The following is a 55,788-nucleotide window of genomic DNA, read 5'->3' as shown; positions in this document are numbered from 1 at the left end:
GCGCCGGGATTGTGCTGCACGTAGCGGTTGCCGACATAGGCGAGTGCGGCGTCGGCGTCCTTCTGGTTCAGCCCCTTCTCGTAGAAGGCCAGCACCGCCTTGCGGTTGGCTTCCTGCTGCGCTTCGCCGGTGGCGGCCATCGCGGCGGACGAGGCGAGCGCGAGGAGGAGAGCGGCGACGGCTGTCCGTGGCCGGAGAAGGGTCTTCATCTGGTATCTCCCGAGGCTGATGGTGCGCGACCTGCGCGATGCATCGCGCTGTCTAACGCCTCCGTGCGGCCGCCGGAAGAACGCACTCCCGGCTCACATGGTTACCGTGAGATACCGGGGCCCCGTTCCGATCGGCCTCACGCCGCCTTAGCCGCCGCCCCATGTGCGTGCTTGTCGATCGCATCGATGATCTGCGGCCACATCGGGATCGGCAGCGCGTGGCCCATGCCCTCGACCATCAGGAGCTTTGCGCCAGGGATCGAGGTGGCGGTGTCCTTGCCGCCTTCGGGATGCACCAGCGGATCCACCGTGCCGTGGATCACCAGCGTCGGCGCCTTGACGCTGCGCAACCGCTCCTTGCGGCTGCCCGAAGCGAGGATGGCGCGCAGCTGGCGGCCGACGCCCTCCGGATTGAGGCCCCGCTCGAAGGTGCGCCGCGCGCGCTCGGGGTCGAGTGCCTCGTCTTCGGGGAACGAGCCGTTGCGCAACACCTTCCAGGTCTGGCCGTAGCGGACGAAGTATTCTTCCTTGCTCTTCGGCGGCGGCGCCATCAGCACCGCGGTGGCCTCGCGGGTCGGTCCCGGGATTTTCGGATTGCCCGTGGTCGACATGATCGAGGTCAGCGAGAGCACACGCTCGGGAAAGGTGATCGCAACCTCCTGCGCGATCATGCCGCCCATCGAGGCGCCGACCAGATGCGCCTTGCGGATGCCGAGCGCGTCCATCAGGCCGATCGTGTCCCGCGCCATGTCGGCCAGTTTGTAAGGCGCTGCGACCGGGATCTTGAGGAAGCGCAGCTTGATGAGTTCGAGCGCTGACAGCCGCTTGCCGCCACTCAGGCGGGTGGACTTGCCGATATCCCTGTTGTCGAATCGGATCACCCGAAAGCCGCGCGCGGCGAGCCGGCGGCAGAACTCGTCGTCCCAATGGATCATCTGGGCGCCAAGGCCCATGATCAGCAGCAGCGGCTCGGCATTGGCATCGCCGAAAACTTCGTAACAGATGTCGATGCCGTTGGCGCGAGCGAGCTGCGGCGGCTGATGGGCGAGCGTGGTCACGGGCGTCCTCTCCTGGATTCGCGGTCAGGAACCTGCATGCTGCCACGGATTGTCGCAGCGCAGAAGGGCTCCGGCGCCACCGGGCTGCCGCACTGTTGACCGATCAGCGGCAACAGTGTCGTATGGCACAAACAAGCGGAAGCGCGGCAAGCGCTCGAAAATTGGTGTGGAGGAGCGCCGCATGGCCGACAAGGGCAACGACCCTGCCGTGATCTGGCAGACGATGATTGGCGAGATGGAGAAGGGGTTCAACTCCTTCGGCAACCAGTTGATGACCTCGCCTGAATTTTCCAAGGTGATGAACCAGGCCGGCAGCGCCGCGGCGGGGGCGCAGAAGCAGCTCGGCGAGCTGATGGAAAAATATCTGCTGGCGATGAACCTGCCGAGCCGCGCCCAGCTCGTCGGCATGGCCGAGCGGCTGCAGTCGATGGAGACCCAGCTCAACGAGATCAAGACGCTGCTGCAGCAGGTGCATCACAATTCGCTGGCCCCGGACGACGGCCACGGCGCAACGCCACGGCCGCCGCGCACCAAACAGCCGCCAGCGGAGGGAGGCAGCAAATGAATGCTCCCACCGGGTTAGACTTCGCCTCGATCTCCGAGCGGGTGCAGTCCGAGGTGCAGCGCGCCATCCAGCGCAGCATCAAGGGCGTCGAGTATTTCTCCAGCTCCGGGCCCTCGCTCGGCGAGACCCCGAAGGACGTGCTGTATTCGCGCGGCACCATGAACCTCTATCACTACCGGCCGATGGCCAGCGAAGTCTATCGCGTGCCGGTCCTGATCGTGATGGCGACCACCAACCGCGGCTACATCCTCGACCTGGTGCCGGGGCAGAGCTTCATCGAATTCCTGCTCAAGCGCGGCTTCGACGTCTACATGCTGGACTGGACCGCGCCGAAGCCGGAGGAGAAGTCGCTGCGCATGGAGGACTATGTCCTCGACTTCATCCCGGAATCGATCCGCCGGGTGCAGCAGGACTCCGGCGAAAAGGACGTCTCGGTGATCGGCTATTGCTTCGGCGGCGTGTTGTCGCTGCTCTATGGCTCGATCTTCAACGACGGGCCGATGAAGAATTTGATCTGCTTCACCACGCCGATCGATTTCCGCGAGATGAAGCTGTTCTCGAATTTCGCCGACCGCCGCTATTTCGACGTCGACCGGCTGATCGACAGCACCGGCAACATGCCGCCCGAACTGATCCTGCAATCGTTCGACATGTTGCGGCCGGCCGCGCGCGTGGTCGGCCAGATCCAGCTCTGGGACAACATCTGGAACGACGAGTTCGTGAAGTCGTACCGGATGTTCGACCGCTGGGCGACCGACACGCTGCCGCTCGCGGGCGAGTATTTCCGCGCCATCACCAAGGACCTGATGTGGGACAACAAGCTCTACAACGACACCATGACGGTCGGCGGCCGCGAGGCGAAGCTTGCCGACATCAAGGTGCCGATCCTGCACGCGGTCGCCGAGCACGACCACATCGTGCCGTATGATGCGGCAAAGCATCTGATCACCAAAATCGGCTCCGAGGACAAGGAGGAGGTGATGCTGAAAGGCGGTCACGTCTCGCTGGTCGCCGGCGCCAATGCAATCAAGCGGCTGTGGCCGAAACTGGATTCCTGGCTGGGCAAGAGATCGACCTGAGACGGGTCGACTTGAGAGAGATCGACATGACCGAACAACGTTCCTATCCGCGCCGCGTCAAGACCGAGGCGGGCGACATCGAGTTTCGCCTGATGATTCGGGACCACGAGGCCGCGGTGCTGGCCTTCGCGCAGAAGCTGCCGACGCATGATCTCTTGTTCCTGCCGCGCAACATCAGCCAGCCGAAGGTGCTGTCGGCCTGGATCAACGAGATCGAGCGCGGCGATATCACGAGCCTGCTCGCGATCAAGGACGGCCATGTGGTCGGCTGCGGCACCCTGGTGCGCGATCCGCACTCCTGGTCGCCGCATGTTGGCGAGATCCGGATGGTGGTTTCACTCGACGTGCGTGGGCAGGGCGTCGGCCGTGCCTTGTCGCAGGAGACCTTCGCCATCGCGCTCGGTGCCGGGCTGGAGAAGTTCTCGGTCCAGATGACCGTCGACCAGCGGGCGGCGATCGCACTGTTCGAGAGCCTCGGCTTCAAGGCGGAGGCCCTGTTGCGCGACCATGTCCGTGACGTCGAGGGCAAGACCCACGACATCGTGGTGCTCGGGCACAATGTGGCGCAGGTCCGGGCGCAGATGGAGGCGTACGGGGTGTCGGACGCGGTGAGCGGTAATTAGGAACCGGATGTTGCCGATTCCCTGAGCAATCTGCCGGATAATCACCCTATTCACGGGTTCGTGATATCGCGCTGCAACATCTATGTTGCGACGCACCATGGGGTGTGTCATAACACCGTTGCCCCGGGCCAAACCGGACGGGGTGAGCCCATAGCTCAAACCTGAGGATGGAGAGACCCCAATGACCACCGAAACCAATTCCGTGCTGAACAGCGTCAAGGAAGCCTTCGCGCCCGTCACCGAGGCGTTCACCAAGCTCCAGAACCTGGAAGTTCCGGAAGCCGCCCGTGAGTTCGTGAAGAAGCAGGCCGAGGCCGCCAAGACCCGCGCTGCCGATGCGTATGCCGGCTCCGAGAAGGTGACCAACGTGATCGAGACCGCCGTTGCCGGTTCGGTGACCGAAGCCGCCAAGATCAGCCGCAACATCCAGCAGGCGATCTACCAGGACGCCGAGGCGTTCTTCGCCGGCATCGACAAGCTCGCGTCCGCCAAGTCGCTGAGCGAAGCCGCCCAGATCCAGTCGGACCTGGTCCGTGCCCGTGGCGAACTGCTCGTCTCGCGGGCGAAGGCCTCGACCGAGTATCTCGGCAAGCTCGTCACCGACGGTGCGAAGACCGCGCAGGACAACTTCGCCAAGGTCTACGGCAAGACCGCCTGAGCGCGCTTGCACTGACCGACTGCCCTTTTCGAAGGCCCGCCATTTTGCGGGCCTTCTTTTTTGCCTCCTCGGATGTGAGAGGATGTGAAGCTTTGTCCTCATCCAATGTTGTCGTCGCCCGGCCTGTGCGCAATTGCGCACATGGACCGGGCGACCCAGTACGCCGCGGCCTATCGGCTCAAGCACGACCGTCTCTGGAATACCGGATCACCCGCATGCGCGGGTGATGACACCGAGCAAGCTGAGTAAGCCAATTCCGTCACCCTTGCGCAAAGGCTTCGCCTTTGTCGCCGGAGGTGCGAGCGGAGGCGAACTAGCATACATTCGAAAGCCGTCATGACCCTTCCCGCCGCCCTCATCGCAACGCCAGTCGACGTCGAACGCGCGGCCGAGCTGCGGCGCGTGAAGTGGCTGGCGACCGGCGTGCTGGCGGCGACCTTCATCATCTTCGTCGCAGCGAAGGCGCTGCTGCCGGTGCACCCCGTGTTCGGCTTCATCGCGGCCTTTGCCGAGGCCGCGACCATCGGCGGGCTCGCCGACTGGTATGCCGTCGTCGCGCTGTTCAAGCGGCCGCTCGGCCTGCCGATCCCGCACACCGCGATCATCCAGAGCAATCAGTCGCGCATCGCAGAGAAGCTCGGCGAGTTCATCGAGAACAATTTCCTGGAATCCGGCCCGGTCGAGGCCAAGCTGCGCGAGATCGATTTCGGCAGCTTCATCGCCGACTGGCTGCGCGACCGCAAGCGCTCCGAGGATCTCGCCCGCTTCGTGCTGCGGATGCTGCCTGAAGCGTTCGCCGCGACAGAGAGCTCGGGCTTGATGCAGTTCATCAGCCGCCGCGTCACGACGCAGGTGCTCTCGATCGATCTCGCGCCGCTCGCGGCCGGCGCGCTGCGCGGCTTCGTGCAGGAGGGCAGGCATGGCGGCCTGCTCGACGACATCCTGCGCGTGCTGCACCAGACCCTGACGCAGCAGGAGACCATGGCCGTGATCCGCGACAAGGTCCGCGCCGAGATGCCGACCTTGCTGCGGCTATATCGCGCCGACAAGTTCGTGGTGAACCGGATCATCGCCTCGGCGACGAAATTCTTCGAGGAGGTGCGCAACGATCCGCAGCATCCGTTCCGCGGCGAGTTCGACCGCATGCTGCTGTCGTTCGTCGACCGGCTTGGCAGCGACAAGGCATTTGCCGATCGCATCGACGGTCTCAAGCGCGATCTGATGGCGCGGCCGGAGCTCGCCAATCTCGGCCGCACCATCTGGGCCAACGTCAAGGATTTCATCGACCGCAGCGCATCGGGCGAGTCGCAGGTGCTGCAGCATCAGCTGGCACGAATGTTCGTCGAGGCCGGCGACGCGCTCGACGGCGACGCCGACTTGCGCGGTGAAATCAACCAGGGCCTGGTTGCGATCCTGCGTTCGGTCGTCGCCGAGCAGAAGAGCGGCGTCTCGACTTTCATCGCCGACCAGATGAAGAGCTGGGACATGGAGCAACTGATCTCCCTTCTCGAGGTCAATGTCGGCAAGGACCTGCAATACATCCGCTTCAACGGCTCGCTGATCGGCGGGCTTGCCGGGCTCGCGCTTTACACGCTGGAATATGCGCTGCGGTGGCTGTGACCGATTGAGCACGGCGATCACATTAGTTGTGGCAAGTGTGACCTGGACCGCTTGCGCGAAAGTGATCGGTTCCCTAGCTTTTCGAGGTTGATTGTTGCGTTGCGGAACGATTCCGCCGGGTTTGCGTCAATCCTGTTGACCCATTCCCGATGATCCCATTGCCGGCCGTCATGACGGCGCCGGAAGAGGAGTTGAAATGTCCGTTGCTGCGCAGACGCTACGCCCGCCGTCCAGGACGCTGATGTTCCTGGAAGGCCGCGCCATTCACGAGCTCGGTGCCTTCCTTGGCGCATTGCCGCTGCTGAGCCTCGCGCCGCGCGGCGACGGGCACCCGGTGCTGGTGCTGCCAGGATTGATCGCCTCCGACATGTCGACGCGTCCGCTGCGCGACTTCCTGAAGAGCAAGGGCTACGCGGTCAGCGGCTGGCGCCAGGGCCGCAACCTCGGGCTTCGCGCCGGTGTGCAGGACGGCATGATCGACCTGCTGCAGGAGATGAACGAGACCACCGGCCGCAAGGTCTCGGTGATTGGCTGGAGCCTCGGTGGCCTCTATGCCCGCCAGCTCGCCAAGATGATGCCGGAACGCGTGCGCCAGGTGATCACGCTCGGCAGCCCGTTCGCCGCGGGTCCGAAGTCGACCAACGCCTGGCGCGTCTACGAGATGGCCAGCGGCCGCCGTGCCGATGAAGAGGATTCCCGTTTCGGCGGCTCGCTCGCCAGTGCGCCGCCGGTGCCGACCACCGCGATCTTCAGCCGCACCGACGGCGTCTGCGCCTGGCAGGGTTGCCGCGAGCAGGCCTCGTCGATGACCGACAGCATCGAGGTCGAGAGCAGCCATTGCGGCATGGGCCATCACCCGGCCGTGGTCTACGCGGTCGCCGATCGTCTCGCGCAGAAGGAAGGCGAGTGGGCGCCGTTCGATCGCAGCGGCTGGCGCAGCTTCGTCTATCCGGATCCCAACCGCTGACGTTTTCTTCTTGCCTCGCCCCGCTTGCGGGGAGAGGCCGGAGCGCATCACAGATGCGATCCGGCTGAGGGGGAGTCTGCACGAGTCGTCTCTCACCGCATTTGCGTAGCCCGGATGAAGCGTAGCGCAATCCGGGACCGACCTCGCCGCGGAACACCCCGGATTTCGCTGCGCTCCATCCGGGCTACGTTTGCAGTGTCATTGTCGTTCCTCGACAAAACGCGCTATGCGTTGAGGCATGCCACAGCCGCTTGCCCGTATCGTCGATCAACTGAAGCGCGAGCCGTCACGCACCGGCTCGATCATCATCACCGTGTTCGGTGACTCGATCGTGCCGCGCGGCGGCGCGGTGTGGCTCGGCACGCTGCTCGAATTCTTCAGGTCGCTCGACATCGACGGCAACGTGGTGCGCACCGCGATGTCGCGGCTCGCCGCCGACGGCTGGCTCGAACGCAGCAAGGTCGGCCGCAACAGTTTTTATCGCTTGAATGCGAAGGGCCGGCAGACCTTCGACACCGCGACCCGGCACATCTACGATCCGCCGCCGTCGGACTGGACCGGCCGCTTCGAGTTGCTCCTGATCGGCAACGCCGAGGATCGCGACGCCGCGCGCGAGGCGCTGAAGAATGCCGGCTTCGGCAGCCCGCTGCCCGGCGTGTGGGTGGCGCCATCAGGCGTGCCGATCCCCGATGAGGCCGCGCGCGCGATCCGTCTCGAAGTCTCCGCGGAGGATGACAGCGGGCGCAGGCTGCTCAGCGAGAGCTGGCCGCTCGATCGCACCGCGGATGCCTATCTGAAATTCATGAAGACGTTCGAGCCGCTGCACGGCTGGATCGTGCGCGGCGAGAAGCTGAGCGACGCCGACGCCTTCACCGCGCGCATCCTGCTGATCCACCATTACCGCAGGGTGGTGCTGCGCGATCCGCTGCTGCCCTATCAGCTGTTGCCGGAGGACTGGCCGGGCAGGGCCGCGCGTAAACTCTGCGGCGAGATCTATCGCGGGCTGCTTCCTGCGTCGGAACAATGGCTTGACGACCACGCAACCAACGAGGACGGGGCGCTGCCGAAGCCCAACGGGGCGGTGGCGCGCCGGTTCGAGGGCGTCTGAATATATTACAAAAACATCTTGCATTTAGAAAATTGTGTTATATATTCTTGCCTAACAACACACCGGGAGGTCGGCCATGTATACGCAGGCGCTCAACTCATCCGACGGCGACGAACGCGGCGTCGAGGATGTTGCCCGTGCCAGTCAGTTCCAGGCCCGCATCGATGCCGACGAGCGCATCGAGCCGAACGACTGGATGCCCGCCGCCTATCGCAAGACGCTGACCCGGCAGATCTCCCAGCACGCCCATTCCGAAATCGTCGGCATGCTGCCCGAGGGCAACTGGATCACCCGCGCGCCGTCGCTGCGCCGCAAGGCCGCGCTGCTCGCCAAGGTGCAGGACGAATGCGGCCACGGGCTCTATCTCTATGCCGCTGCCGAGACGCTCGGCACCTCGCGCGAGGAGCTTGTCGACGGCATGCTCTCGGGCAAGGCGAAATATTCCTCGATCTTCAATTACCCGACGCTGACCTGGGCCGACATCGGCACCGTCGGCTGGCTGGTCGACGGCGCCGCGATCATGAACCAGATCCCGCTCTGTCGTTGTTCCTACGGCCCCTATGCGCGCGCGATGATTCGCGTCTGCAAGGAGGAGTCGTTCCACCAGCGCCAGGGTTTCGAGATCATGGTGACACTGTGCCGCGGCACCGCGGAACAGAAGGCGATGGCGCAGAACGCACTCGATCGCTGGTGGTGGCCGGTGCTGATGATGTTCGGTCCGCCCGACCAGATCAGCCAGCACAGCGACACCTCGACCAAATGGAAGATCAAGCGCTTCTCCAACGACGAGCTGCGCCAGAAGTTCATCGACGCCACCGTGCCGCAGGCCGAGTTTCTCGGGCTCACGATTCCCGATCCCGGCATGAAGCAGAACGAGAACGGCAATTGGGTGCACAGCCCGATCGACTGGAATGAATTCAAGCAGGTGCTGGCCGGCAACGGCCCGTGCAACCGCGACCGCCTCGCCGCGCGCCGCAAGGCACATGAGGAGGGCGCCTGGGTGCGCGAGGCGGCTGCGGCCTATGCCGAGAAGCGCAAGCGCCGCCAGCTCGCGCAAGCCGCCGAATAAGGGAGCGCTGGAGATGGCCACGCCGAACGTTCCGCTCTGGGAAGTCTTCATCCGCAGCCGCAACGGGCTTGCGCACAAGCATGTCGGCTCGCTGCACGCGGCGGACCCGACGCTCGCTTTGCAAGCCGCGCGCGACATCTACACCCGCCGCGGCGAGGGGCTGTCGATCTGGGTGGTGCCGTCGAACGCGATCACCGCGTCCGATCCGTCCGAGAAGGGCATGATGTTCGAGCCGGCAGAATCCAAGATCTACCGCCACCCGACGTTCTACGACGTCCCCGACGAAGTCGGGCATATGTGACTGCACTTGCGCTCGTCATTGCGAGCGAAGCGAAGCAATCCATCGGGCCGCAAAGCAGGAAGCAAGCATGGATTGCTTCGCTTCGCTCGCAATGACGGCCGAACAGCGAGTTGAATAGATGGCAACCGCCAACATCGAAGTCTCCGAAACGCCGCTGGTGCTCTACGCGCTGCGCCGCGCCGACGATGCGCTGATCCTCGGCCATCGGCTGTCCGAATGGTGCGGCCATGCGCCGGCGATGGAAGAGGACATGGCGCTCGCCAATATGGGCCTCGACCTGCTCGGCCAGGCCCGCGAGCTCTACAGCTACGCGGCCAAGGTCGAAGGCAGGGGCAACGACGAGGACAAGTTCGCCTATCTGCGCGACGTCAGGCAGTACCGCAATCTGCTGCTGGTCGAGCAGCCGAACGGCGACTTTGCCCGCACCATGGTGCGGCAGTTCTTCTACGCGGCATTCGCCGATCTCTACTGGCGCGCGATGATGGCCTCCTCCGATCCGACGCTGGCCGCGATCGCGGCGAAATCGGAGAAGGAGAGCGCCTATCATGTCAGGCATTCGTCGGAATGGATCGTCCGCCTCGGCGACGGCACCGAGGAAAGTCATCGCCGCGCCCAGAATGCGATCGACGACATCTGGGCCTATACCGGCGAGATGTTTTCGGTCGACGACGCCGAGCGTGGCTTGATCGACGCCGGCATCGCGATCGACCCGGCGACGCTGCAGCCGCGCTGGCTGAAGACCGTGACCGGCATCGTCAACGAGGCGACGCTGTCGCTGCCTGCCAACGACTGGATGCAGCAGGGTGGTCGCGTCGGCAGCCACAGCGAGCATCTCGGGCATCTCCTCAGCGAATTGCAGTCCCTGCAGCGAACCTTCCCGGGGGCCACATGGTGACGGTTGCCCTCAGCGACGCCGATCTGCGCCGGCGCGCCTGGAGCGCCGCCGCGCAGGTGGTCGATCCCGAAATCCCCGTTCTCACCATCGCCGATCTCGGCGTGCTGCGCGATGTCGCGGTCCATGACGGCCATGTCGAGGTCGCGATCACGCCGACCTATTCCGGCTGCCCGGCGATGAACATGATCGCGCTCGAGATCGAGCTCGCGCTGGAGCGCGAAGGCATTCACCGGCCGAAGGTCCGCACCGTGCTGTCGCCGGCCTGGACCACCGACTGGATGAGCGAGGACGGCCGCCGCAAGCTCAGGGAATACGGCATCGCGCCGCCGCAGCCCGGCTCGTCGCGCCGCGCGCTGTTCGGCGAACAGGCGGTCGCGTGTCCGCAATGTAACTCGGTTGATACCGAGTTGCTCTCGGAATTCGGCTCGACCTCCTGCAAGGCGCTGTGGCGTTGCAAGAGCTGCCGAGAACCCTTCGATTACTTCAAGTGTCATTGACCATGTCGACACCGCGCTTCCACCGTCTGTCCGTCAGCGATCTGCGCCGCGAGGCGTCGGACGCGATCTCGATGACTTTCGCGATCCCCGACGATTTGCAAGGCGACTACAGCTTCACGCCCGGCCAGTATCTGACGCTGCGCACCACGATGGACGGCGAAGAGGTCCGCCGCTCCTATTCGATCTGCTCGGGTCCCGACGACGGCGAGCTGCGTATCGCGGTGAAGAAGGTCAATGGCGGTGCATTCTCGAACTGGGCGGCCGACGAGCTGAAGACCGGGGACGAGCTCGACGTGATGACGCCGACCGGCCGTTTCGGAGTCGCGCATGCGCCCGGCGAGGCGCGGACCTATGTCGGCTTCGCCGCCGGCAGCGGCATCACGCCGATCCTCTCGATCGTCAAGGGCGTGCTGGCGCGCGAGCCGGACAGCCGCTTCTTCCTGTTCTACGGCAACCGCTCGACCGAAGGCGTCATGTTCCGCGAAGCGCTGGAGGAGCTGAAGGACCGCTTCATGCAGCGGCTCTCGGTATTCCACGTCATCTCGGGCGAGGAGCAGGACATCCCGATCCTGCACGGCCGGCTCGACGGCGAGAAAGTACGCGTGCTGCTGCGCTCGCTGGTGCCGGCCGCGACCGTCGACCACGTCTTCGTCTGCGGCCCGGCCGCGATGAGCGAAACCATCGAGGCGACCTGCCGCGAGATCGGCATCGCCGACGAGCGCATCCATGTCGAGCGCTTCGTCTCGGAATTCGGCGGCAAGCCGCGCCCGAAGGTCGTCGTGCCCGCCGGTGCGCCGCCGAAGGCGACGGCTTCCCTGATCATCGACGGCAAGCGCCGCGAGGTCCCGGTCGCCGACGGCGAGTCGATCCTCGACGCCGCGCTGCGCGCCGGCATGGACCTGCCTTTCGCCTGCAAGGGCGGCATGTGCTCGACCTGCCGCGCCAAGCTGGTCGAAGGCGAGGCGCCGATGGATTTGAATTATTCGCTGGAGCCGTGGGAGCTGAAGGCGGGGTTCATCCTCACCTGTCAGGCCAAGCCGTGCTCGGAGAAGGTCGTGGTCGACTACGACCACGTCTAATTCTACTCGTGTGTTGACACCCAAGGTGTCGCGCCAAACACTGATGTGACACCAAGAGGCCCTCCACAACGGGCCCGCGCACAGGGAGTTCGATGTGAATTTGAAGGCCACGCTATCGCCCGAGGATGTCGCCCGCGCCTGCGCGGATGCGATGTGGAAGGAAGACGACGCCAGCAAGGGTCTCGGCATGGAGCTGGTCGAGATCAAGCCGGGGCAGGCGACGATGGCGATGACGGTGCAGCCGCACATGGTCAACGGCCAGCGCATCTGCCATGGCGGCTACATCTTCACGCTGGCGGATTCGGCCTTCGCCTTTGCCTGCAACAGCCGTAACGATCGCGCGGTGGCGGCGCAGGGCAACATCACCTTCATCCGGCCCGGCAAGCTCGGCGACCGGCTGGTGGCGAGCGCGCGCGAGATCTCGCGCAGCGGCCGCTCGGGAATCTACGACGTGCGGGTCACCGCCGGCGACAGCGTGATCGCTGAATTCCGCGGCAATTCGCGCGTGATACCGGGCAGCTGGCTGCCCGGCACCGACACCAAGGCATAAGGCTTCAGGGGAAACGTCGATGGCAACGGCAACGAAGGTCAAGGACAGCGGTTATCGCGCCGAGCTCGATGCGGCCGAGCGCGCCTCGCGCGACGAGATCATGGCGCTGCAGACCGGGCGTCTCGCCTGGTCGCTCAAGCACGCCTATGACAATGTCGCGCACTACAAAAAGAGCTTCGACGCCGCGGGCGTGCATCCCACAGACTTCAGGCAGCTCTCCGACCTCGCCAAGTTTCCGTTCACGGTGAAGACCGATCTCCGGGACAACTATCCCTTCAACATGTTCGCGGTGCCGCGCGAGCAGCTGGTCCGCGTCCATGCTTCGTCGGGCACGACCGGCAAGCCGATCGTGGTCGGCTACACCAAGGGAGACATCGACACCTGGGCGGACGTGATGGCGCGCTCGATCCGCGCCGCCGGCGGCCGCAGCGGCATGCTGATGCACAATGCCTATGGCTACGGCCTGTTCACCGGCGGCCTCGGCGCGCATTACGGCGCCGAGCGGCTCGGCTGCACGGTGATCCCGATCTCCGGCGGCATGACCGAACGGCAGGTGCAGATCATCAACGATTTTCGGCCCGACATCATCACGGTGACGCCGAGCTACATGCTGGCGATCCTCGACGAGTTCAAGCGGCAGGGCCTCGACCCGCGCAAATCGTCGCTGAAGTTCGGCATCTTCGGCGCCGAGCCCTGGACCAACGCGATGCGCGTAGAGATCGAGCAGGCCTTCGACATGGACGCCACCGACATCTATGGCCTGTCGGAGGTGATCGGACCCGGCGTCGCGCAGGAATGCGTGGAGACCAAGGACGGCCTGCACATCTGGGAGGATCATTTCTACCCCGAGGTGATCGATCCCCTGACCGGCAAGGTGCTGGGCGACGGCGAAAAGGGCGAGCTGGTATTCACCTCGCTGACCAAGGAAGGCTTTCCGATCATCCGCTACCGCACCCGCGACCTGACGCGGCTGCTGCCGGGCACGGCGCGGCCCGGCATGCGGCGGATGGAGAAGGTGACCGGCCGCTCCGACGACATGATCATCCTGCGCGGCGTCAACGTATTCCCGACCCAGATCGAGGAAGCGCTGCTGGCGACCGACTGGTGCGGCGGCCATTTTGTTATAGAACTGACCCGCGAGGGCCGCATGGACGAGATGACGGTGCTCGCCGAAGCCCGGCCCGAGAGCTGGGACGGCGCGGGGCTCGTCGCGCACGCCGAGAAGGTGTCCGCCTTCATCAAGAACACGATCGGCATCTCGACCCGCGTCCGCGTCGTCGCCCCCGAGACGCTGGAACGTTCGCTCGGCAAGGCGAAACGGGTTTACGACAAGCGACCGAAGGGGTAACTCCTGCTCATCAACAGAGCGGGGTGAGGCTTGATGCCGGTTTCTTCTGAACCTGACGCGCGAGCCGTGGCGGTCGACGCCCGTTGCGTCCGCCTGTTGGCGAAGGCGGAGAATGCGGCGGCGGTGGCGCCTGTGGTCGAGACCCATGCGCTTTCACGCGGCCACAACGACGTCCTGATCGAAGTGAAGGCGGCGGCAGTCAATCCGTCCGACGTCAAGGCCGCGACCGGGCTGATGCCCTATGCCGTGTTCCCGCGCACCTCGGGCCGCGACTATGCCGGCATCGTGATCGACGGCCCTTCGGGCTTGATCGGGCGCGAGGTGTTCGGCTCGTCCGGCGACCTCGGCATCCGCCGCGACGGCACCCATGCCTCGCATCTGGTGGTCGAGGCCGATGCGGTGGTGGAAAAGCCTGCCGGCATGTCCTGGGACGAAGCCGCCGGGATCGGCGTGCCCTTCGTCACCGCGATGGAGGGCCTGCGCCGCGCCGGCGTTCCGAAGGCGGGCGAGACCGTGCTGGTGATGGGCGTCAACGGCAAGGTCGGCCAGGCCGCGGTGCAGATCGCAAGCTGGCACGGCGCGCGCGTGATCGGCGTGGTGCGCAAGCGCGAGCCCTATGAGGGCCACAGCAATTCACCGGTCGAGGTGATCGATGCCTCCGCCACCGACGTCGCGGAGCGGGTACGCGAGCTGACCGGCGGCAAGGGTGCCGACATCGTCTACAACACCGTCGGCGATCCCTATTTCCAGGCCGCGCACAGATCGCTGGCGCTGCGCGGCCGGCAGATCCTGATCGCGGCGGTCGACCGTATCGTGCAGTTCAACATCCTCGAATTCTACCGCGGCCAGCACACCTATGTCGGCATCGACACGCTGGCGCTGTCGTCGGTCGCGACCGGCGAGGTGTTGCGCGCGCTCGCGCCGGGCTTTGCCAGCGGACATCTGAAGCCGTTTCCGATCAAGCCGGGCGCGATCTATCCGCTGCAGCAGGCCAAGGCGGCGTTCGTTGCCGTGGCAGGCTCGTCGCGCGACCGCGTGATCCTGCGACCGTGATGATGGACTAACATCGAGAGAACAGCATGGACTCCGCCACGATCGTCATCCTCGCCGCTCTCGTCATCGGCCTGATCTATGGCTCGGTCGGCTTGCTCAGCGGCTTCTGCATGATGAGCGGCCTGCGCGGCTGGTGGGCGGAGGGCGATGGCCGCCTGGGGCGCACCTATGCGCTGGCGATGGGGGTTGCGATCGCGGCCACGCAGCTGCTCGCGGCGGCCGGCCTCGTCGATCTCAACAAGTCGATCTATCTGCAGCCGTCGTTCTCGGCGCCGGTGATGTTCCTCGGCGGGCTGTTGTTCGGTTACGGCATGGTGCTGTCGAACGGCTGCGGCTCGCGGGCGCTGGTGCTGCTCGGGCGCGGAAACCTGCGGTCCTTCGTGGTCGTGATCGTGCTCGGCATCTTCGCCGAGATGACGCTGAAGGGCCTGATCGCACCGGTGCGGATCGCAATGGTGCAGGCCTCGCAGGCCACGGTGTCGGCCACTTCGGCGCCGGCGCTGCTGGCGAGTGCCGGCCTCGGCGCGGTGCCGGCGCGGATGCTGGCGGCCTCGGTGCTCGCGGCCGTCCTGATCATCTTCGCCTTTGCCCATGCGCCGTTCCGAAAATCGCCCGGCCAGATCGCGGCCGGCCTGATCGTCGGGCTGCTGGTGGCGGGCGGCTGGTACGCGACCGGCTATCTCGGCGCCGATGATTTCAACCCGGTGCCGGTGACGTCGCTGACCTTCATCGCGCCGATCGCCGACGCCCTGCAATACGTCATGCTGTCGACCGGCTCGACGCTCAATTTCGGCATCGTCACCGTGTTCGGCGTGTTCGCCGGCAGCCTGGTCACGGCGCTTGCCACCGGGCGCTTCGAGCTCGAAGGCTACCGTTCGCCGCAGCACATGCTGCGCTCGGCCGGCGGTGCCGCGCTGATGGGCGCCGGCGGCGTGATGGCGTTCGGCTGCTCGGTCGGGCAGGGGCTGACCGGCCTGTCGACGCTGTCGCTGTCGTCCTTCGTCGCGATCGCCGGCATCATGCTCGGCACCGGCGCCGGCCTGCGCGGCGCCTTGCGGGTCAGGCCGCTCGCGACGGCCTGAAACTAGGGCGTGGACTCATTAACGCGCAGATGTCGGCCTTTGGACGCAAAGCAGACATCATAAGCTCGATCCGAGCCTTGCCAGTTGTGACCCAAAGCGGACTCGCAACATCGACCTCCCCACCTTAGCGCTCGCGTTCCCAGTCTAAAGTTCCGACGACTTTCTTGCCCGGATAGACGGCGCTGGATTGTTCAGCCGTTCTAATCCGCAGCTTGTCCCCTTCGAGTTTGAAGAATCTCACTTGGTCTTGGCCCGTCAGAAGCTCATTCCACGAAATGTCGACCTTGGTCGTAAGCCTGTCGCCCTCTATTGTGAAATTTCCGGTGTAGGCAAGAAGACTCTTGAGCAGGGCTGCCGACTCCGCATCGTTGGCCGCCGGCTTGCGATTTGCCGCGGCAATGATGAACGCGACGTGCCCGTCTGGCGTAAACACTGCCCGGCCTTTCGGATCGTGACCCATCGGTTCCGTGAGCTCGCCGCCGATAATTTGAATGGTCCAAGCCGTCAGTTTCCAGCTACCCGCGAGTTGCCTCGCTCCATCGTCCGCGAGAACCAGCGCAGGCTGCAGATAGCAATAGGCGGCAAGGGCCAAGGCAAGGAGACGCACCACGTTGTCCTCCTGAAAAGTAGATCGTGCTCAACTTTGGCAGATTAGCCGAAACCCACAAAACCCGCGGTACCCTTCGGGCGAGTGTAGCCGCGGCCCGCCTGATGTCTGATGCGCCGAAACCGCCTTGTGCAGCGCACGTTCTCGTTGATATGCTGATCATCCATCGAGGAGTAGCGAGCGATGTTCGATATCTCGCGCCGCGACCTGACACTTGGCGCGGCAGGTGCTTGCGCCGCATTCGGACTCGATAAGCCGATCACCTTTGTCGACGCGGCTTACGCTCAGGAGTCCCGCACGCAACCGTTCCGCAGGTACAAGGTCGGCGACATTGAGGTCTTCTCTCTGATCGATGGCATGCGGAACGCGCCGCTGCGCGACGGTATGGTCAGGAATGTCAGCGCCGAACAGGTGAAGACCGTGTTGCGTGGTGCCGGTTTTCCCGAAAATCAGGCGCCCGTGCGGTTTATCGTCATGGCGCTCAAGCTGCGCGATCAAGTGGTCCTGATCGACTCGGGCACGGGCGGTCATCCGATCTATGGCGAGGGGAACGGCCGGCTATTCGAGAGCATGGTCGCGGCGGGTCTCGACCCAAAGGCCGTAAAGACGATCCTCATTTCCCATCTTCATGGCGACCACATTTATGGGCTCATGAACAATGAGAGCAATGCACAGGTCTTCCCGGACGCCGACATCGTGGTGCCCGCTGCGGAATTGAAATGGTGGACGCGCCCGGGGGTCGAGTCGCTCGATCTTGGACCGACGCGCAAGGGCCTCGCGCGGCGCATTCAGGCTACTGTGGCGACTTGGAAAAACGTCAGGACCTTTGAGGGAGAACCCGAACTCCTGCCTGGCGTGCACGCAATTGAGGTGCCCGGCCATAGCCCGGGAATGGTCGCGCATCTGGTCGCTTCCGGCGGCGAGCAGTTCCTGATCAGCGCCGACGTGGTCAATCTTGCGCCCCACATTGCAACAAATCCCGAGTGGCAGCTCTCAATCGATCAGGATCCACAAATGGCGGTGGAAACGCGAAGGAAGATCTTCGATCGCGCGGTCGCCGACAAGCTCACCATTTCGGGTACTCACTGGCTGATGCCGAACGTCGGCACGCTTGCCAAGGATGGCAACGGCTACGTATTCACAGCCAAGGGGTGACATCCCGGTGGCACTAAGCCATCGCTATGCGACGACGACTGCAGCCGGTAGCGGGCGAACGGTTCGGTAGTTATCGGCGGCTGATGACCCTGAGCGGAAGTCGAGACCGCCACCATCTCGGGCCGCCGGACACCTGATGTTCGCGCAACGCAAGCTCCCCCAATTTCATCAGCTGTCAGTGTGCCTTATTGTGCGAGTACGCCGCGTTGCTCCCATGGTCCCGGATTGAGAACCGCGCCGTCGACTTTGCCGGTTGCGTCTCTGACGAAGGCGATCCGCGTGTGATCGCCACTCTCGACCTGGAATTCATCCTTTGAGCGAACCACCACGGGCGTCGGTTGGCCCCTGTCAAAATCAAGGATCGACCAGCCGCCTGTTGCTTCAACGACCAGCTTGCCATCTGCGACACGAATTCGGAGCTGGACGCTGTGCGAAGGGACAGCCTGTCGGGTGAAGGTGACAACGATTGGATTGCCTTGGTCTTGGCGGAAGATTTTGAGCTTGATCGCGGCGTTGACCGGACCTGAAATCCGGCGGAAGGCCGCTTCCAGGGTCAGGCCCCTGATAGAGCTGTCGCCGACCGCGGCGATGAGATCTCCCGCCATGACGCCTGCCTTGGCGGCAGGGCCCGCGTCGACCAATTTGATCACTCTGAGGCCGCCGGCCTCCGCGACAACGGACTCAAGCCCGGTCCAGCCATTCCCGTCGGCGACGAAGGCCTGCCGGTCCAGCGAACTTGTGGAGCCGCCGAAATCGTAGCGTCCGACATATTCAGCGAGGTCTTCGGCATTTCCTCGCCCCGACGCGACGGGAGCTTCAGGAACCTTCAACGCGGTGTATGGCAGACGCCGGATGGCATTGAAATAGAAACCGTTCTCGCTGTGCTCGCTCCGCTGCATCATCATCACCAAAATCAGCTTCTGCACCGGATCAACCGAGAAAAATGTGCCCCAGCTTCCTTGCCAGTTGAAGCTGCCGACCGCGCCGGGAATCAGGCTGAAATCCGGATTGGTGCGAACAGCGAAGCCGAGCCCCCATCCGGTGCCAAATGCTGGACCGACTTCGTGTCCTGCAAGATGCATGTCGGGCGGCAATGAATTCGTCGTCATCAGCCGGACCGTTTCAGGTTTAAGGATGCGCACGCCGCCAAGCTCGCCGCCATTGAGCAGCATCTGGCAGAAGCGCAGGAAGTCGGGGACCGTGGAAACGATTCCTCCGCCGCCCGAGAAGAACGTCTGCGGCTTGCCGACGTCGCCATTCGCGAAAGGGGGTTGGGGCTGCGGCCCCGGCACGGCGACGAGACGGGCAAGCTTGTCCTGCGGTACCGAGAAGCCGCTATCGGCCATATGCAGCGGCGCGAAGAGGCGGCTTTGCAGAAACTGATCGAAGGGCTGTCCCGACACGACTTCAATGACGCGGCCGAGTACGTCGTAGCCGATGGCATATTCCCAGACTTCGCCCGGCTGGTGCAGAAGCGGCAGCGCGCCGAGGCTCGCGACGAAGTCCGCGATAGGCTTGTCGCGCCGGAACGGCGCCCTGGCGCCGTACAGTACGTGAATCGCGGCATTCTCAAATCCGGGATCGGCGTAGTCCGGCGAAGCATAAACGAGGCCGGACGTATTGCGCAGCAGGTCCCGGATCGTCATCGCACGCTTCGCCGGTTCAAAAATATTCTGCGCAACATCCGAGAGGATCGGATCCCCGGTGACCGGCTCCTTTTTGACGACCTGCATATCCCTGAGCTCCGGCAGATACTGGGCCACGGGAGCATCAAGGTCGAGCTTGCCGTCATCGACCAGCATCATGGTGGCGACGCTGGTGATTTGCTTGGACATCGATCCGATGCGAAAGATCGAATCCTGCCGCATCGGCGTTTTCTTGTCCTGGTCCTCGAAACCGGTGGCTTGCAAATAGGCGAGCTTGCCGCCCCGAGCGATCCCCACGACAAAACCGGTAGGATCGCCTTTTTCGCTCTGCGCTTCGAACCAGGAGGTCATGCGCGCCAGCCGCCGAGGCGAAAAACCGAGACTGTCCGGGTCACCGACGGTCTGCAAATCGTCGGCAAGCGCCGCCCCTGCCGGACAGAGTGTAAGCGCTGCCAGCGCGGCCAATAGAACGACAAACCGCTGATTTCGCATGGGGAACCCCGTTGTCGCAGCTCATTGCGAGGAAGGATCCCCATCAGTCTGTCAAACGTTTTCGATCCTTTCTCGCCGATTCCCGCAGTTTGGCTGGCCGATTTCTCAACGACTGGCCGATTCTTCAATTGGTCGTGCCACGGGCTGCATTTCCCGCCATCGAGAGACGGCGGAATTCGGTTGGGGTCAAATTGGTCGCCGCCTTGAAGGCGCGGTTGAACGGCCCGATCGACTGGAAACCTGTGTCCATGGCAATTGTCAGCACCGGGACTTCCACTTGTTCAGGGTCGACCAGCGCTGCCTTGGCTTCCCCGATCCGGTAATGATTGAGGAACGCATTGAAATTGCGATAACCGAGGCCCTCGTTGATCAGTTGCCGCAACCGATACTCCGGCACGCCGAGCTCGACGGATAGCAATTTGATGGTCAACCCCTCACGCCGGTAGATGCGCTCGACGGTCATGAGCTGTTCCAACCGGCGCAGGAGAGCCGGTTCAATCGTTGCGTCAGGCGCCTTGGCTGGCGCGCTGGAGGGGACGTTTGCGGCGGGCAGCAGGATCGAACCTTTCCGCGTCCCCGCCTCAAGCAGATGCCATGCGCTCAAACCAGCTAACGCGAACAGAACGAAGGCGTTGGCGACGCTGGTCATGGAAAAAGTGGGATGCGAGGGCTGCTCCAGGAAGCTCAAGTAAGAGTTGAGAACGGTTTGGGCCGACGCGCCGATCAGGACGACCAGCCGGAGCCCACGCCGGCCTTGCACAAGGTCCGCCGGCCAAGTGACGAGCGTCTGCGCCACCGCCAACAGGGCCAGGCCGAGAGAGGCAAACGACAGCGTGCGTTCGATCGCAACCTCGAGCGCCGCCGATCTTGTGACTCCGCTGGCGTCCAGCCACTGAGCGACGGCGACGGCCGCCCACAAGACGCCATGCCAAGGCCGTGGTACGAAATCGTCATCGAAGGCGGCACGCGCCCATAGCCAGAACACGACACTGTTCGCGCTGGACAACGCCAGTATCAACAGGCCCCACCACGCAAATGGCCGCGGGAACGTGGGCGCCGTGCAGACCATCGAAGCCGCGGCGCCGATTGCGAGCGCAGCGCCCAGCAGTGCGGCCGTGCTATCGCGGCGATCGCGCAGCGCCATAGCTGCGATCAGCAGGCACAATGCCACGACGGCGCCTCGTAACCCGAGGTCGATCGACATCAAACCGCTGGTGCCCACTCTCGGAAATACTCCAAATGCCATTGCTGAGCCGCGCAGGCTCGCTCATACGCCCTCGGCGCAACTGATGTCGAGTCATCAGATAATCTCGAAGCGGCTACGAACTGAAAGAGCCCCGATCGGGCAGGGGCTGACCGGACTGTCGACGCTGTCGCTGTCCTCCTTCATCGCGATCGCCGGCATCATGCTCGGCACCGGCGCCGGCCTGCGCGGCGCCTTGCGGGTCAGGCCGCTCGCGACGGCCTAGGGCGTGTACTCATGACCGTCGGCTTCCAGTCATAAAGCGGAAGTTGCCCAGTTCGGTAGCTATCGGCGGCTCATGCCCTGAACGGACTCTGCGAATTGAAATTGAATCGCTTTGGCTCAAGTAGCCTTCTTCCAAACCAGCCGGTTGAAGGATGTTTTGCCACCGTCGTCCCGAGCCGCGGTCAGTAGCGACACCATGTCTCCATCTATGGAGACGGTACGCTTCAGAATGGTCGCCGTTTCGTACGGCAGGAGAGAACTAACAATGTGGTGTGTGATGACATGTGCCACTTCGTCCACCTCGAACGTGCCGTAGTAGGCGTAGTATTCATCAAACCAAACCGCACGATCTGCAGCGGAGAGCTTATAGAAATCAGCGCGCGAAATCGTACCCGCCGGTGCACCTGCTATTTGCACGCTCATCCAGCCGTTTTCGCCATAGATAAGGATGCCGGTGATGGGCGGATGCCGGCCAAACCAGGGAACAGTCTCGTCGCCCTTCACCGTAACTGCTTCAGTAAGCGACCAAATCCCGACTAATCGAGAGCGAAGCGAAAGCTGGTCTGCTGTCGCGGAGGAACTGGTAGCCAGAACTCCGACTGAAGAAACCAGGAAAGTTCGCCGGTCCATCCGAGCCTCCTTTGTCTGGAATAGTTTTGGTCAAGTTAGGCGAGCGTGGCGCTACGACCAATCCCAAAAATCGCGATTGCAGTTTGGGGTGCAAAGGCAAACGGGTCATACAGGGGGCTACTATTTTGGTTTAGATCCGGCGAGGAGCGGATTGCGATTGCGTCGATTTGATCACTTTGGCCGACGGAGATTCGTCCGCTTCTGGCCCAAGGCCGACATGCAGCGACGTCGGTCTCGACGTCAGCTTCCGTGGCCGAAGCGGACGTGACGAATTCATCAATACAGGCCCTGACTAAGCCCGCGCCGGCGCGTCCGCGAGCGCGCTCAGCGCGATGCCGCCGACGATCAGCGCCGCAGCGATCGCCAGCGACAGATCGATCGGCTCGCCCAGCAGCAGGGCGGCGGTCACGATGCCGACGATCGGGGTCCCCGTCGTGCCGAGCGAGGTGGTCAGCGCCGGCAGGCTCTTGTTGACCATGGACATCGCCCAATAGGCCAGCGCGGTGCCGATGAAGCCGGAATAGAGGAACAGCAGCACGAGGTGCGGCGACCATGTCACCGCGGGAACGCCCTCGGTGACCAGCGCCGTCGTGGTCAGCACCAGCGTTGCGACCAGCACTTGCCACAGCAGCAACTGCAGCGGCGTCGCGATCCAGCGGTGCGAACGGATGTAGATGATGTTGGCGGCCCAGCAGATCGCGGCGAGGATGATCATGCCGGCGCCGGCGATGACATGCAGGTTGCTCCAGTCCAGTGACGCCGGGTTGAGGATCACGCAGAGGCCGGCGAGCCCCAGCGCGACGCCGACCAGCTTCAGCGCGCCGAGCCGCTCGGTTCGCGCCGCTCCGGCGGCCAGCGCGACCCAGAGCGGCGTGGTGTAGCCGAGTACGATGCCCTTGCTGGCCGGCAGATAGCGCAGGCCGGCGGCAACCAGTGTCGAGAAGAACGTCATGTGCAGCAGCGCCACGCTGAGCACGACCGGGATGTCGGCGATCCGGGGAACGATCAGATTGCCGCTGGCGCGCAGGATCACCAGCAGCGCGACGAGGGCGACCCAGCTGCGGATCGATGCGGTCCACAGCGGCGGCACCGCCTCGACCAGCGATTTCGTCACCGACCAGTTGATGCCCCAGGCCAGCACCACGACGATGAACAAAGCGGCGGCTTTGGCTGAGGAGAGCGATGGGTTCACGACAGAATCCTTGCAGGCGATACCTCTCGTGAATAGGATCGCGCTGGCTCTCTCGAAAGAGCCAGACTGAACAGAATGAAGGGGCCAGATTGATCCTCGCCGAATTGCTCGACCTGAAGCGGTCGGATGATGCTGGGCTCGCCGCGCAGCTGACCCAGCAGTTGCGCGCGCTGATGACCGGCGGCCGGATCCGGAGCGGGGCCGTGCTGCCGTCGAGCCGCAGCCTGTCGGCTGAGCTCGATGTGTCGCGCAACACGGTGACGCATGCCTATGAGCAGCTCGCGGCCGAGGGCTATCTGCGCGTCGCCGCGCGGCGGCGGCCGGTGGTGTCAGACGATATCGAGGCGCGCTTCGCCCGCGCCGCGCCGGCGCCACGCCGCGATGCCGCGCGCAAGCCGCTGCTGTCGCCCTGGGCCTTGCAGCTCTCCGGCGCCGATTGGCCGCTGTCGTACCAGGCCGATTTCCGGCCGCTGCGTCCCGGGCTTGCGGATGCGCGCGAGTTTCCGCACGAGATCTGGGCGCGCTGCCTGCGCCGCAGCGCGCTGCGCCGCCGCTTCAACGACCAGACCGTGGTCAACCGGCCGAGCCTGCGCGAGGCCTTGCGCGACTACCTCGAGGTCAACAGGGGCGTGCGCGCCGAGGCCGATCAGATCCTGATCCTGCCGACGGCGCAGGCGGCGCTGACCTTGATCGCCGCGACCACCATCGTGGCCGGCGATGCGGTGTGGACCGAGGATCCCGGCTATCCCGGCGCCGCGGCGGCGTTTCGCGCGGCCGGCGCCGACGTTGTCGGTATCAGGCTCGATCAATGGGGCATGATGCGCACGCGCGCGTCGCGCACGCCGAAGCTGATCTTCACCACGCCGTCGCATCAGCACCCGACCGGGCGGGTGATGCCGGTTGCGCGCCGCACCGAACTGTTGGCGGCGGCCGAGCCCGGCAAGACCTGGATCGTCGAGGACGATTACGACGGCGAGTTTCACTATGACAGCCGGCCGATGCCGGCGCTGCAGGGGCTCGATCGCGAGGGCCGCGTGCTCTATCTCGGCACGTTTGCAAAAGCGATGACCGCCGATATCCGCATCGGCTATCTGGTGGTGCCGGCTTCACTGGCGCGGACCATGGAGATCGCGCAGCGCCATCTCGGGCTGATCGCCTCCGTGCAGGTCCAGGAGGCGCTGGCCGGCTTCATGGCTGACGGGCATTTCCTGGCGCATGTCAGACGGATGCGGCGGATCTATCGCGCGCGCCGCGACCACCTCGCGGCGGCGCTGGCGCGGCAGCTCGGCGAGGTGCTCGCGGCCGAGGTCCCGCCGGGCGGCATGCAGCTGATCGCCCGTTTCAGGAACAGCGTCGCGGATCAAAGCGCGGTGACGCGGCTGGTGGCCGCCGGCGTCGAGCTACGCGCGCTGTCGAGCCTTGCGGTGGAGCGGCCGCGCGACCACGGCCTGTTGCTCGGCTTCGCCGCCTGGCGCGAGAACGAGATCGGCGCCGCGGTGCGGATCATGGCGAACTGCCTGACCGGGAAGCGCGCCGGGCGTGGCTAGGCGCGAGGTGTGCTTGCACGATTTCGGAATATTGGAAATGTATCCCTGAGTTGCCCGACGTGTCAAGTGCCCTTGTCGAACGCCGGGCGGCCGCCGGCTACTGTGCATGGGGTTGTTTTCGATTTTTTCTCGAGCGCGTCCCTGCGACGGCCGCGTCGAGGGCTTAATCCGCCGCCTTGGTGACGATCCGCACCTCCGAGGTCAGCGTCTTGTGCACCGGGCATTTGTCGGCGATCTCCATCAGCCGCTTGCGCTGATCGGCATCGAGGTCGCCCTCGATCCTGATGACGCGGTCGATCTGGTCGAGCATGCCCTCGCGCGTCTCGCACTCCTCGCAATCCTTCGCATAGATCTTGTTGTGCTGGAGCGTCACGGTGATGCGATCGACCGGCAGCGACTTGCGGTCGGCATACATCCGCATCGTCATCGAGGTGCAGGCACCGAGCCCGGTGAGCAGGAAATCGTATGGTCCGGGGCCGGTGTCATCGCCGCCGACGCTGACCGGTTCGTCGGCGATCAGCCGGTGCGGACCTGTGGTGACGATCTGCTGGAACTTGCCGTTGCGGGTCTCCTGCACCACGACGTTGCGCGGCGCGCTGCCGGTGTCGGCCACCGGCTGCGGCGCGAGATCGACATAGCGCTCGGCCCAGGCGCCGATCACGTCGGCGACATAGGCGGCATCCTGCTTGCCGCTCAGCAGATGGTCTGCGTTCGCAAGCGAGACGAAGCTCTTCGGATGCTTGGCTGCGATGAAGATGTTGGTGGCGTTGTCGATGCCGACGGTGTCGTCGGTCGGCGAATGCATCACGAGCAGCGCCTTGTGCAGCTGCTTGACCTGCGCCATCAAATTCTGCTCGGCGACGTCGTCGAGGAACTCGCGCTTGATGCGGAACGGACGGCCGGCGAGCGACACCTCGCCTTCGCCCTGTGCGCGGATGTCCTCGATCTTGTCCTTGAAGAAGTGGGTGACATGAACGGGATCGGACGGCGCGGCGATGGTCGCAACCGCCTTCGCTTCGGGAATCTGGCCTGCTGCCGCGAGGATCGCGGCGCCGCCGAGGCTGTGGCCGATCAGGATCGCCGGCGCCTTGCGGGTCTCGCGCAGATGATCGGCGGCGCGGACGAGATCGGCGACGTTCGACGAGAACGTCGCATTGGCGAAATCGCCCTCGCTGGAGCCGAGGCCGGTGAAGTCGAAGCGCAGCGTGGCGATGCCTTTGGCGGCGAGCGCGACCGCGATGCGCTTGGCCGCCAGCACGTCCTTGCCGCAGGTGAAGCAGTGCGCGAACAGCGCATAGGCCTTGATCGGCCCGTCGGGCGTATCAAGTGCTGCGGCCAGCTGATGGCCGCCGACACCGGTGAATTGAAAGCGTTCGTGCGGCACGGCCAGGCTCCATCATCTGGTTGGTTTGTCAGTCGCCAGAATAGCGCTGTTCGGTCCAGGGATCACCGCGATTGTGATAGCCGCGGACCTCCCAGAAGCCCGGCGCGTCCTCGGTCAGGAATTCGATGCGCTGCAGCCACTTTGCGCTCTTCCAGAAATACAGATGCGGCACCACCAGCCGCACCGGGCCGCCATGCTCTTGCTCCAGCGGCGCGCCCGACCAGCTATGGGCGAGCAGCGCGTCCTCGGCGGCAAAATCCTCGAGCGGCAGGTTCGTCGTATAGCCGTCATACGAATGCAGCGCGACGAAGCGGGCGTCCTCGCGCGGCTGGCAGGCGGCGAGCAGGTCGCGGGTCGCGAGCCCCTCCCACTGGTTGTCGTAGCGCGACCAGGTGGTGACGCAGTGGATGTCGGAGGCGAATTGAGTCTGCGGCTGCGCCATGAATTGCGGCCAGTCCCAATAGATCGTCTGCTCGACCGCGCCGTAGACGTCGAGCCGCCAGCGCTCACGCGTGACGTTCGGCATCAGCCCGAGATCGAGCACCGGCCAGTCCTTGGTCAGGTGCTGGCCGGGCGGCAGGCGTTGCTCCTCCGGCCGGGTGATCTTGCCGGTGAGGAATTTGCCCTCGCGTGCCCAGCGCTGCTTGCTGCGCGTCAGCTTGCTCTCGGGCGGTTCCTGATCGTCGGTCATCGGTGTTGCGCCATCATTCGTGGCGGTGCATCGCGGAGTCGTGCTTGGTGTCGCGCATGGTCGAGTAGATCAGGAGCGACAGGAAGATCATGCCGCTGAGATAATAGTAGAACCAGTCCTCGTGCCCGATGCTCTTGAAATAGAGCGCGACCGCAGGCGCCGTGCCGCCGAAGATCGACACCGTGATGGCGTAGGGCAGGCCGACGCCGAGCGCGCGGACATTGGTCGGGAACAGCTCGGCTTTCACGATCGCGTTGATCGAGGTGTAGCCGGCGACGAAGATCCAGGCGCCGCAGATCAGGAGGAAGGCGATGAAGGGCGACTTGGTCTCCTTCAGCATGGTCAGGATCGGGATCGTGGCGATCGTGCCGACGACGCCGAAGAAGATCAGCAGCGGCTTGCGGCCGATCTTGTCGGAGAGCCCGCCATAGATCGGCTGCAGGATGGTCGCGAAGATCAGCGAGCCGAAGATCACGAAGGTGGTCTGGTCCTCGGTCAGCCCGACCGACAGCTTCACGAAGGTCTGCATGTAGGTCGTGAAGGTATAGAACGCCGCGGTGCCGCCGGCGGTGAGGCCGACCACCAGCAGCAATTCGCGCGGGTAGTTCAGCAGGCCGACGATCGAGCCGGTCGGCTTGGAGACCTTCTTGGCCTCCTCGAACGCCTCGGTCTCGTGCAGGCCGCGCCGCATCACCGCAGCGAAGATCGCGAGCAGGGCACCGATCACGAACGGAATCCGCCAGCCCCAGGCCTTCAGCTCGTCCGAGGTCAGGAACACCTTCTGCAGCAACAGCAGCACGATGATCGCGGTGAGCTGGCCGCCGATCAGCGTGACGTACTGGAAGCTCGAATAGAAGCCGCGATGCTTGGGGTCGGCGACCTCGCTGAGATAGGTGGCGCTCGCGCCGTATTCGCCGCCGAGGCTGAGGCCCTCGATGATGCGGGCCAGTGCCAGGATCGCCGGTGCGGCAATGCCGATCGTGGCATAGGTCGGCGTCACCGCGATGATCAGCGAGCCGAAGCACATGCAGACGACGGATAGCGTCAGCGACAGCCGGCGGCCGTAGCGGTCGGCGATATATCCGAACAACCAGCCGCCGAGCGGCCGCATCAGGAAGGTCGCGGCGAACAGCACCGCGGCATTGAGCTGCTGCACCACCGGATCGCTGTGCGGGAAGAACGCCGGCGCGAAATACAGTGCGAACGCGGTGTAGGCGTAGAAATCGTACCACTCGACGAGATTGCCGACCGAGCCGATGAAGATCGCCTTCACCCGCCGCTCGACGTCATGGATGTCGAGATGATCGCTCGCGGGTTGAGCGGTTTGATCGGTCATAAGCTAGCCTCCCGGACTCGTCGGTTCGATTCCGGGGCAAGCTACCTCATCGGGTGGAGCGATGTAACTGCTGTCGGGTTCCTCAGGCGGTCTTGCCGAACAGAACGGGCAGTTGACGCGGCCCGCGCACCGTGCCTTCGGACCAGGTGACCTTGCCGGCGGGGTCGAGGCGAAAATCGGGAATCCGCTTCAGCCATTCCTCGATCGCCACCTGCATCTCCATCCGCGCCAGGTTGGAACCGACGCAGCGGTGGATGCCGAGGCCGAACGCGGCGTGGCGGTTCTCCTTGCGGTCGATCACCACCCTGTCCGCATCGGGGAACATGGCGGGATCGCGATTGGCCGCGGGAAACGACAACAGCACCATGTTGCCGGCCTTCACCGGGCAGCCCGAGATCGTGGTTTCCTTCATCACCTCGCGCGCCATCGTCACCGGCGAATAGGCGCGCAGGAATTCCTCGATCGCGGTCGGGATCAGCGCCGGCTCCGCGACCAGGCGCTCGCGATCGGCGGGCGTTTTGGCGAGGTGCCAGAGCGAGGAGCCGAGCGCGCTCCAGGTGGTGTCGATGCCGGCGATCAGCAGCAGCCGCAGCGAGCCGAGCACGTGCTCGTCGGTCAGCGGCTGGCCGCCCGGGCCCTTGGCCCGCAGCAGTTGCGAGATCAGATCGTCGCCCGGCTCAAGCTTGCGCTGCTCGAGATGGGTCACGAAATAGCCGGTCATCTCGCGCACGCCGCCCATCATCTCGTTCTCGTCCTTGATGCCGAGCTCGAGGATCTGGTGGATCCATTTGATGAAGAGGTCGCCGTCCTTCTCGGGGATGCCGAGCATGTGCGCGATGGCGCGGACCGGGATGTGCTTGGTGTAGCGCGCCGCGGCGTCGCAATGGCCGTCGGCGATGAATTCGTCGATCAGCTCGTTGCAAATCGCGCGCACCCGCGGCTCCAGCCGCTTCATCGCGTCCGGCGTGAACGGCGGCAGCAGCACCTGCTTGGCGGGCTTGTGCTCCGGCGGATCGGAGGTGATCGGCGGCGCACGGGCGGTGATCTCGGGGCGGACGTCGCGCACGATGACGCGGCGCGAGGAGAAGTGCTCGGTGTCGTAGGCGATCTCCTTCACCGCCTGATAGGTGGTCGGCATGTAGCAGCCGAGGAAGCGCTCGGTATGCACGACCGGCGAGGCGGCGCGCAGCGTCGCCCAGATCGGGAACGGGTCGTCGGTCCAGACCGGATCGGTATGGTCGAAATCATGCACCCAGTCGGTGACCGGGGGATGCTCGGGCAGATAGCTTGCGGACGGGGAATCGGACATTGGCTCGTTTCCTTCTCGTTCGATCAAACGCTGGTCGGCTCGGCGGGCGGCGCGCGGCCGTCCCCGGCTGGCCGTCATTCCTCGGTGACTTCGATCGCGATTTCCGGGCAATTGGTCTGGGCGAGCCAGGCCTTGTCCTCGAGCCCGGCCGGGACGGTGCCGTCGCCGGCTTCATGGGCGTTGCCGTATTCGTCGAGCTCGAACAGTTCGGGGGCGAGTGATTTGCAGCGGGCGTGACCCTGGCATTTGTCCTGGTCGACGCGGATTCTGAGCTTGGACATGCAAGCACTCTCCCTCGGCTCTGGCGCACCGCAGGCTGCGCCGTGTTCCTCATTCCGGTCTAGGCAAGTTCTAGCTTGCTTGGGCGGCCGGCCTCTTAACCGGATCGCCAAGTTATAGTATATTACATTATCGTCGCGCTTGCGCGTCAAGCGAAAATTCAGCGATCATTGCCGCAATGGGACAAATCGTTCGCAAGCCGTTCAAAACCTACCACCATGGCGACCTCCGCGAGGCCCTGATCCAGGCCGCGCTGGGTGAGGTCGAGCTCGGCGGTCCCGAGGCCATCAGCATCAAGGCGCTGGCCAAGCAGCTTGGCGTCTCGCAGCCGGCGCCGTACCGGCATTTCGCCGACCGCGAGGCGCTGCTGGAGGCGGTGACCGCGGAAGCGTTCCGGCAGTTCAACGTGATCATGCGCGAGGCGATCGAGCAGCCGGGCAAGGGCTCGAAACTGTCGCGCTTCGCCCAGGCCGCGCTCGCCTTCGGGCTGGAGCGCCACGGCATCTACCGGCTGATGTTCGCGTCGCGGACGATGGCCTGCGCGCCCAAGGGCAGCGAGCTGCACACCGCGGCGATGGAAACGCTGGCGCTGCTGATCGAGTCGTTCGAGGCGCCGGCCGTTGGCCTGTTGCGCGAGCGGCAGGCGCTGAAGATCTGGGCCGGGCTGCACGGCATCGTGATGCTGGCCGAGCAGGGCCTGCTCACCGGCGAGTCCGCCCAGATCAGCCGCGAGGAGCTGCTGGACGAGATTGTCGAGCAGACCAAGGCAGCGCTCACCGCCGCACTGCAGGTGACGGAAGGGAAGGCCTGAGCCGCTCGCGAGTTGCTCGCCGCGTCATTGCGAGGAGCGATAGCGGCGAAGCAATCCATTCTGTTGCACAGCGGCGCGATGGATTGCTTCGCTTCGCTCGCAATGACGACATGGAGAGAAACGTCGTCCGCGCTGCTACGGTCGATATTCCTTACCGCGGCGGCCGCGGATCGATTGGAGTGCTGCCGCGCACGCCTAGAATGTCCTCCAGCACTTTCGCGCCGGCCAACAGTTGCGCCTCGGCGCGGGGCTTGGCGACCATCTGCAGGCCGACAGGCAAGCCCGACGCGGTGAAGCCGCACGGCAGCGACAGCGCCGGGCAGCAGGCCAGCGTGGCCGCATAGACGATGCCGAGCCATTCGACGTAGTTGTCGAATTTCTTGCCGTCGCATTCGGCGACGTAGCGGTTCTCGACCGGGAATGGCGGCACGATGGTCGCGGGCGCCAGCAGCAGGTCATACTTGTCGAAGAATTCGAGTGCACGCTGCGTCATCGCGACGCGCTGCGCCTCGGCGCGCTCGAGCTTCTCGACCGTGAGCTTCAGCCCTTCCTCGATGTTCCAGATCACCTCGGGCTTCAAGAGGTCGCGCTTGGTGCGCAGCAGCTCGGCCTTGCTGATCGCAAAATCGAACGCGCGCAGCACGTGGAAGCATTCATGGGCTTCGCTGAAATCCGGATGCGCCTCCTCGACGATCGCGCCGGCTGCCGCGAACCGCTCCGCTGCCTTGCGGGTCACGGCCTTGACCTCGGGATCAACCGGCGTGATGCCGAGATCGGGCGAATAGGCGATGCGCTTCGGCTTGCTGCCTGCGCGCGCCGCTGCAAGGAACGAGGTCGGTAGCGCGGGCAGCGACAGCGGATCGGCGGCATGCTCGCCGCTCATCGCATCCAGCAACAGCGCAAGATCCTCGACGTTGCGCGCCATCGGTCCCTGCACGCCGAGGGTGCGGTCGACGCCGAATTTCGGCGTGTGCGCGACGCGGCCGATCGACGGCCGGAGGCCCACGATGCCGCAGAAGCTCGCCGGGTTGCGCAAGCTGCCGCCCATGTCGGAGCCGTGCGCCAGCCACGCGGTGCCGCTGGCCAGTGCTGCCGCGGCGCCGCCGGAGGAGCCGGCGGCCGAGCGCGACGTGTCCCAGGGATTGCGCGTCGGGCCGAACACCTCGTTGAAGGTGTTGGCGCCGGCGCCGAATTCCGGCGTGTTCGACTTGGCGTAGATCACGCCGCCATTCTGTTCGATGCGCTCGACCAGGATGTCGGACTTCGCCGGGATATTGTCCTTGAAGATCGGTGAGCCCAGCGTGGTCAGCACGCCGGAGACGGCGGTGAGGTCCTTGATCGGAACGGGAAGACCCGCGAGCAGGCCGCGCTCGCTGACCGGTTTCTGCATCAGCGCCTTGGCGTGGGTGCGGGCGCGGTCGAAGCAGAGCGTCGGCAGCGCGTTGACCTTGCCGTCCACCTCGGCGATGCGCTTTTCCACCACGTCCAGCAGGTCGAGCGGCGTGACCTCACCAGCTTTCAGTTTCTCGACGACGGCGCACGCCGTTTCCTTCACCAAGCCCTGATCAGCCATGCACCGTTGCTCCTATGTGTTCTGTTTGCTTGTGCTGTAGAACATTTCCTGCCGTCGTGGCAATGCGACGAGAACCGAAGGGGCAGGGATGGCAGGTTTGTTTTCAGCGCTGGACTGGCGTGCGATGAGCCAGCAGGAGCGCGACCTCGGCCTGAATAACGGCGTTGCCGTCAAGCGCAGCGCCGAGCTCGCCGCCGGCTGGGAGCAGCGCTCGGCGGCGCTGCGGCAGCAGCACGCGCAGCATCTCGACCTCCGATACGGTCCCCGCGAGCGCAACCGGATCGATTTCCTGAAAGCGCGGGACGGCGCGCCGACGCTGCTCTTCATCCACGGCGGCTATTGGCAGACCCGCGCCAAGGAGGTGTTCACGATCTTCGCCGAGGGACCGCTGGCGCACGGCATCAATGTGGCCCTGATCGGCTACACGCTGGCGCCGGATGCGACGCTCGACGACATCGTCGCCGAGATTCACGCAGGGATCGATTTTCTTGCCGGGCAGTTGACCGCGCTCGGTGCCGCCACGGACGGCATCGTCGTGTCCGGCTGGTCGGCCGGCGGCCATCTGACCTCGATGGCGCTAGCGAACGCCCATGTTCGGGCCGGCATGGCGATCTCGGGCATCTATGACCTCGAGCCGATCAGGCACTCCTATCTCAACGAGAAGCTCAGGCTCGACGAAGCCGCCTCGCGGCGCAACTCGCCCATGATGCAGCAGGGCGGTGTTGCAAAACCGCTGTCACTGGTGGTCGGCAGCGCCGAACTGCCGCTGCTGCGCAAGCAGACCGCCGATTTCGCCGGCCATCGCGCCCGCTACGGTCTGCCGGTGACCTATGAGGAGATCGCCGGCGCCGATCATTTCTCGATCATGCACGAGATGCAGGCGCCGCAGGGCCGGATCACGACGCTGATCCGGCAACTGTTCGAGCGGACCGCTGGTACGTCATCCTGAGGTGCGAGCTCTTGCGAGCCTCGAAGGATGACGGAGCCCGTGGCCCATCCTTCGAGACGGCCGCTTTGCGGCCTCCTCAGGATGACGTAGAGCAAGTGGCGCTCGCGGAAGGGCCTAACCCCACCCCGACGTCAGTCCGCCATCCACGGTGTAGATCACGCCCGACGTATAGCCCGCGCGGTCGGAGGCCAGGAACGCCATCAGGTCGCCGATCTCGCGCGCATGCGCGGGGCGGCCGAGCGGCAGGCCCTTCTGGAATTCCCTGTAGCGGTTCTCGTCGCCGAACTGGTGCTTGGCGCGGGTCTTGAGCAGCGTGACGTGACGGTCGGTGCCGACCGGGCCGGGATTGATGCCGACGACGCGGATGTTGTCGGCGAGGCTCTTGCCGCCGAGCGCGCGGGTGAACGCCATCAGCGCCGCATTGCCGGCGCTGCCGCAGATGTAGTTGGCGTCGAACTTCTCGCCGGCCGCGCCGATGTCGTTGACAACAACGCCGCCGCCGCGCGCCTTCATCTGGGCATAGATCGCGCGCGTCAGATTGACATAGCCGAACACCTTGAGCTCCCAGGCGTGCCGCCAGGTCGCCTCTTCGATCTTGTCGATCGAGCCGCCGGGGATATCGCCGGCATTGTTGACCAGGATATCGATATCGGCGGCCTCTTTTGCCAATCGCGCCAGGTCTTCGGATTTGCGCAGATCGACCACGCTGATCGCGGCATCGATCTGGTGTGCGCCGCGCAGCCGCTCAGCCAGCGCCTTGAGCTGGTCGCCGTTGCGGGCGGCGAGCAGCAGGTTGGCGCCTTCCTCGGCAAAGGCTTCGGCGGCGGCCGCGCCAATGCCCTTGGAGGCGCCGGTGATCAGGACACGTTTGCCGCGCAGATGCAGATCCATGGGATGTCTCGCTTGTTATGAGGAACGGATATCGGCGAATTTGGTGGGGCAGGGTCGCGCAGCGGTCAACACTGCACTGCAGCGTTGCGCTGGCGCGAAGTTTGGTCCATTGCAGGGCCATCAGGATAGGCGGCATTGCCGGCCGGGCAAATCACAAGGGTGTTCTCGATGAGCAGCAAAAAGCAGTATCGGATTGCGGTCATTCCCGGCGACGGCATCGGCAAGGAAGTGATGCCGGAGGGCCTGCGCGTCATCGAGGCGGCGGCGAAGAAGCACGGCGTTGACGTCAAGTTCGACCATTTCGACTTCGCCTCCTACGACTATTACGAGAAGCACGGCGAGATGATGCCGGCCGACTGGAAGGACAAGATCGGCAAGCATGACGCGATCTATTTCGGCGCGGTCGGCTGGCCCGCCAAGATCCCGGACCACATCTCGTTGTGGGGTTCGCTCATCAAATTCCGCCGCGAATTCGACCAGTACGTCAATCTGCGCCCGGTGCGGCTGATGCCCGGCGTGCCGTCGCCGCTGGCGAACCGCAAGCCCGGCGATATCGACTTCTGGGTGGTGCGCGAGAACACCGAGGGCGAGTATTCCTCGGTCGGCGGCCGCATGTTCCCGGACACCGACCGCGAGTTCGTGACACAGCAGACGGTGATGACCCGCATCGGTGTCGACCGCATCCTGAAATTCGCCTTCGACCTGGCGCAGTCGCGTCCGAAGAGGCATCTGACCTCCGCGACCAAGTCGAACGGCATCTCCATCACCATGCCCTATTGGGACGAGCGCGTGGAGGCGATGGCCAAGACGTATCCGGGTGTGAAGTGGGACAAGTACCACATCGACATTCTCACCGCGAACTTCGTGCTGCATCCGGACTGGTTCGACGTCGTGGTCGGCTCCAATCTGTTCGGCGACATCCTCTCCGATCTCGGCCCGGCCTGCACCGGCACGATCGGCATCGCGCCGTCGGGCAACATCAATCCGGAGGGCGATTTCCCGTCGGTGTTCGAGCCGGTGCACGGCTCGGCGCCCGACATTGCGGGCCAGGGCATCGCGAACCCGATCGGCATGATCTGGTCGGGCGCGATGATGCTGGAGCATCTCGGCGAGAAGCAGGCCGCGGACGCCATCGTCGGCGCGATCGAGCGCACGCTCGGCGAGCGCACGCTGCGCACCCGCGATCTCGGCGGCAACGCCGACACCACGGCCTGCGGCAAGGCCGTCGCGGAGATGGTGGATTAGAAACGCGGCTGTTCCGTTGCATCTTGTCCCGGCGAACGCCGGGACAATCCGGCCGGTGCAACCAACCGGCCGTGCATCGCATCTCGGCCGCTTCCGGAAGCGTCGGTCTGTGGTCACGTGCTCGGCTCGCGTTTCGTAACGCTCATGGCGGCCTGCCTGGTCCTCAGGTCGTCGACTTCAACGCGCTGCCCAGACCGAGCGCATTCTTGACGAGCCTGTCGCGCAGGCGATCCGGAAGATGCGACAGCAGCATCAGCGCACGGGTTCCTTTGCCGACGACCATCCTTGGCTTGACCTTTCCGCCGGCAAGGGCAGCCATGACGGCATTGACCACGACTGCCGGATCATCGGCGCCGGATTTCTCGAAGCTGCGATCCATCGCCGCAAGGGCCGGCCGGTAGCGCTGATCCAGTTCGGGAGATTTAGCGAGGGTGGCGTCCCGCGCGGCGCGCGATGTCGAGAAGATGCCCGTCTTCATCGCGCCGGGCTCGATCAAAAAGACCTTGATACCGTATGGCCCGAATTCGAGCCGCATCGCGTCGTTCAACGCCGCCAAACCGGCCTTCGATGCCGCGATGGGGCCGTAGAACGGGATGGTGATGTGGGCCGATATCGCGCCGATATTGACAATGGTGCCACGCGACCCCTTGAGCAGTGGAAGCAGCGCCTGCGCGAGCGCGAAGGGGCCGATGACGTTGACGTCGAGCTGTCGCCGCAGTTCGGAGACCGGCACGGCCTCGAGCGGCCCCTCGACGATGATCCCTGCCATGTTCACCAAGCCCGACAGGCGGTCGCCCTTGACGATCTCAGCGACACTGTTCCGGGCGTCCGCGATCGCGGCAGGATCGGATAGATCGAGGCTCAACGTGCGCAGCAATCCGGACCCCTGATGCGCGTCGAGCAATTCCGGCCGGCGTGCGGTGGCGATGACACGACGTCCATCGGCGAGAAGCCTTGCGACAAGTGCGCCGCCGAGTCCGCCCGTCGCGCCAGTCACCAGGGTCCAGCCCGCGTTCGAATTGGCCTGCATCATGTTGTGGCTTCCTTGCATCGTCCGAGCTTGCCTGGCACTATCTTGAAGCTTCCTTCAGGTTTGTGGAATTCGCATTCATGGCCGCCTCGCAACGATCCCGTCTGGAGCCGAGAAAACGGCCGGTTCAGCAGCGTTCCGCGGTGACGGTCGACGCGCTTTTCGAGGCGAGCATTCAGGTTTTGCTGGCGGTCGGTTATCGCAAGCTCACGACGACCCGCGTCGCCGAGCGGGCGGGCGTCTCGGTCGGCACGCTCTATCAGTATTTTCCGAACCGGCAGGCGCTGATGGTCGCGGTCATCGAGCGCTATCTGAACGAGATATCGATGTCCGTTGAGCAGAGCTGCGCGGCTTTGCACGGTTGCAAGCTTGAGACGATGGCGACGGGTCTGGTGGACGGGTTTATCGCCGCCAAGTGGAAGCGCCTCGATGTGTCCAGGGCGATGCAGGAGCCGCTTGCAGATGTCGACGGTGCCCGGTTGATCCGGATAGCCGCCGCGAGAGGTGCCAAGTCAGTCGCCGCACTGCTCGCGAGCTGCCGCAACGCGGCCTTCGAGGAGGTCCAGCCGCTGTCATTGTTTGTCGTGACTGCCTGCAGCTCGCTGCTGCAGGCGGCCATGTCGGATCACGCGCAGTCCATCAAGCGGGACGATCTGCGTCGGCAGATGCGCGCCATGATCCTCGGTTATCTGAAGGAGGCCCGTTCGTTGAAGCGGGTGTGAGGGCCTGCCCGCGATCTTGGCCGAAATGCCGATGCAACCGCGCGTGGTAAAGTGATTGCGGGAATGGTGGACCTGCGTATTCGCTCGCTGTCGTCCCTGCGAAAGCAGGGACCCATAACCACAGGGAGTGGTCGTGGCGAAGCGCTGTGGCCCCAGCCTTCGTGACAATGCGATGCGGTGGTTATGGGTCCCGGCTCGCGCTTCGCTTGGCCGGGACGACGGTGAGATTACCCCTTCACAATCCGTCGGCAATGCTCCCATGCCGCGTGGATCAGGTTCTCGCTCGCTTCGGGCGTGCGGAAGGCGGAGTGCGCCGACAGCGTCACGTTCGGGATTTTCGTCAGCGGGTGATCCTTCGGCAGCGGTTCGATGTTGTAGACGTCGAGGCCGGCATGGCGGATCTGGCCGGAGTTGAGTGCGTCGATCATCGCCTGCTCGTCGACGATGGCGCCGCGCGCGGTGTTGATCAGCACGACACCCTTCTTCATCTTCGCGATCTTGTCGCGCGTGATCATGCCGCGGGTCTCGTCGTTCAGCAGCAGATGGATCGAGACCACGTCGCTGGTCGCCAGCACCGTGTCGAGCGCGGCGAATTCGACGCCCGGATGGCTCTTGGCCGACCGGTTCCAGGCGATCACCTTCATGCCGCTGCCGAGCGCGATGCGGGCGACCTCGGCGGCGATGCCGCCGAAGCCGACCAGGCCGAGCGTCTTGCCGGTCAGCTGCATGCCGTCCTCGCGCAGCCAGTTGCCGGCGCGCATCTCGCGGTCCATCTGCGCGATCACCCGCGCCGACGACCACATCAGCGCGATTGCGGACTCCGCAACCGCGGTGTCGCCGTAGCCCTTGATCAAATGCACGGCGATGCCGATCTCGGCGAGCTCTTCCGGGTTCATGTAGCTGCGCGCGCCGGTGCCGAGGAACACGACGTGCTTCAAGCCGGCGCACTTCCTGGCAACATCGGTCGGCAGCGCGGTGTGATCGACCACTGCGATCTCGGCGCCGTCGAGCACCGCCGGATAGTCCTCGGACTTGATGTCCGGGTTGCGGTTGATCCGCATCCTGGGGTCGCCGGGTTTTTCCAGCCGCTCGGTGATGACAGCGAGCGATTCATTGGCGTCGACAAACACTGCGCGCACGAAGGCCTCCATCTAAGGGAGAAAGGATGATCAGGACGCGACGCCGGCGAGCGCCAGCACCGTATGCATCAGGACGTTGGCGCCGGCGGCGCAATCGGTCTGGGTGGCGTCTTCCAGCTCGTTGTGGCTGATGCCGTCCTTGCAGGGCACAAACACCATCGCGGCCGGCATCACGGTGTTGAGGTTGCAGGCGTCGTGGCCGGCGCCGGAGGTGATGCGGCGATGCGAGTAGCCAAGCTGCGTTGCCGCGTTCTCGACGGCGTCGACCAGCCTGGGATCGAAATGCGTCGGCGCCTTGCGCCAGACCAGATCGAGCTGCATGTCGACCTTGCGCCGGGCAGCGATCTCGGCGACGGCGGCGCGCAGGTCGCGATCCAGCGCGTCCATGATCGCGGCATCAGCGCTGCGGCAATCCACCGTGAAGGCGATCTCGCCGGGGATCACGTTGCGCGAGGGCGCTGCGATCACCGCCTCGCCGATGGTGCCGACAGCCTTCGGGCCGTGCTTTTTCGCGATGCTCTCCATCGCCAGCACGATCTCCGACAGGGTCGCCAGCGCGTCGCGGCGCAGCGGCATCGGGGTCGAACCGGCATGGCTCTCGAAGCCTGTGATCTTGCCGTCGTACCACAACACGCCCTGGCCAGAATCGACCACGCCGATGGTCTTGCCTTCGGCTTCCAGGATCGGGCCCTGTTCGATGTGCAGCTCGACGAAGCTGGTGAACTTCTGGCGGCCGACCGGGGCTTCGCCGCGATAGCCGATCGAGTCCAGTGCCTGCGCCACCGTGACGCCCTCGGCGTCCTTGCGCGACAGGATGTCGTCGGTGGTGAAATCGCCGACATAGGCGGCCGAAGCCATCATCGCCGGCGCAAAGCGCGAGCCTTCCTCGTTGGTCCAGTTGCAGATGCAGATCGGCAGCTCGGTCTCGATCCCGGCATCGTTGAGCGTGCGCACCATTTCGAGCGCGGCCAGCGTGCCGAGGATGCCGTCATATTTGCCGCCGGTCGGCTGGGTGTCGAGATGCGAGCCGACGCCGATCGGCGGCTTCGACATATCCTTGCCCTTCCTCAAGCCGAACATCGAACCGAGCGCATCGACCTGCACGTCGAGGCCGGCGCTCTCGCACGCCTTGCGGAACCAGTCGCGCACCTGCTTGTCTTCGGCGCTCAGCGTCAGCCGCCGTACGCCGCCCTTTGGCGTCGCACCGAATTGCGCGGTTTCGTGGATGGTGCCCCAGAGGCGGGCGGAATCGATCTGCAGGTTGGTGGCGGCTCGGCTCATGTCGTCAGTCCATTCAGCTGTCATTCAATGACGGTCGTCTTTCCGGCACTCGTTTCAATGGCGCGCCGCTTCCACCGCGTCAACCGCCACGCTCGCTTGCGCGATCTGCCTGGCGAGATGGGCGACGCGCTCGATCGCGACCGCATCGGGCGAAGCCAGCCAGCTTGCGGTGAAAGTGAGGGGCGGCAGGTTGAGGTCGGTGTCGAGCAGCAGCAAGCGCCCGTCGGCAAGCTCGTTCTCGACGATCGCCGCTGGGATCACCGCGATGCCAAGCCCTTCATTGGCCATGTGGATCACGGTCGCGAGCGAGGTCGAGGCATGCAGCCGGATCGGCGGCAGATCGGGCGCATTGAACAATGCGCGCACGGTTTCGTAGGGCTGCGTCTTGCGCGGAAAGGTGATGATCGGAAACCGCGCCAGATCCTGCCGCGCCACCGGGCCGGCGCCGAGGCCGAGCGCCGGGCTCGCCAGGAAACCGATCGGGTAATCGCACAGCACATGGTTGTGTGCGCCCGATGCCGAGATCGGTCCGAGCACGAAGGCGAGCTCGATCTCCTGCGCCAGCAGCCGTTGCGTCAGGTTCGGCGTGATGTCGACCTCGATCTCGAGCGACAGGTTCGGGTAGATCTCGTTGACGCTCTTGACCAGCCGCGGCAGCCAGGTGTGCACGATGGTCTCCGCGACACCGAGCCGCAGCGCGCCGCGCATCGCCGAACGGTCGCCGACCTCGGCCATCATCTCCGCGCGCAGGCCGATCAGCTTTTCGGCATAGATCATCATCAACCGCCCGCTCGGGGTCGGCGAAGCCACCCGGTGATCCCGGTTCAGCAGCTTGACGCCCATCTCGCGCTCGAGCTGGGCAATGCGCTGGGAGATCGCTGGCTGGGTGGTGTTGAGCCGCTGGGCGGCGCCGCGGAAGCTGCCGAGCTTGACGACCCAGAGGAAGGTTTCGATCGAGCGGAAGTCCGTCATTGGAAGCGATTTCCCGATCGATAAATTCTATTTATCGATTTTGATTAGAAAGGACGATTAGACATTATATCATGCTTGGTGTTGGTTTGTCCTTGTCGAGATTATGGGCAGGAGAATCCCATGACTGTTTTTGCGGCAGTGCAGCGATCTCAGGAGGAACCAGTGCTGGCGAGCGTCGAAGCGCGGCGCGCCTGCCGCGACGGCGTGGCGTCGGCCACCACCGCCGGCCTCGCCAATGGTTTCGTCCAGGGCAATCTCGCGATCCTGCCGGAAAAGCTCGCCGGCGCCTTCCACCGCTTCTGCCAGCTCAATCCGAAGCCGTGCCCGATCATCGGCATGTCCGACGTCGGCGATTCCCGCATTCCCTCGCTCGGCCTCGACCTCGACATCCGCACCGACGTGCCGCGCTACCGGGTCTGGCGCGATGGCGAGGTGGCCGACGAGCCGACCGACATCACCAAATACTGGCGCGACGATCTCGTCACCTTCGTGCTCGGCTGCTCCTATTCGTTCGAGGAGGCGCTGCTGGATGACGGGCTGCCGATCCGTCACATCGAACGCAACCTGCGTGTGCCAATGTACCGGACCAATATCGCCTGCCAGCCGTCGGGGCCGTTCCAGGGACCGATGGTGGTGTCGATGCGCCCGTTCAAGCCGGCGGACGCGATCCGTGCGGTGCAGATCACCTCGCGCTTTCCCTCGGTGCATGGCGCGCCGGTGCATCTCGGCCATCCGCATGCGATCGGCATCAACGATATCGCCAGGCCCGACTACGGCGATGCGGTGCCGGTGGCCGATGACGAGATCCCGGTGTTTTGGGCCTGTGGCGTCACGCCGCAATCGGTCATCGCAGCTGCGAAGCTGCCATTCGCGATCACGCATTCGCCGGGCCTGATGCTGGTGACCGATCTCAGGAACAGGCAGCTCGCTGTGCTCTGAATAGGCAATTCGTGCAATTCATTCAGGCTTTACTGCGCGCTACAAGCGTCTCATCGATAAAAACAAAGCTGACCTAAGGGGAATTTCGCATGACGATCTCTCGCCGTAACGTGTTGCTGGGTGCCACTGCCGCCGCCGCGCTCGGTCCGACGGCCGCGCGCGCGCAGACCAGTGAAGTGGCAATCGGCGTGATCTATCCGCTGTCAGGCTCCAGCGCCGCGATCGGGGTCGACGCGCAGCACGCCTTCAACACCGCCGCCGACATCATCAACAAGAACTACGATTTCGCGCTGCCGCTCGCCAAGGGCGAGGGCCTGTCCGGCCTCGGCGGCGCCAAGGTCAAGCTGGTATTCGCCGACCACCAGGCCGACCCGCAGAAGGGCCGCGCCGAGACCGAGCGCCTGATCACCCAGGAGAAGGTCTGCGCCGTCGTCGGCACCTATCAGAGCGCGGTTGCCGTCACCGTCAGCCAGACCTGCGAGCGCTACGGCGTTCCGTTCATCTCGGCCGACAACTCCTCGCCGAGCCTGCATCGCCGCGGCCTGAAATACTATTTCCGCGCCTCGCCGCATGACGAGATGTTCTCGGCCGCGATGTTCGACTTCTTCGATGCGATGAAGAAGAAGGGCCAGAAGATCGAGACGCTGGCGCTGTTCCACGAGGACACCATCTTCGGCACCGATTCGGCGAACGCGCAGACCAAGCTCGCCGCCGAGCGCGGCTACAAGATCGTGGCCGACATCAAGTACCGCGCCAATTCGCCGTCGCTGACCGCCGAGGTGCAGCAGCTCAAGGCGGCCAACGCCGACGTGCTGATGCCGTCGAGCTACACCACCGACTCGATCCTCTTGGTCAAGACCATGGCCGAGCTCGGCTACAAGCCGAAGAACATCATGGCGCAGGACGCCGGCTTCTCGGAGAAGGCGACCTATGACGCGGTCGGCGACAAGCTCGAGGGCGTGATCTCGCGCGGCAGCTTCTCGCTCGACCTGGCGCAGAAGCGGCCGATGGTCGGCCTGATCAACGAGATGTACCGCGCCAAGTCCGGCAAGGACTTCAACGACTACACCTCGCGCCAGTTCATGGGTCTCATCATCATGGCTGATGCCGTCAATCGCGCCAAGTCGACCGACGGCGACAAGATCCGCGAGGCGCTGGTCGCCACCGACATGCCCGGCGACGTGACCATCATGCCGTGGCGTCGCGTCAAGTTCGACGAGATGGGGCAGAACAACTTCGCCGATCCGGTGCTGCTGCAATATACCGCGAAGAACTTCGTGACGATCTTCCCGGAACAGGCCGCCGTCTCCGAGGCGATCTGGCCGATGAACAGCTGATCGGCTGGGCTTTAAGAGGGGGCAGACGGCGGTGATTATTCCGGGACTGAAGACGTTCGTCATTGCGAGGAGCGCGGCGACAAAGCAATCCATTCTTTCCGCTTGCGGCACGATGGATTGCTTCGCTTCGCTCGCAATGACGCGCGGCATGCGCCGTCACCCCAAGGCCACGGAGCGCTCATTGTGACAGCCGAGACCATTATCCAGAGTTTGGCGAGCGGTCTCCTGATGGGGCTGCTCTACGGACTGATCGCGGCGGGCCTCGCATTGATCTTCGGATTGATGGACGTCGTGAACTTCGCGCACGGCGAGTTCCTGATGATCGCGATGTACGTGACCTTCTTCCTGTTCGCGTTCTTCGCGATCGATCCCTTGCTCGCGGCGCCGCTGGTCGCGGCGGCGTTGTTCGTGTTCGGCGCGGTGGTCTATCTGCTGATCGTCCGCTTCGCGATGCGCGCCAAGGCCAACGCGGGCATGGTGCAGATCTTCTCCACCTTCGGCCTTGCGATCGTGATGCGGGGCCTCGCCCAGTTCTTCTTCACTCCCGACTACCGCAGCGTCACCAACTCCTGGGTCGGCGGCAAGACGGTGTCGATCGCCGGCATCTATCTGCCGGAGCCGCAGCTGATCGGCGCGATGCTGTCGATCGCGGCCTTCGTCGCGCTCTACTTCTTCATCAACCGCACCGATTTCGGCCGTGCGCTGGAGGCGACGCGCGAGGACGCCGGCGCGGTGGCGCTGGTCGGCATCGACAAGAACCGGGTGTTCGCGCTCGGCTGGGGCCTCGGTGCGGCCCTGGTCGGACTTGCCGGCGCCATCATGGCGATCTTCTTCTACATCTATCCCGACGTCGGCGCCTCGTTTGCGCTGATCGCCTACGTCACCGTGGCGCTCGGCGGCTTCGGCAGCGTGTTCGGCGCCTTTGCCGGCGGCATCATCGTCGGCCTGGTGGAAGCGACCACCGCGCTGATCCTGCCGCCGTCGCTGAAATCGGTCGGCATCTACGCCGTCTATCTCCTGGTCGTCTTCATCCGCCCGCGTGGCCTGTTCGGATCGATGTGATGGACACCCACTTCGCCCAACGCCGCAGGCGTGACCTGATCGTGGCGGCCTGCCTTGCGGTGATCGCCGCGCTGGTGCCGCTGTTCGTCAAGGACGTCTACGTCCAGAACATCATGGTGCTGACGCTGATGTATGCGGCGCTGTCGCAGAGCTGGAACATCCTGTCCGGCTATTGCGGGCAGATCTCGCTCGGCCATGCGCTCTACTTCGGGCTCGGGGCCTACACCACCGCGCTGCTGTTCACCAAGTTCGGCGTGCTGCCGTGGTTCGGCATGCTGGCGGGCGGAGCGATCTCCGCGGTGATCGCGATGGCGCTCGGTTATCCCTGCTTCCGCCTGCGCGGGCATTACTTCGTGATCGCGACCATCGTGATCGCCGAGATCGCGCTGCTGTTGATCCAGAACTGGGATTGGGCGGGTGCTGCGCTCGGCATCGACATCCCGGTGCGCGGCGACAGCTGGCTGAAATTCCAGTTCGCGCGCTCGAAGCTGCCGTACTTCTACTTCGCACTGGCGCTGGCCTGCGTCGCCTGGCTCGTCACCTGGTGGCTGGAAGATTCCAAATGGGGCTATTGGTGGCGCGCGGTGAAGGACAATCCGGACGCGGCCGAAAGCCTCGGCGTCGTCGTGTTCAATTCCAAGATGGGCGCGGCGGCAGTCTCCGCCTTCCTGGTCGCGGTCGGCGGCAGCTTCTACGCCCAGTTCGTGTCCTATATCGACCCTGAGAGCGTGATGGGCTTCCAGTTCTCGCTGTTGATGGCACTGCCCGCGGTGCTGGGGGGCATCGGCACGCTGTGGGGGCCGGTGCTCGGCGCGGTGATCCTGATCCCGCTCACCGAACTGACGCGATCCTTCGTCGGCGGCTCCGGCCGCGGCGTCGACCTGATCGTCTACGGCGCGCTGATCGTCGCGATCTCGCTGGCACTGCCGAAGGGGCTCGTCAGCATGTTCTCCGGGCGCAAGGAGGCCACGCGATGACGGCGCCGCTTGAAACCCCGCTCCTGGAGACCAGGGGCGTCTGGCAGCGCTTCGGCGGCCTCGTCGCCAACAGCGACGTCTCGATCTCGGTCGGGCGCGGCGAGATCGTCGGCCTGATCGGCCCGAACGGCGCCGGCAAGTCGACGCTGTTCAATTTGATCGCCGGCGTGCTGCCGCCGACCCAGGGCTCGATCATGTTCGACGGCGAGGACGTGACAAGGCTGCCGGCGGCGGAACGCTGCCAGCGCGGCGTCGGGCGAACCTTCCAGGTGGTCAAGAGCTTCGAGACCATGACCGTGATCGACAACGTCATCGTCGGCGCGCTGATCCGCAACACCAAGATGCGCATTGCGCGGCAGAAGGCCTATGAGGTGCTGGAGTTCTGCGGCCTTGCCGCGCGCGCCGACAAGCTCGCCGCCGATCTCGTGCCGTCGGAGAAGCGCCGCCTCGAAGTGGCCCGCGCGCTGGCCACCGAGCCGAAGCTGCTGCTGCTCGACGAAGTGCTCACCGGCCTGACGCCCGTCGAGGCGCAGACCGGCGTCGAGCTGGTGCGCAAGGTGCGCGCCACCGGCGTCACCGTACTGATGGTCGAGCATGTGATGGAGATCGTGATGCCGCTGGTCGACCGCGCCATCGTGCTCAATCTCGGCAAGGTGCTGGTCGAGGGCAAGCCCGCGGACGTCGTCCGCAATCCAGAGGTCATTTCTGCCTATCTCGGGGATCGTCATGCTGTCGGTGCGTGAAGTCACCACCGCCTATCAGGGCCTGGTTGCGATCTCTTCGGTGTCGCTCGACGTCACCAAGGGCGAGATCGTCTGCGTCGCCGGCGCCAACGGCGCAGGCAAGTCGACGCTGTTGAAATCGATCGCCGGTGCCGAGCGGCCGCGCGCCGGCACCGTCACCTTCGACGGCAAGCGCATCGACGGCCAGCCGCAGCATGTCATCACGTCAGGCGGCATCGCCTTCGTGCCGGAGAACCGCCGGCTGTTTCCGCGGCTGTCGGTGCGCGACAATCTGCGGCTCGGCAGCTATCTCTATCGCAGCCAGTCCGACCGCGATGCGCCGCTCGATCTGGTCTTCAATCTGTTTCCGCGGCTCGGTGAACGGCTCGACCAGCGCGCCGAGACGCTGTCGGGCGGCGAGCAGCAGATGCTGGCGATCGGCCGCGCGCTGATGACGCGGCCGCGGCTCCTGATGCTCGACGAGCCGTCGCAGGGCATCATGCCGAAACTCGTCGACGAGATCTTCCAGGCCGTCAAACGCATCCGCGACGCCGGGATGACGGTCCTGATCGTCGAGCAGCGCATGGCCGAGTGCCTCGAGATCGCCGACCGCGCCTACATCCTGCAAACCGGCCGCGTGCTGATGCAGGGCACCGCCGCCGAGATCAGCGGCAACCCGGATGTGCGGAAGGCGTATCTGGGGCTTTAGCGGTAATCTCCACGAGCTCCGTCGTCATCCTGAGGTGCGCGCCCCCTTTGGCGCGCCTCGAAGGATGGGCCGCGCGCGGGTATGTGGCCCATCCTTCGAGGCTCGCTACGCTCGCGCCTGACGCCAGTGTTTGCGGCGGGAAGCCGTAGTCGGTGCCTGCGGCCCGTAGCCCGGATGAGCGCAGCGACATCCGGGAACGTCAGTCCCGTATATCGCTGCGCTCATGCGGGCTACGAATCCAGCCTACACGGCCTACTTGCCCTGTTCCTTGCTCTCTTCGACCTTCTCGACCTTGGCGGCAAGATCCGGCACGCGGCTGACGCGGTAGGTTGCGTTGCTGCAGGTCAGCGTCCAGGCCTCGTTGTCGGGCTTGGAGAGCTTGTCGTCCCGTTCGGCCTTGAGCGGCTTGTCGCAGGCATAGCCCTGCGCGCGCAGCTGGATCGCCAGCAAATCCTGCAAGCTCTCCTCGGTCCGTGCGTCCGATGCCGCAAGGCCGCTGGTGAACAGAACCGCGAACGCCAAGCCTGCGAACCTCATCATGACTGTCCTCCGCATATCCATCCTCCGCTATGTTTAGTCCCGTAGCCCGGATGAGCGAAGCGATATCCGGGGGCCGGCATTCCCGCATGTCGCTGCGCTCATGCGGGCTACAACAGCCTATCGCGGCTTGGCCTTCGCGGCAGCCAACAACATCTGTTCTACGATTCCTTCAAATTCACTCTTGGCGATGGGGTCCGTCTTCGCGAACTCCTCGTAGGGTTCGTCCGATTCAGGCCACCAATGGTGGTGGCGGCCGGCCCTGTCGAGGATAAGGGCTGCGGCTTCGACCTCAGCGTCTGTCGGTCGTCCTGACCAACTCGCGATCACTGTTTCCTGGTGCTCGTGCTCCGGCAACGTCAGCCCGAACACCTTCGTTAAATCCTTGATCTGTTCCGGTGATAGGTACCGCGGGTTCAGCCCGCGCAGCAGCAGATAGAGCTTTGCGGTTTCCTCGAGCTCCTCGGTCGCGAACACGGCGGCTTCCAGCGTGTCGCCGGAGACGACCGGGCCGTGATTGGCGAGCAGCACCGATGAATATTTTCCGGCCAGCCCCCTGATCGCGTCAGCCACTGCGGGATCGCCCGGGCGATAATAGGGCACCAGCGCGGTCTGGCCGCACTTCATGACATAATAGGCCGTCATCGCCGGCAGCACGGCGCGCGGATCGATCTCGGGCAGCATCGAGAGCGCGACCGAATGGGTCGAGTGCAGATGCACCACGGCGCCCGCACTGGTGCGCGTCTGGTAGAGCGCGGTGTGCAGCGGCACTTCCTTGGTCGGCGCATCGCCGGAGACCAGCCGGCCATTGCCGTCGAGCCGCGACATCTTCGCCGGATCGAGGAAGCCGAGCGAGGCGTTGGTCGGCGTCACCAGCCAGCCGCCGTCGTCGAGCCGGACGCTGATATTGCCCGAGGAGCCCGGCGTCAGCCCGCGCTCGAACAGCGAGCGGCCGAAGCGGCAGATGTCCTCACGAAGCTTTGTCTCGCTCATCCGGTTTCGTTCGTCTGGTTCTTGCGGTTTCTTGGCGCTATCCGTTTCCGCTTTGTCTCATGCTTTGGCAGCGCGGCCAAGCCGTGATAGGCAAGCAGCAACGAGCAGGACCGGGAAGGGTGAAGGCCGGTTTTCCGAAAATGCTCAAACAACTAAAAATGTTCGGGGATCGCCGCATGTCCAGTTCCGCAAAACCACACGTCGCCGTCATCGGGCTCGGCTCGATGGGATATGGCATGGCGACCTCGCTCAAGCGCGCCGGCTTGACGGTGACCGGCTGCGACGTGTCGGCCGATGCCGTCGCGCGCTTCGTGGCCGATGGCGGCAAGGGCGCGAAGACCCCGGCCGAGGCGGCTCGGGATGCCGACATCGTCGTCAGCGTCGTCGTCAATGCCGCGCAGACCGAAGCCATCCTGTTCGGCAAGGAAGGTGCCGCCGAAACCCTGGCAATGGACGCGGTCTTTATCTCCTCGGCAACGATGGACCCCGATATCGCACGGCGGCTGGCCAAGCAGCTGGAGGCGACCGGCCGTCACTATCTCGATGCCCCGATCTCCGGCGGCGCGCAGCGCGCGGCGCAGGGCGAATTGACGATCCTTGCCTCCGGCAGTGCGGCAGCGTTCGCAAAGGCGCGGCCGGCGCTGGATGCAATGGCGGCAAAGCTCTACGAGCTCGGCGATGCCGCAGGGCAGGGCGCCGCGTTCAAGATGATCAATCAATTGCTGGCCGGCGTGCATATCGCGGCCGCTTCGGAGGCGATCGCCTTTGCCGCCAAGCAGGGCCTCGATATCCGCAAGGTCTATGAAGTGATCACGGCCTCCGCCGGCAATTCCTGGATGTTCGAGAACCGCATGCCGCATGTGCTCGACGGCGACTATGCGCCGCGCAGCGCGGTGGAGATTTTCGTGAAAGACCTCGGCATCATCCAGGACATGGCGCGCAATGCGCGCTTCCCGGTGCCGGTCTCGGCCGCCGCATTGCAGATGTTCCTGATGACCGCGGCGGCCGGCATGGGCCGCGACGACGATGCGTCGGTGGCGCGGATGTATGCCCAGGTCACCGGCACCAAGCTTCCCGGCGCGAAATAAGAGGATATTGCAATGCCCCGCTTTGCCGCCAATCTCACCATGATGTTCAACGAGGTCCCGTTCCTCGACCGCTTCGACGCGGCGGCGAAAGCGGGCTTCACCGCGGTCGAATTCCTGTTTCCCTACGATCATCCGGCCGAGGAGGTCGGCAAGCGGCTGAAGGCCGCCGGGCTGACGCAGGCGCTGTTCAATCTGCCGCCGGGCGACTGGAACGCCGGCGAGAAGGGATTTGCCGCGTTGCCGGATCGTTTCGCCGACCTGCAGCAGAGCCTGGCAACCGCGCTGCCCTATGCGCAGGCGACCGGCGTCAAGCGCGTGCATCTGATGGCGGGGATCGCCGACCGCAGCGATGCGAGGGCGGTCGCGGCATTCCGCAAGTCGGTCGCCTATGCCACCGAGTTTTTCGCGCCGCACGGTCTCGACGTCGTGATCGAGCCGATCAATCCGCGCAACGTGCCCGGCTACTTCCTCAACGACTTCCTGTTCGCGCGCGACCTGATCAACGAGCTGAAGATTGCGAACCTCAAGCTGCAGTTCGACATCTACCACTGCCAGATCATCCATGGCGACGTCACGATGCGATTGCGCGAGATGATGCCGATCATTGGCCACATCCAGATCGCCTCGATCCCTTCGCGCAACGAGCCTGACGGCGAGGAGTTGAACTATCCGTTCCTGTTCGGCGAGCTCGATCGGCTCGGTTACGGCGGCTTCGTCGGCTGCGAATACAATCCGCGCGGCAAGACCACCGACGGCCTGGCCTGGTTCGAGCCCTATGCCGGAGTGAAGCCGTGACGCGAGCCGGAAACCTGTCTCTTGGTTGCATCGCCGACGACTATACCGGTGCCTCCGACCTCGCCAACGCGCTGACCCGCGCCGGCCTGCGCACGGTGCAGACCATCGGCGTCCCCGCCGACGATCTCGCACTGCCCGAGGTCGACGCCGTGGTGGTGTCGCTGAAGAGCCGCTCGATCGAGGCCGGCCTGGCCGTGACGCGTTCGCGCGCGGCGGAGGCCTGGCTGCGCGGCCGCGGCGCCAGGCATATCCTGTTCAAGATCTGCTCGACCTTCGATTCCACCGATGCCGGCAATATCGGCCCGGTGATGGACGCGCTGCGGGCGGATTCCAAGGATGCCATCGTGCTGGTGACGCCGGCGTTCCCGGAGACCGGCCGCACCGTCTATCAGGGTAATCTGTTCGTCGGCCAAGTGCCGCTGAACGAGAGCCCGCTGAAGGACCACCCGCTCAACCCGATGCATGATTCCAATCTGGTCCGCGTGCTGGCGCGCCAGAGCAAGACCAAGGTCGGCCTGGTCGATCTGGCGACCTTGAGCCGCGGCGCGGGTGCGGTGCGCACCAGGCTGGCCGAGCTCGCGCAAGGCGGCATCGGCGCGGCGATCGTCGATGCGGTGTTCGATCGCGACCTCGAGACCATCGGGCAGGTGGCGCTGGACCACCGTCTCTCGGTCGGCGCCTCCGGGATCGGGCTTGGATTGGCGCGGGCGCTGGTCGATGCAGGCAATGCCAAACCTGACGCCGCGGATGCGCAGCCCGCGCCGGCAATCGGCGGCCCGGCGGCCTGCCTCGCCGGCAGTTGCTCGCAGGCGACCCTGCGGCAGATCGCCAGCGCCGAGAAGGTGATGCCGGTCCTGCACCTCGACCCCGAGCGGGTGGTTGCCGGCAGGGATGAGGCGCAGCGCGCGCTCGCCTGGGCCAAGGAACGGCTCGGGAAGGGGCCGGTCCTGATTGCGAGCAGCTCGACCCCGGAGCAGGTGACAGCTCTGCAATCCCGTCATGGCCGCGATGCAGCCGGACACGCCATCGAGCAGGCCATGGCCGACATTGCGGATGGCCTGGTGCAGTCGGGCGTGCACAGGCTTGTGGTCGCCGGTGGTGAAACTTCAGGCGCCGTGGTCGATCGGCTTGGTATCCCGGGATTCCTGGTCGGGGCGGAAATCGCTGCAGGCGTGCCGGTTCTGCGCGCGGTCGGCGCCAGGCACGGCGCGATGGTGCTCGCCTTGAAATCGGGCAATTTCGGCGGGCCGGAGTTCTTCTCGGACGCGCTCGCATTGATGCCGTGATGCGGCTGTCGCGCATCCTGATGCGCCTCTCGCGCATCATGTCGGGGCGATGACAGCGCGTCTCAGTAGTTCAACGGGGAACCAAATTAACCCTACTTAAGGAGGGGGGCTGGCTTTGATGTGTTCGGCGCACCGCCGCGCCCCTAGCCATTCGATTGGGCTTCGCGAGCCCGTGTCCAAGAGACCTCACGATGTTCGCCAAATTCTCGATCCGCGCCAAGATCATCGCCGCGGTTGCGTTCCTGCTTGTCGCACTGACCGGTATGGGCCTGCTTGCAGTTTGGAACATGCGGGCGATCAACGCCAACACCGTCGACATCACGACCAACTGGCTGCCGAGCGTGCGCGTGCTCGGCGAGCTGCGCGCCGGGGTCATCACCTATCGCAACGTGATCCGCGAGCACATGCTGTCCGAGACGGCCGAAACCAAGCTGGCCCAGGAAAAGACGCTGGCGAACGTGATCGAGATGATTGCCAAGACCCGTACGGCCTACGAGCCGATGATTACATCCCCGGGCGAACGGGCGCTTTACAATCAGTGGGTCGAGACCTGGGACAAGTACCGCAAGGGCACCGAACAGGTGATGGAGCTGTCGCGCAAGGACGCCGGCAAGATTCCACATGACGCGCATGAGCTCAACACTCAGGTCGTGAACAAGATCGGCCTTGAGGCGGACGAAATTCTCAACAAGGACATCGCCTACAACAACACCGGAGCCGACAAGGCTGCGCAGGACGCCACCACCAGCTACAATTCGGCCTTCATGCTGCTCGCGGTGATCCTTGGCGGCGCCGTCCTGATCGGCATCGGTGTCAGCTTCTACCTGGTTCGCGACGTATCCGCCGGTATCGCTTCGATCATCGCGCCGATGCAGGCGCTGGGCCGCGGCGACCTCACCGCAGAGGTGCCGTACCAGGGCGAGAAGACCGAGATGGGCGCAATGGCCGATACGTTGCAGGTGTTCAAGGAAGCGCTGATCGCCAAGAAGGCGGCCGATGAGGCCGCTGCCGCCGATGCCGAAGCAAAGATCGAGCGCGGCCGCCGGGTCGACGCCATCACCCGCAATTTCGAGCAGATGATCGGTGAGATCGTGCAGACCGTGTCGTCGGCCTCGACCCAGCTCGAAGCCTCGGCCAGCACGCTGTCGTCGACCGCAAGGCGATCGCAGGAACTGACCACGTCGGTTGCCGCGGCGTCCGAGGAAGCCTCGACCAACGTCCAGTCGGTGGCCTCGGCGACCGAAGAGCTGTCGTCGTCGGTGACCGAGATCAGCCGCCAGGTGCAGGAATCGGCGCGGATGGCGGGCGACGCCGTCGGCCAGGCGCGCACCACGAACGACCGCGTCAGCGAGCTGTCGAAGGCCGCCGCGCGGATCGGCGACGTCGTCGAGCTGATCAACACCATTGCCGGCCAGACCAATCTGCTGGCGTTGAATGCCACGATCGAGGCGGCGCGCGCCGGCGAGGCCGGCCGCGGCTTCGCGGTGGTGGCGTCCGAGGTCAAGGCGCTGGCCGAGCAGACCGCCAAGGCGACCGGCGAGATCGGCCAGCAGATCGCCGGCATCCAGACCGCGACCCAGGAGTCGGTCGGCGCGATCAAGGAGATCTCGTCGACCATCGAGCGGCTCTCGGAGATCTCGTCCACCATTGCCGCCGCGGTCGAGGAGCAGGGCGCGGCGACGCAGGAGATTTCCCGCAACGTGCAGCAGGCGGCGCAGGGCACCCAGCAGGTCTCGGCCAACATCACCGACGTGCAGCACGGCGCGAACGAAACCGGCTCGGCCTCGAGCCAGGTGCTGTCGGCGGCGCAATCGCTGTCGGGCGACAGCAACCGCCTCAAGCTCGAGGTCGGCAAATTCCTTGAGGCCGTGCGCGCGGCCTGACGTCAACTGCACGTTCGACCATCAGAGAATGCCCGGCCGTCAGGCCGGGCATTTTTCTTTGCACATGCGGCGCCCATTTGCATTTGCAGCGCTCAGTAGTTCCACGGAAGGCAGGATTAACGAACCGTAGTTCCACGCGCGATAATGTGCCGCATAGCGACGCGGCCACCCCGCACAGAAGCGCGCATTCCATTCCAAATCCGAACGAGGCACCCGGATGATGTTCCTGGCGAGATTCCGCATTCTCACGAAGATACTGGCGATTGTGGGCGGTCTCTCGATCATCGCCGGCATGCTTGCCTATCTTGGTATCTCCTCGCTGAAATCGCTGAGCGAGCGCGGCGTGGTCACAGCGCGCGCTACGGATCGTGCGCTGCTTTCGGCGCACGCCAACCAGAGTGTGCTGGCGATCAATCGCGCCGAATTCCGCAGCGCGCTCGATCCGCGCGATGAGAACCGGCTCGCGGCACGCTCCGTGATCGACCAGCAGCTCAAATTGCTCGAGGAGAGGTTGGCCGAGATCAGCAAGACCCAGGATCCGCAGACCATTGCGCTGCTGTCCGGCGTACGCTCCGCGCAGTCCGCCTACCAGGCTCAGCTGAAACAGACGCTCGATGCGGTCGATGGCGCCAGGGCCGCCGACCTGACCCAGTCCGCCGAAAAGCTGCGTGATGCCGCGATGAAGAGCCGCGCGGCCGCCGAGGAGCTGCAAGCCAAGGTCCGGGCGGTGGCCGACCGTCAGGATCAGCGCGTCAAGGAAAACATCAAGGCCAACGAGCAGGAATACACCGCGACCTCGGAGCTGCTGATCCTGCTTGCCGCCTCGGGCGTCCTGTTCGGCCTGCTGTTCGGCTTCGTCGTCGGACAATACGGTGTCGCAAAGCCGATCCGTGCCGTCGTCGAGATGTTGCAGCAGCTTGCCAATGGCCACTATGACATCGCGGTACACGGCACCGATCGCCGCGATGAGGTCGGCGACGTTGCCAAGACCGCGCTGGTCTTCAAGGACAACGGACTTGCCAATGCGCGGATGGCGCGCGAGCAGAAGGATATGGAAGTGCGCGCCGCAGCGCAGCGCCGCACCGACATGCTCCAGCTGGCCGATGGCTTCGAGCGCGCGGTCGGCGAGATCGTCGAAACCGTGGCATCCGCATCGACCGAGCTCGAAGCGTCCGCGACTACGCTGACCTCGACCGCCGAGCGCTCGCAGAACCTTGCGACGACCGTCGCCGCCGCCTCGGAGGAAGCGACCACCAACGTCCAGTCGGTGGCGTCCGCAACCGAGGAACTGTCATCGTCGGTGACCGAGATCAGCCGGCAGGTGCAGGAGTCGGCACGGATGGCGGGCGACGCCGTCAGCCAGGCCCGTGCGACCAACGACCGGGTCGGGGAGTTGTCGAAGGCGGCGGCCCGGATCGGCGATGTCGTCGAGCTGATCAACACCATCGCCGGTCAGACCAATCTGCTGGCGCTCAACGCGACCATCGAGGCGGCGCGAGCCGGCGAGGCCGGACGTGGCTTTGCGGTAGTGGCGTCCGAGGTGAAGGCGCTGGCCGAGCAGACCGCCAAGGCGACCGGGGAGATCGGCCAGCAGATCTCCGGCATCCAGGCCGCTACCGAGGACTCCGTGAGCGCGATCCGCGCGATCGGCTCGACCATCGAGCGGCTGTCGGAGATTTCGGCCGCCATTGCCGCCGCGATCGAAGAACAGGGCGCGGCGACCCAGGAAATATCCCGAAACGTGCAGCAGGCGGCGCAGGGCACCCAGCAGGTCTCGGCCAACATCACCGACGTGCAGCACGGCGCCAACGAAACCGGCTCGGCCTCGACCCAGGTGCTGTCGGCGGCGCAGTCGCTGTCGGGCGACAGCAGCCGCCTCAAGCTCGAGGTCGGCAAGTTCCTCAACGCCGTCCGCGCCGCCTGATCCGGTCCCATCCGGGCCGGGCCGGCCGGGATCGTTCTCCGGGCAACTAGTTGCAGCGTGGTGGGCCGGCCGGCTCGCCACGCTTTGCATTTTCGCAGAGCAGCGATGCGCTAGCCTTCCGGCGGCCGAAACGGCATCCTCAGCCGGCTCGCTTTCGGAGCAGGGCTGTCTCTTTTTGAACGACAACGCGGCCGTGTTCGGCGGTGCTACGTCCGGCGTGTCCCACCGATCCGCTTCGGCGTCACACTATGCCGAGGAAGTGAAAGCCGCCGCGGCGCCGCGGGTTGGCGTTTTGCCCGGCATCGGGTAAATCGGCCGCTACCGGAACGGCTTTTGCAATGTCGATTCCTCTGCCTGGGCTGGCTTTATTTCGGGAACGCTACTTTTATGATCGCACTGGTCCGTATCGCGCTGAGCCGGCCATATACTTTCGTCGTGCTCGCGATCCTGCTGCTGATTATCGGACCGCTGGCGGCGCTGCGTACGCCGACCGACATCTTTCCGGAGATCCGCATTCCCGTGATCGGCGTGGCATGGTCCTACACCGGCCTGCCACCGGATCAGATGTCCGGGCGTATCACCACGCCATTCGAGCGTACGCTGACCACGACGGTCAACGACATCGAGCACATCGTTGCGAACTCCTATAACGGCATCGGCATCGTCAAGATCTTCTTCCAGCCCAATGTCGACATCCGCACCGCCAACGCGCAGGTCACCGCGATCGCCCAGACCCTGCTCAAGCAGTTGCCGCCGGGCGCGACGCCGCCGCTGATCCTCAACTACAGCGCCTCGACGGTTCCGATCATCCAGGTCGCGCTGTCGGGCGAGGGATTGACCGAGCAGAACCTCGCCGACATCGGCATCAACCAGTTGCGGACGCCGCTGGTCACGGTGCCCGGCGCGGCGATCCCTTATCCGTATGGCGGCAAGCAGCGCCAGATCCAGATCGACCTCAATTCGACCGCCCTGCAGGCGCGCGGCCTCTCGGGCCAGGACGTCGCCAACGCGCTGGCGGCGCAGAACCTGATCACGCCGGTCGGCACCCAGAAGATCGGCAGTTTCGAATACACCATCAATCTGAACAACTCGCCGCTCCGTATCGAGGAGCTCGGCGACCTGCCGATCAAGACCGTCAACGGCGCCATGGTCTACGTGCGCGACGTCGCTACCGTCCGCGACGGCAACCCGCCGCAGACCAACATCGTCCATGTCGACGGCAATCGCTCGGTGCTGATGATGGTGCTGAAGGCCGGCGCGGTTTCGACGCTCGATATCATCGCCGGCATCAAGCAGAAGGTGATCGAGGTCAAGGACCAGCTCCCCGACGCGCTCAAGATCGGCTTCGTCGGCGACCAGTCGGTGTTCGTCCGCGGTGCGATCACCGGCGTCGCCTTCGAAGGCGTGATCGCAGCGCTTCTGACCA

General features: G+C 64.9%; 53 protein-coding genes and 2 pseudogenes (2 of these 55 cut by a window edge). 35 read left to right on the top strand and 20 right to left on the bottom strand.

Going from position 1 to position 55,788, the window contains the following annotated elements; all coding sequences use genetic code 11:
* Positions 1-140, bottom strand: partial view of a nuclear transport factor 2 family protein gene (locus BRSPCE3_RS05465; RefSeq protein WP_375709868.1) — the beginning only. 256 nt of this gene lie to the left of the window's left edge; only the first 140 of its 396 coding nucleotides appear in the window; it begins with the start codon at positions 138-140; its stop codon lies beyond the left edge, outside the window.
* Between the two features lie 206 nt (positions 141-346).
* Positions 347-1,267, bottom strand: a complete 921-nt coding sequence (locus BRSPCE3_RS05460; protein WP_244064683.1) for an alpha/beta fold hydrolase — start codon at positions 1,265-1,267, stop codon at positions 347-349.
* Between the two features lie 181 nt (positions 1,268-1,448).
* Between BRSPCE3_RS05460 and BRSPCE3_RS05455 the strand changes: the two genes are divergently transcribed.
* The 16 genes from BRSPCE3_RS05455 to BRSPCE3_RS05380 all read left to right on the top strand — a co-directional run bounded on the left by BRSPCE3_RS05455 (position 1,449) and on the right by BRSPCE3_RS05380 (position 15,761).
* The gene (locus BRSPCE3_RS05455; RefSeq protein WP_244064681.1) at positions 1,449-1,832 is read left to right on the top strand and encodes a hypothetical protein; all 384 of its coding nucleotides are present in this window, start codon (positions 1,449-1,451) and stop codon (positions 1,830-1,832) included.
* Complete coding sequence (locus BRSPCE3_RS05450; protein ID WP_244064680.1) at positions 1,829-2,911, top strand: alpha/beta hydrolase; 1,083 nt, start codon at positions 1,829-1,831, stop codon at positions 2,909-2,911. The genes BRSPCE3_RS05455 and BRSPCE3_RS05450 overlap by 4 nt, the downstream gene beginning before the upstream one ends.
* A gap of 26 nt (positions 2,912-2,937) precedes the next feature.
* On the top strand, positions 2,938-3,534 hold the full coding sequence (locus BRSPCE3_RS05445; protein WP_244064679.1) for a GNAT family N-acetyltransferase: 597 nt from the start codon (positions 2,938-2,940) through the stop codon (positions 3,532-3,534).
* A 181-nt stretch (positions 3,535-3,715) separates the two neighbouring features.
* On the top strand, positions 3,716-4,192 hold the full coding sequence (locus tag BRSPCE3_RS05440; RefSeq protein ID WP_244064677.1) for a phasin: 477 nt from the start codon (positions 3,716-3,718) through the stop codon (positions 4,190-4,192).
* 336 nt (positions 4,193-4,528) lie between these two features.
* On the top strand, positions 4,529-5,812 hold the full coding sequence (locus BRSPCE3_RS05435; RefSeq protein ID WP_244064676.1) for a DUF445 domain-containing protein: 1,284 nt from the start codon (positions 4,529-4,531) through the stop codon (positions 5,810-5,812).
* Positions 5,813-6,008: 196 nt separating this feature from the next.
* Positions 6,009-6,779 (top strand): triacylglycerol lipase, encoded by a 771-nt coding sequence (locus tag BRSPCE3_RS05430; protein ID WP_244064675.1) that lies wholly within the window; start codon positions 6,009-6,011, stop codon positions 6,777-6,779.
* Between the two features lie 238 nt (positions 6,780-7,017).
* The gene (paaX, locus tag BRSPCE3_RS05425; RefSeq protein WP_244064674.1) at positions 7,018-7,887 is read left to right on the top strand and encodes a phenylacetic acid degradation operon negative regulatory protein PaaX; all 870 of its coding nucleotides are present in this window, start codon (positions 7,018-7,020) and stop codon (positions 7,885-7,887) included.
* A 76-nt stretch (positions 7,888-7,963) separates the two neighbouring features.
* On the top strand, positions 7,964-8,956 hold the full coding sequence (gene paaA / locus BRSPCE3_RS05420; RefSeq protein WP_244064673.1) for a 1,2-phenylacetyl-CoA epoxidase subunit PaaA: 993 nt from the start codon (positions 7,964-7,966) through the stop codon (positions 8,954-8,956).
* Positions 8,957-8,969: 13 nt separating this feature from the next.
* A complete protein-coding gene (gene paaB, locus BRSPCE3_RS05415) occupies positions 8,970-9,257 on the top strand; it encodes a 1,2-phenylacetyl-CoA epoxidase subunit PaaB (RefSeq protein ID WP_244064672.1) in 288 nt (95 codons plus the stop codon).
* Positions 9,258-9,375: 118 nt separating this feature from the next.
* Positions 9,376-10,152: a 1,2-phenylacetyl-CoA epoxidase subunit PaaC gene (gene paaC, locus BRSPCE3_RS05410; protein WP_244064670.1), complete on the top strand. Its 777-nt coding sequence runs from the start codon at positions 9,376-9,378 to the stop codon at positions 10,150-10,152.
* Positions 10,146-10,649: a 1,2-phenylacetyl-CoA epoxidase subunit PaaD gene (gene paaD / locus BRSPCE3_RS05405; RefSeq protein ID WP_244064669.1), complete on the top strand. Its 504-nt coding sequence runs from the start codon at positions 10,146-10,148 to the stop codon at positions 10,647-10,649. The genes paaC and paaD overlap by 7 nt, the downstream gene beginning before the upstream one ends.
* A gap of 2 nt (positions 10,650-10,651) precedes the next feature.
* A complete protein-coding gene (gene paaE / locus BRSPCE3_RS05400) occupies positions 10,652-11,728 on the top strand; it encodes a 1,2-phenylacetyl-CoA epoxidase subunit PaaE (protein WP_244064667.1) in 1,077 nt (358 codons plus the stop codon).
* 94 nt (positions 11,729-11,822) lie between these two features.
* Positions 11,823-12,278 carry a hydroxyphenylacetyl-CoA thioesterase PaaI gene (paaI, locus tag BRSPCE3_RS05395; RefSeq protein WP_244064666.1) on the top strand — a complete coding sequence of 152 codons (456 nt, stop codon included), beginning with the start codon at positions 11,823-11,825 and terminating at the stop codon, positions 12,276-12,278.
* 19 nt (positions 12,279-12,297) lie between these two features.
* Positions 12,298-13,626 carry a phenylacetate--CoA ligase PaaK gene (gene paaK, locus BRSPCE3_RS05390; RefSeq protein WP_244064665.1) on the top strand — a complete coding sequence of 443 codons (1,329 nt, stop codon included), beginning with the start codon at positions 12,298-12,300 and terminating at the stop codon, positions 13,624-13,626.
* 33 nt (positions 13,627-13,659) lie between these two features.
* Entirely contained in the window at positions 13,660-14,679 is a 1,020-nt protein-coding gene (locus BRSPCE3_RS05385) for a zinc-binding alcohol dehydrogenase family protein (RefSeq protein WP_244064664.1), read from the top strand.
* Positions 14,680-14,705: 26 nt separating this feature from the next.
* On the top strand, positions 14,706-15,761 hold the full coding sequence (locus tag BRSPCE3_RS05380) for a YeeE/YedE family protein (RefSeq protein ID WP_244064663.1): 1,056 nt from the start codon (positions 14,706-14,708) through the stop codon (positions 15,759-15,761).
* Between the two features lie 124 nt (positions 15,762-15,885).
* On the opposite strand, the gene BRSPCE3_RS05375 is transcribed toward BRSPCE3_RS05380, so the two are convergent.
* Positions 15,886-16,371, bottom strand: a complete 486-nt coding sequence (locus BRSPCE3_RS05375) for a lipocalin-like domain-containing protein (protein WP_244064662.1) — start codon at positions 16,369-16,371, stop codon at positions 15,886-15,888.
* A 180-nt stretch (positions 16,372-16,551) separates the two neighbouring features.
* Here BRSPCE3_RS05375 and BRSPCE3_RS05370 point away from each other — a divergent pair, with 180 nt between their 5' ends.
* Positions 16,552-17,523, top strand: coding sequence for an MBL fold metallo-hydrolase (locus tag BRSPCE3_RS05370; protein WP_244064660.1), 972 nt, complete (start codon positions 16,552-16,554; stop codon positions 17,521-17,523).
* Between the two features lie 185 nt (positions 17,524-17,708).
* On the opposite strand, the gene BRSPCE3_RS05365 is transcribed toward BRSPCE3_RS05370, so the two are convergent.
* Together BRSPCE3_RS05365 and BRSPCE3_RS05360 are read right to left on the bottom strand one after the other, a co-directional pair.
* A complete protein-coding gene (locus tag BRSPCE3_RS05365; RefSeq protein WP_244064659.1) occupies positions 17,709-19,661 on the bottom strand; it encodes a serine hydrolase domain-containing protein in 1,953 nt (650 codons plus the stop codon).
* A gap of 124 nt (positions 19,662-19,785) precedes the next feature.
* Entirely contained in the window at positions 19,786-20,865 is a 1,080-nt protein-coding gene (locus BRSPCE3_RS05360; protein ID WP_244064657.1) for an AraC family transcriptional regulator, read from the bottom strand.
* A 136-nt stretch (positions 20,866-21,001) separates the two neighbouring features.
* Here BRSPCE3_RS05360 and BRSPCE3_RS05355 point away from each other — a divergent pair.
* Positions 21,002-21,130 (top strand): annotated as a pseudogene (locus tag BRSPCE3_RS05355) (YeeE/YedE family protein); the annotation flags it as partial.
* A 116-nt stretch (positions 21,131-21,246) separates the two neighbouring features.
* Here BRSPCE3_RS05355 and BRSPCE3_RS05350 read toward each other — a convergent pair.
* Both BRSPCE3_RS05350 and BRSPCE3_RS05345 read right to left on the bottom strand, forming a co-directional pair.
* Positions 21,247-21,759, bottom strand: coding sequence for a lipocalin-like domain-containing protein (locus BRSPCE3_RS05350; RefSeq protein ID WP_244064656.1), 513 nt, complete (start codon positions 21,757-21,759; stop codon positions 21,247-21,249).
* A 292-nt stretch (positions 21,760-22,051) separates the two neighbouring features.
* Positions 22,052-22,951: a DMT family transporter gene (locus tag BRSPCE3_RS05345; protein WP_244064655.1), complete on the bottom strand. Its 900-nt coding sequence runs from the start codon at positions 22,949-22,951 to the stop codon at positions 22,052-22,054.
* A gap of 89 nt (positions 22,952-23,040) precedes the next feature.
* On the opposite strand from BRSPCE3_RS05345, the gene BRSPCE3_RS05340 reads away from it, so the two are divergent.
* Positions 23,041-24,498, top strand: coding sequence for a PLP-dependent aminotransferase family protein (locus BRSPCE3_RS05340; protein ID WP_244064654.1), 1,458 nt, complete (start codon positions 23,041-23,043; stop codon positions 24,496-24,498).
* Between the two features lie 163 nt (positions 24,499-24,661).
* Here BRSPCE3_RS05340 and BRSPCE3_RS05335 read toward each other — a convergent pair whose 3' ends face one another.
* The 5 genes from BRSPCE3_RS05335 to BRSPCE3_RS05315 form a co-directional block, all read right to left on the bottom strand.
* The gene (locus BRSPCE3_RS05335; protein ID WP_244064652.1) at positions 24,662-25,882 is read right to left on the bottom strand and encodes a bifunctional alpha/beta hydrolase/OsmC family protein; all 1,221 of its coding nucleotides are present in this window, start codon (positions 25,880-25,882) and stop codon (positions 24,662-24,664) included.
* Positions 25,883-25,910: 28 nt separating this feature from the next.
* On the bottom strand, positions 25,911-26,573 hold the full coding sequence (locus BRSPCE3_RS05330; RefSeq protein WP_244064651.1) for a sulfite oxidase-like oxidoreductase: 663 nt from the start codon (positions 26,571-26,573) through the stop codon (positions 25,911-25,913).
* Between the two features lie 13 nt (positions 26,574-26,586).
* Positions 26,587-27,909: an MFS transporter gene (locus tag BRSPCE3_RS05325; protein ID WP_244064650.1), complete on the bottom strand. Its 1,323-nt coding sequence runs from the start codon at positions 27,907-27,909 to the stop codon at positions 26,587-26,589.
* Positions 27,910-27,991: 82 nt separating this feature from the next.
* Positions 27,992-29,218 carry a cytochrome P450 gene (locus tag BRSPCE3_RS05320; protein ID WP_244064649.1) on the bottom strand — a complete coding sequence of 409 codons (1,227 nt, stop codon included), beginning with the start codon at positions 29,216-29,218 and terminating at the stop codon, positions 27,992-27,994.
* Positions 29,219-29,292: 74 nt separating this feature from the next.
* A complete protein-coding gene (locus BRSPCE3_RS05315) occupies positions 29,293-29,499 on the bottom strand; it encodes a ferredoxin (RefSeq protein ID WP_029078045.1) in 207 nt (68 codons plus the stop codon).
* 176 nt (positions 29,500-29,675) lie between these two features.
* On the opposite strand from BRSPCE3_RS05315, the gene BRSPCE3_RS05310 reads away from it, so the two are divergent.
* On the top strand, positions 29,676-30,308 hold the full coding sequence (locus BRSPCE3_RS05310; RefSeq protein ID WP_244064648.1) for a TetR/AcrR family transcriptional regulator: 633 nt from the start codon (positions 29,676-29,678) through the stop codon (positions 30,306-30,308).
* 151 nt (positions 30,309-30,459) lie between these two features.
* Here the strand turns inward: BRSPCE3_RS05310 and BRSPCE3_RS05305 are convergent, their stop codons facing one another.
* Positions 30,460-31,881, bottom strand: coding sequence for an amidase (locus BRSPCE3_RS05305; protein ID WP_244064646.1), 1,422 nt, complete (start codon positions 31,879-31,881; stop codon positions 30,460-30,462).
* Between the two features lie 88 nt (positions 31,882-31,969).
* Between BRSPCE3_RS05305 and BRSPCE3_RS05300 the strand changes: the two genes are divergently transcribed.
* On the top strand, positions 31,970-32,830 hold the full coding sequence (locus BRSPCE3_RS05300; RefSeq protein ID WP_244064645.1) for an alpha/beta hydrolase: 861 nt from the start codon (positions 31,970-31,972) through the stop codon (positions 32,828-32,830).
* Positions 32,831-32,944: 114 nt separating this feature from the next.
* Here BRSPCE3_RS05300 and BRSPCE3_RS05295 read toward each other — a convergent pair whose 3' ends face one another.
* Positions 32,945-33,721, bottom strand: coding sequence for an SDR family oxidoreductase (locus tag BRSPCE3_RS05295; RefSeq protein ID WP_244064644.1), 777 nt, complete (start codon positions 33,719-33,721; stop codon positions 32,945-32,947).
* A gap of 168 nt (positions 33,722-33,889) precedes the next feature.
* On the opposite strand from BRSPCE3_RS05295, the gene BRSPCE3_RS05290 reads away from it, so the two are divergent.
* Positions 33,890-34,966, top strand: a complete 1,077-nt coding sequence (locus BRSPCE3_RS05290) for a tartrate dehydrogenase (RefSeq protein WP_244064643.1) — start codon at positions 33,890-33,892, stop codon at positions 34,964-34,966.
* Between the two features lie 163 nt (positions 34,967-35,129).
* On the opposite strand, the gene BRSPCE3_RS05285 is transcribed toward BRSPCE3_RS05290, so the two are convergent.
* Positions 35,130-35,999: an SDR family NAD(P)-dependent oxidoreductase gene (locus BRSPCE3_RS05285; RefSeq protein ID WP_244064642.1), complete on the bottom strand. Its 870-nt coding sequence runs from the start codon at positions 35,997-35,999 to the stop codon at positions 35,130-35,132.
* A 77-nt stretch (positions 36,000-36,076) separates the two neighbouring features.
* Here BRSPCE3_RS05285 and BRSPCE3_RS05280 point away from each other — a divergent pair, with 77 nt between their 5' ends.
* Positions 36,077-36,718 carry a TetR/AcrR family transcriptional regulator gene (locus BRSPCE3_RS05280; protein ID WP_244064641.1) on the top strand — a complete coding sequence of 214 codons (642 nt, stop codon included), beginning with the start codon at positions 36,077-36,079 and terminating at the stop codon, positions 36,716-36,718.
* A gap of 227 nt (positions 36,719-36,945) precedes the next feature.
* On the opposite strand, the gene BRSPCE3_RS05275 is transcribed toward BRSPCE3_RS05280, so the two are convergent.
* The 3 genes from BRSPCE3_RS05275 to BRSPCE3_RS05265 are packed head-to-tail and all read right to left on the bottom strand — an operon-like array spanning position 36,946 to position 40,110.
* Positions 36,946-37,857, bottom strand: a complete 912-nt coding sequence (locus tag BRSPCE3_RS05275) for an NAD(P)-dependent oxidoreductase (protein WP_244064640.1) — start codon at positions 37,855-37,857, stop codon at positions 36,946-36,948.
* A 30-nt stretch (positions 37,858-37,887) separates the two neighbouring features.
* Complete coding sequence (locus BRSPCE3_RS05270) at positions 37,888-39,138, bottom strand: Zn-dependent hydrolase (RefSeq protein ID WP_244064639.1); 1,251 nt, start codon at positions 39,136-39,138, stop codon at positions 37,888-37,890.
* A gap of 54 nt (positions 39,139-39,192) precedes the next feature.
* On the bottom strand, positions 39,193-40,110 hold the full coding sequence (locus BRSPCE3_RS05265; RefSeq protein WP_244064638.1) for a LysR family transcriptional regulator: 918 nt from the start codon (positions 40,108-40,110) through the stop codon (positions 39,193-39,195).
* Between the two features lie 120 nt (positions 40,111-40,230).
* On the opposite strand from BRSPCE3_RS05265, the gene BRSPCE3_RS05260 reads away from it, so the two are divergent.
* From BRSPCE3_RS05260 to BRSPCE3_RS05235, 6 genes are all read left to right on the top strand, one after another.
* Positions 40,231-41,049, top strand: a complete 819-nt coding sequence (locus BRSPCE3_RS05260) for a putative hydro-lyase (protein ID WP_244064637.1) — start codon at positions 40,231-40,233, stop codon at positions 41,047-41,049.
* Between the two features lie 89 nt (positions 41,050-41,138).
* Positions 41,139-42,386, top strand: a complete 1,248-nt coding sequence (locus BRSPCE3_RS05255) for an ABC transporter substrate-binding protein (protein WP_244064636.1) — start codon at positions 41,139-41,141, stop codon at positions 42,384-42,386.
* A 183-nt stretch (positions 42,387-42,569) separates the two neighbouring features.
* A complete protein-coding gene (locus BRSPCE3_RS05250) occupies positions 42,570-43,448 on the top strand; it encodes a branched-chain amino acid ABC transporter permease (protein WP_076862477.1) in 879 nt (292 codons plus the stop codon).
* Positions 43,448-44,425 carry a branched-chain amino acid ABC transporter permease gene (locus tag BRSPCE3_RS05245; RefSeq protein ID WP_244064635.1) on the top strand — a complete coding sequence of 326 codons (978 nt, stop codon included), beginning with the start codon at positions 43,448-43,450 and terminating at the stop codon, positions 44,423-44,425. Before BRSPCE3_RS05250 ends, BRSPCE3_RS05245 begins: the two co-directional genes overlap by 1 nt.
* A complete protein-coding gene (locus tag BRSPCE3_RS05240; RefSeq protein WP_244064634.1) occupies positions 44,422-45,168 on the top strand; it encodes an ABC transporter ATP-binding protein in 747 nt (248 codons plus the stop codon). The genes BRSPCE3_RS05245 and BRSPCE3_RS05240 overlap by 4 nt, the downstream gene beginning before the upstream one ends.
* Positions 45,152-45,856: an ABC transporter ATP-binding protein gene (locus BRSPCE3_RS05235; protein WP_244064633.1), complete on the top strand. Its 705-nt coding sequence runs from the start codon at positions 45,152-45,154 to the stop codon at positions 45,854-45,856. The genes BRSPCE3_RS05240 and BRSPCE3_RS05235 overlap by 17 nt, the downstream gene beginning before the upstream one ends.
* Positions 45,857-46,108: 252 nt before the next feature.
* On the opposite strand, the gene BRSPCE3_RS05230 is transcribed toward BRSPCE3_RS05235, so the two are convergent.
* The gene (locus BRSPCE3_RS05230; protein ID WP_244064631.1) at positions 46,109-46,396 is read right to left on the bottom strand and encodes a hypothetical protein; all 288 of its coding nucleotides are present in this window, start codon (positions 46,394-46,396) and stop codon (positions 46,109-46,111) included.
* 336 nt (positions 46,397-46,732) lie between these two features.
* A pseudogene (locus BRSPCE3_RS05225) lies at positions 46,733-47,386 on the bottom strand (aldolase); the annotation flags it as partial.
* A 176-nt stretch (positions 47,387-47,562) separates the two neighbouring features.
* On the opposite strand from BRSPCE3_RS05225, the gene ltnD reads away from it, so the two are divergent.
* The 6 genes from ltnD to BRSPCE3_RS05195 all read left to right on the top strand — a co-directional run.
* Entirely contained in the window at positions 47,563-48,474 is a 912-nt protein-coding gene (ltnD, locus tag BRSPCE3_RS05220) for an L-threonate dehydrogenase (RefSeq protein WP_244064630.1), read from the top strand.
* A 12-nt stretch (positions 48,475-48,486) separates the two neighbouring features.
* Complete coding sequence (gene otnI, locus BRSPCE3_RS05215; protein WP_244064628.1) at positions 48,487-49,269, top strand: 2-oxo-tetronate isomerase; 783 nt, start codon at positions 48,487-48,489, stop codon at positions 49,267-49,269.
* The gene (gene otnK, locus BRSPCE3_RS05210) at positions 49,266-50,555 is read left to right on the top strand and encodes a 3-oxo-tetronate kinase (RefSeq protein WP_244064627.1); all 1,290 of its coding nucleotides are present in this window, start codon (positions 49,266-49,268) and stop codon (positions 50,553-50,555) included. Before otnI ends, otnK begins: the two co-directional genes overlap by 4 nt.
* Positions 50,556-50,746: 191 nt before the next feature.
* Positions 50,747-52,438, top strand: coding sequence for a methyl-accepting chemotaxis protein (locus BRSPCE3_RS05205; RefSeq protein ID WP_244064626.1), 1,692 nt, complete (start codon positions 50,747-50,749; stop codon positions 52,436-52,438).
* Between the two features lie 217 nt (positions 52,439-52,655).
* Positions 52,656-54,362 (top strand): methyl-accepting chemotaxis protein, encoded by a 1,707-nt coding sequence (locus BRSPCE3_RS05200; protein ID WP_244064625.1) that lies wholly within the window; start codon positions 52,656-52,658, stop codon positions 54,360-54,362.
* 387 nt (positions 54,363-54,749) lie between these two features.
* Positions 54,750-55,788, top strand: the 5' portion of a protein-coding gene (locus BRSPCE3_RS05195; RefSeq protein ID WP_244064624.1) for an efflux RND transporter permease subunit. 2,141 nt of this gene lie beyond the right edge of the window; only the first 1,039 of its 3,180 coding nucleotides appear in the window; it begins with the start codon at positions 54,750-54,752; its stop codon lies beyond the right edge, outside the window.

The organism is Bradyrhizobium sp. Ce-3 (assembly GCF_022835695.1).
Lineage (GTDB): Bacteria > Pseudomonadota > Alphaproteobacteria > Rhizobiales > Xanthobacteraceae > Bradyrhizobium.
The sequence above is the reverse complement of the archived record's forward strand: the minus strand, read 5'-3'. Positions and strand labels throughout refer to the sequence as shown.

Excerpts from the sequence above, each read along its gene's own strand:
- BRSPCE3_RS05455 (WP_244064681.1), top strand. The coding sequence starts at position 1,449 with ATGGCCGACAAGGGCAACGACCCTGCCGTGATCTGGCAGACGATGATT.
- BRSPCE3_RS05450 (WP_244064680.1), top strand. The coding sequence starts at position 1,829 with ATGAATGCTCCCACCGGGTTAGACTTCGCCTCGATCTCCGAGCGGGTG.
- BRSPCE3_RS05445 (WP_244064679.1), top strand. The coding sequence starts at position 2,938 with ATGACCGAACAACGTTCCTATCCGCGCCGCGTCAAGACCGAGGCGGGC.
- BRSPCE3_RS05440 (WP_244064677.1), top strand. The coding sequence starts at position 3,716 with ATGACCACCGAAACCAATTCCGTGCTGAACAGCGTCAAGGAAGCCTTC.
- BRSPCE3_RS05435 (WP_244064676.1), top strand. The coding sequence starts at position 4,529 with ATGACCCTTCCCGCCGCCCTCATCGCAACGCCAGTCGACGTCGAACGC.
- BRSPCE3_RS05430 (WP_244064675.1), top strand. The coding sequence starts at position 6,009 with ATGTCCGTTGCTGCGCAGACGCTACGCCCGCCGTCCAGGACGCTGATG.
- paaX (WP_244064674.1), top strand. The coding sequence starts at position 7,018 with ATGCCACAGCCGCTTGCCCGTATCGTCGATCAACTGAAGCGCGAGCCG.
- paaA (WP_244064673.1), top strand. The coding sequence starts at position 7,964 with ATGTATACGCAGGCGCTCAACTCATCCGACGGCGACGAACGCGGCGTC.
- paaB (WP_244064672.1), top strand. The coding sequence starts at position 8,970 with ATGGCCACGCCGAACGTTCCGCTCTGGGAAGTCTTCATCCGCAGCCGC.
- paaC (WP_244064670.1), top strand. The coding sequence starts at position 9,376 with ATGGCAACCGCCAACATCGAAGTCTCCGAAACGCCGCTGGTGCTCTAC.
- paaD (WP_244064669.1), top strand. The coding sequence starts at position 10,146 with ATGGTGACGGTTGCCCTCAGCGACGCCGATCTGCGCCGGCGCGCCTGG.
- paaE (WP_244064667.1), top strand. The coding sequence starts at position 10,652 with ATGTCGACACCGCGCTTCCACCGTCTGTCCGTCAGCGATCTGCGCCGC.
- paaK (WP_244064665.1), top strand. The coding sequence starts at position 12,298 with ATGGCAACGGCAACGAAGGTCAAGGACAGCGGTTATCGCGCCGAGCTC.
- BRSPCE3_RS05385 (WP_244064664.1), top strand. The coding sequence starts at position 13,660 with ATGCCGGTTTCTTCTGAACCTGACGCGCGAGCCGTGGCGGTCGACGCC.
- BRSPCE3_RS05380 (WP_244064663.1), top strand. The coding sequence starts at position 14,706 with ATGGACTCCGCCACGATCGTCATCCTCGCCGCTCTCGTCATCGGCCTG.
- BRSPCE3_RS05370 (WP_244064660.1), top strand. The coding sequence starts at position 16,552 with ATGTTCGATATCTCGCGCCGCGACCTGACACTTGGCGCGGCAGGTGCT.
- BRSPCE3_RS05365 (WP_244064659.1), bottom strand. The coding sequence starts at position 19,661 with ATGCGAAATCAGCGGTTTGTCGTTCTATTGGCCGCGCTGGCAGCGCTT.
- BRSPCE3_RS05360 (WP_244064657.1), bottom strand. The coding sequence starts at position 20,865 with ATGTCGATCGACCTCGGGTTACGAGGCGCCGTCGTGGCATTGTGCCTG.
- BRSPCE3_RS05350 (WP_244064656.1), bottom strand. The coding sequence starts at position 21,759 with ATGGACCGGCGAACTTTCCTGGTTTCTTCAGTCGGAGTTCTGGCTACC.
- BRSPCE3_RS05330 (WP_244064651.1), bottom strand. The coding sequence starts at position 26,573 with ATGACCGACGATCAGGAACCGCCCGAGAGCAAGCTGACGCGCAGCAAG.
- BRSPCE3_RS05325 (WP_244064650.1), bottom strand. The coding sequence starts at position 27,909 with ATGACCGATCAAACCGCTCAACCCGCGAGCGATCATCTCGACATCCAT.
- BRSPCE3_RS05320 (WP_244064649.1), bottom strand. The coding sequence starts at position 29,218 with ATGTCCGATTCCCCGTCCGCAAGCTATCTGCCCGAGCATCCCCCGGTC.
- BRSPCE3_RS05315 (WP_029078045.1), bottom strand. The coding sequence starts at position 29,499 with ATGTCCAAGCTCAGAATCCGCGTCGACCAGGACAAATGCCAGGGTCAC.
- BRSPCE3_RS05310 (WP_244064648.1), top strand. The coding sequence starts at position 29,676 with ATGGGACAAATCGTTCGCAAGCCGTTCAAAACCTACCACCATGGCGAC.
- BRSPCE3_RS05305 (WP_244064646.1), bottom strand. The coding sequence starts at position 31,881 with ATGGCTGATCAGGGCTTGGTGAAGGAAACGGCGTGCGCCGTCGTCGAG.
- BRSPCE3_RS05300 (WP_244064645.1), top strand. The coding sequence starts at position 31,970 with ATGGCAGGTTTGTTTTCAGCGCTGGACTGGCGTGCGATGAGCCAGCAG.
- BRSPCE3_RS05295 (WP_244064644.1), bottom strand. The coding sequence starts at position 33,721 with ATGGATCTGCATCTGCGCGGCAAACGTGTCCTGATCACCGGCGCCTCC.
- BRSPCE3_RS05290 (WP_244064643.1), top strand. The coding sequence starts at position 33,890 with ATGAGCAGCAAAAAGCAGTATCGGATTGCGGTCATTCCCGGCGACGGC.
- BRSPCE3_RS05285 (WP_244064642.1), bottom strand. The coding sequence starts at position 35,999 with ATGATGCAGGCCAATTCGAACGCGGGCTGGACCCTGGTGACTGGCGCG.
- BRSPCE3_RS05280 (WP_244064641.1), top strand. The coding sequence starts at position 36,077 with ATGGCCGCCTCGCAACGATCCCGTCTGGAGCCGAGAAAACGGCCGGTT.
- BRSPCE3_RS05270 (WP_244064639.1), bottom strand. The coding sequence starts at position 39,138 with ATGAGCCGAGCCGCCACCAACCTGCAGATCGATTCCGCCCGCCTCTGG.
- BRSPCE3_RS05265 (WP_244064638.1), bottom strand. The coding sequence starts at position 40,110 with ATGACGGACTTCCGCTCGATCGAAACCTTCCTCTGGGTCGTCAAGCTC.
- BRSPCE3_RS05260 (WP_244064637.1), top strand. The coding sequence starts at position 40,231 with ATGACTGTTTTTGCGGCAGTGCAGCGATCTCAGGAGGAACCAGTGCTG.
- BRSPCE3_RS05255 (WP_244064636.1), top strand. The coding sequence starts at position 41,139 with ATGACGATCTCTCGCCGTAACGTGTTGCTGGGTGCCACTGCCGCCGCC.
- BRSPCE3_RS05245 (WP_244064635.1), top strand. The coding sequence starts at position 43,448 with ATGGACACCCACTTCGCCCAACGCCGCAGGCGTGACCTGATCGTGGCG.
- BRSPCE3_RS05240 (WP_244064634.1), top strand. The coding sequence starts at position 44,422 with ATGACGGCGCCGCTTGAAACCCCGCTCCTGGAGACCAGGGGCGTCTGG.
- BRSPCE3_RS05235 (WP_244064633.1), top strand. The coding sequence starts at position 45,152 with ATGCTGTCGGTGCGTGAAGTCACCACCGCCTATCAGGGCCTGGTTGCG.
- BRSPCE3_RS05230 (WP_244064631.1), bottom strand. The coding sequence starts at position 46,396 with ATGATGAGGTTCGCAGGCTTGGCGTTCGCGGTTCTGTTCACCAGCGGC.
- ltnD (WP_244064630.1), top strand. The coding sequence starts at position 47,563 with ATGTCCAGTTCCGCAAAACCACACGTCGCCGTCATCGGGCTCGGCTCG.
- otnI (WP_244064628.1), top strand. The coding sequence starts at position 48,487 with ATGCCCCGCTTTGCCGCCAATCTCACCATGATGTTCAACGAGGTCCCG.
- BRSPCE3_RS05205 (WP_244064626.1), top strand. The coding sequence starts at position 50,747 with ATGTTCGCCAAATTCTCGATCCGCGCCAAGATCATCGCCGCGGTTGCG.
- BRSPCE3_RS05200 (WP_244064625.1), top strand. The coding sequence starts at position 52,656 with ATGATGTTCCTGGCGAGATTCCGCATTCTCACGAAGATACTGGCGATT.